The following is a 55,473-nucleotide window of genomic DNA, read 5'->3' as shown; positions in this document are numbered from 1 at the left end:
TTTCCCAGGCCACAGGGACAACCCAGCAGTCCTCCGGCTCCCTGAACTCCGCGGCATCAACGACCCTGGCCTCTTTCAGTATGGCTTCCACTCTCTCCTTGGCGCCCTCCAAGGAGGGCCGACAGTGGGGCGGGGCACCTTTGGGTGCGGGCGTTCCGGTCCGGGGGTCGTAGTGAACCCTGTCTATGGCGAAATCGAGGTACATAACGGGCACGTCTACGTGGTCCGGATGGAGTATCGGTTCCCCGGCCCTGAAGAGGGGAAGTGCCTCCCTGACAAGGGCTATCGCCCTCCCGGCATCCTCGGGTTTCAGGGGGCCGCTCTCCCTCGCGGGCACCCTCCGTATCGGCGGAAACGGAGCACTCATATCAACCACCTCCCCCACTTGCTCCGCGACCCGTAAAACCCTTACTGTTCAGGGCGACGGCCAGCGAAAATGCCATGACGAGGAGTATCTCGTACGTTTCGAGAAGGGAGGTGGAGGGAAAGGGGACGAGCGGGCCTACAAGGGCCAGGGAAAATATAAGAACAGACACAGGTCTGAGCCGCTCCGATCCGAGCCCGTAGAGGAGCGCCCCCAGGAAAAACTGGACGAAGAAGTAGGTGGAGACGAACACGTGGGGCTCGGTGCCCTCGTGGAATATGCCTATCAGGGCGAGGAAAACGGACGAGATGCTCAGGTATGCTCCTCCAACCGTCTGGAGCCTCCCCTCCGAGGTGAGGATAAGTCCAACGGAGAAAGCCAGGAGGAAGAGAGAACTAACGACCAGACCGGCGTTATAAATCCACGGTGAGTTCGCCCCAGGCCCCCCAAGGTCGCTCAGGGCGTTCTTCCAGAAGGAGAACCAGGGATTTCTCGATATGCTCCAGGCGACGAAAGACCAGTAGACTAGAGCGCCCATGAAACCGAACCATACGAGTTTCTCCCTCACTGTTCCCCCCGTAGATGGTTGGCGGTGGGGCGTAAAAAGGTTGGTCATGCTCGAGTTTCAGGAGGTTTTTAAAGCCCGAAGTCTACCCCCCTTGGTGATGGCATGGAGTTCTTCGAGGTTCTCAGAAAAAGAAGGAGCGTGAGGCGCTTCCAGGAGAGGCCGGTTCCCCGCAAACTTGTGGAAAAGCTCCTTGAGGCTGCCTTCCTGTCACCGAGTTCTTTCAACAGGAGGCCGTGGCACTTCATCGTGGTTGATGACAGGGAAAAGCTCCTGGCGCTTTCAAAGGCAAAGCTCGGCGCCTCTGGCCTGGCAACGGCACCCCTGGCAATAGTCGTTACCGCCGACGAAAGCAGAAGCGACGTCTGGGTGGAAGATTCCAGCATAGCGGCGGAACACATACAGCTGGCGGCGTTCGACCTCGGCCTGTCGTCGTTCTGGGTGCAGATAAGGAACAGAATGCACGATGATAAAAAGACGGCGGAGGAATACGTGAGGGAGCTCCTCGGAATCCCCGAGAACTACCGAGTGGTGTGCATAATAGGCGTCGGCTATCCCGCGGAGAAAAAGCCTCCCCACGGCGATGAGGTTTTTGAGTGGGACAAGGTGAGCTACAACCGCTTTGGTGAAGCGTGGAAGAAACCGTGACACAGTCCTGTCCAGTGAACGGGGCTTCAAGAAAAGGCTTTTTAACCCCTCCTAAAAGGTTATCAAGGTGAAGCCGGTGCGCAGGGCGCTTTTCGTCATCACACTTCTGCTGATATTCGCTGGCCTCGTGAGCGCCGGAACCGTCAGCTACGGCAGCCTGACGTTTCACGACATCACAACGGAGAGTGAACTCAACTCCCTGGTGGCAGAGCACAACGGAGAGTATTTCTTCATCTTCTACTACTCGGAGAGCTGTCCTGCGTGCAGCTACATGAAAACACAGGTTTTTCCCACTTCGGAGGCAGAAAAGGCCCTCCGGGGGCTTGTACTGCTCTCAGTGGACGTCCACAGGGCCCGCTCAATCACGAACCTCAGATACAGGGTCTACGACCCGGTGATAGTCATTCAGCCGGACAACGCTGGCTACTACCGGCCCAAAAACCCCGGGGAGGAAATAAGCGTCGGTGTCCCTGGAACGCCAACGATGGTGATATTCCAGGCCGTGAACGGGACGATGGTCCTGAAGGGAGTGGCTGTGGGAGCTTTGAACCCAGAAGGCCTGGCATACTTTGTCGAGAAAGCAGCTGGAGGCGCAACCGAGATCCGAGCCGAAGAAACACCGAACACCACAGAAGAAAGCAGGGAAGAGTCCACCCGCAACCTCAGCCCGGCCGTTCTCCTGCCGATATTCTCCGCGGGGATTCTTAGCGTGTTCTCCCCTTGCGTCCTCCCTATCATCGTCGGAACGCTCTCCCTCACCTTCGCGAGGAGAAAGGTCGAGGCAATAATAGCGGGAATGGTGGCCTCTTTCGCCCTGCTCGGGGCGCTCGTTGGAAGCCTCGGTTCCTACGCCTCCCAGATACAGGGGGCACTCTACCTGATAGGTGGAATCGGCTTTGTGATAATTGGCGCGAGCTTCATAAGTGAACGCTTTAGTGCGAGGCTCGAAAGGTTCCTAAGCTTCTCGCCGGCCGACAGGGTATCTGGAAAAAGGGGCCTGGCCTACGACTTCGCCCTTGGCTCCGCCCTGGGGGCGACCTGGCTCGGTTGCATAGCGCCATACGTCGGCTTTGCGGTCATAACGGCCGCGCTGAGCGGGGACACTCTGAGCGGGATTATTGTGATGGGCACCTACGGCCTTGGAATGGGGCTGACGGTTTACCTGCTGACCGCCTCGAAGGACCTCGGGGAGTGGGTGAACAGGAAGTTCCTCTCGAACAGGCTTTCGCTAGGTGGAAGAGGTAAAGCCAGGTGGGAAATTGTCCTCGGGGCGGTGCTCATATTCCTAGGCCTGCTGATGCTGACGGAGCTTACTCCTCTCAAGCTCTGGAGCTCGCTCTTTGAATCGCTCTCACAGCTCTAAGGAGGTGGTTTGATGTACAGGTACAGGAGAAAACTTAGCCTGGGCCTCGAGGAGGCCGAGGAGAAGTTTAAGGCAAAGCTGAAGGAGAGGGGATACAAGGTCGTCCTTGAGTTCACGCCGAGCGAGGTAGTGAAGGCCAACCTCGGCGTGGACATGGAGCCGTACAGGATTCTCTGGGTCTGCAACCCCAAGATATTCTACGAGATGACGAAGGAGGACTACGAGATAGGCTCCTTTGCACCGTGCCCGGTGCTCTTCTATCAGAAGAACGGCGAAACCTACGTAGCCATAAACACCGCCGACGACGCTGTGGGGATAATGAAAGAGCCCCTCGAGCTCGTAAAGGAGGTCATCGAGGGGCTTTGATCTCTCTTTTTTGACAAAAAGAGAATCACTCGGAGAACTGGAGGAGGGTTGCTCTGAACTGGGTCCTCTCTGGCCAAGCTCCCTGTCGAGCATGAAGAGGCCGTTCGGATTGTCGCCTATAATCCCGAGCTTGTCCACGATTGCCTTGGCGGTGGCCTCCTCTTCAACCTGCTCCACGAACCACTGGAGAAACTGGTAGGTCGCGCGGTCCTTCTCCTCCTCCGCGATGTCCACGAGCCTGTAGATGGACTCGGTGACGCCGACCTGCTCAACCGCTCGCTGAAGGACAGGGGCGTTACCTTCGCCTGATCTTTCGAGCTTTTAATTTACCCATTTCCGTCCTTAACTTTTTGGTCAAGAAAGGCTTTTTATCCTTCCGCACCAAATAGGTTCGGTGACAGGAATGCCCGATGTGAAAGTTGAAAGGATTCTTGAGGATCCGGAGCTCTACATAATCCGGGTCGATGATGACAGGATAAAGTACTTCGAGGCCACCTGGGACATCCCGGAGGGGATAACCTACAACGCCTACCTGATGAAGCTTGACGGTGCGACGGTTCTCTTCGACCTGAGCAAGAGGGAGTACACGGAGCTCTTCATGGAGGCACTCAAAAAGCTCGTTGATCCTGAGGAAATCACCCACGTTGTAATCCACCACACTGAGCCCGACCACACAGGGGCGCTACCGGCCTTCCTTGAGGCCAACGGCTACAGGGCCAAGCTCATAGGCACGAGCTTCGCCAAGCGCTTCCTGGAGGGCTTCTACGGCGAGAAGGTCGTTGAGAACTTCCACGCCATTAAGGACGGCGAGGAGATGAGGATCGGCGGCAAGACCTTCCGCTTCATAACCGTCCCCTGGCTCCACTGGCCGGACACGATGATAACCTACGTTGTCGAGGACAAGCTAATCTTCTCCTGCGACGCCGGTGGCGGCTACGGGATTCCAAAAACGATAGACGACAGTGACGAGGAGGTCGTGAGGGAGTACCTCCCGCACGTGACGAAGTACATCGTTACCGTCATAGGCCACTACCACAAGTACATCGTTCAGAACATCAAGAAGCTCAAGGCCATGGGGATAGTGGACGAGGCCCAGATGATACTCCCCGGCCACGGGCTGATATGGAAGAAGAACCCCGCCAGGATATTCGAGCACTACGAGAGGGTTGGGGCGGGAGTTCCGACGGAGGGCAAGATTCTCGTGCTCTACGACTCTATGTACGGCTTTGTTGAGAGTAGAATGGAGATAGTGCTCGACGAGCTTAAGAGGCTCGGGAAGAAACCGGTCGTTTACCGCTTCACGGATAAGGAAGCTCCCGCTGTGAGCGACATACTGGGGGAAGTCCCGGACAGCGAGGCGATAATCATCGGCGCCTCGACCTTCGAGGCCGACGTGCACCCGCGCGTGAGGTACGCGCTCCTCGAGATACTCGACAAGGCCAACTACGAGAAGCCGGTCCTCATCGTCGGCGCCTTCGGCTGGGGCGGCGTCGCCGGAAAGAAGATAGAGACCCTCATCTCGAGGAGCAAGTTCGACCACGTCGATACCGTTGAGAGCCGCGGTATGCCCCGGCCGGAGGACAAGGAGAGGCTCAGGGAAGGGGTCATGAAACTCCTCAGCTGGCTGTGACGAAAACCAAAGGTTTGAAAACCGTTATATATTTTCTCTCCCATTTCCTTTACGGTGTTCCCCGTGGTTGAGAAAGCCATGACTAGAAAGTTTCTGGAGGACGCCTTCGCAGGCGAAAGCATGGCCCACATGAAGTACCTGATTTTCGCGGAGCAGGCCGAGAAGGAAGGCTACCCCAACATCGCAAAGCTCTTTAGAGCCATAGCCCACGCCGAGTTTGTCCACGCCAAGAACCACTTCATAGCCCTCGGCAAGCTTGGAAGTACTCCGGAGAACCTTCAGGCCGGTATAGACGGCGAGACCTACGAGGTTGAGGAGATGTATCCCGTCTTCAAGAACGCCGCCGAGTTCCAGGGCGAGAGGGAAGCTGTCAGGACGACCCACTACGCCCTGGAGGCCGAGAAGGTACACGCCGAGCTGTACGCCAAGGCCAGAGAAAAGGCCGAGAGTGGGGAGGATATCGAGATAAAGAAGGTCTACATCTGCCCGGTCTGCGGCTACACAGCGGTTGATGAAGCCCCCGAGTACTGCCCGGTGTGCGGTGCCCCGGGAGATAAGTTCGTGGTCTTTGAGTGAACATTTCGCTTTTCCATTTCTCAAGTTTGAACCGCAAACCTTATAAGGGCGGACTAATAACATTGAGATGAGGCGATATTAATGGCCAAATGGAAATGCATAGTCTGCGGCTACATCTACGATGAAGAGGAAGGTGACGAGGACGCCGGAATAGCCCCGGGAACCAGGTTTGAAGACCTTCCTGAGGAATGGATCTGCCCGCTCTGCGGTGCGCCCAAAGATCAGTTTGAAAAGATAGAGTGAGGTGGTTGAGATGCTTAGCGGAACCATAAAGAGTGGGGACTGGAAGGGGGAGAAGCACGTCCCCGTTATAGAGTACGAGAAGGACGGCGACCTTGTCAAGGTCGAGGTCTCTGTTGGGAAGGAGATACCGCACCCGAACACGCCCGAGCACCACATAGCCTGGATAGAGCTCTACTTCCACCCCGAGGGGGAGAACTTCCCGATTCTCGTCGGCAGGGTTGCCTTCACCAACCACGGCGACCCGCTGACCGAGCCGAGGGCGGTCTTCTTCTTCAGGACTCAGAAGAAGGGCAAGCTCTACGCGCTCAGCTACTGCAACATTCACGGCCTCTGGGAGAACGAGGTCGCGCTCGAGTGATTTCTCCGCCCCAACCCCCCTTTTTGAGTCGCCCCACTTAGGATTCGGTAGGAGGGCTTTATCTTCTAATGACCGTAACAGGGGGGTCTGCCCCTTCGGGGGTTCGGCTTAAATCCTCGTCAGTGTCGGGGAGGTTCGAGGAATCTCATTAAGCCCAAATCTAAACGGGGATTCTCAGCCCGTCTGAGAGCGCCTTCCTCCCATTACCAAATATCACTCGGATTCGTGCGGGGCGCCCTCGCCGGAGGGAACAGAAAACGGGACTCCCTTCCGCACCATCGACAGGTGCTGACAGGCTACCACCTCCTAACCCTTGAGAAATGGCATAATTACCCATACCTAGCCTCGACCGTTACCGGGGCATCTTCTCTCACCATACCCTTAGAGTTACCCAAAACCGGCCAGGAAGGCTTATAACTGGACACGAGAAAGGCCTCCAGGTGAGAAAAATGAAGGTTTACATGCCGGGCAGGGAATGGCCGGAGCACTACCGGGCAGTTCTGGACGAGCTGGCCAAGATAACCGACCCAGTTACCGGAGGCGATATTCTTGACTCCGGTGTCGTCGCCGGACTGGAGGTTGGAGAGGACACCCTGAAGGTCTGGCTCAACTTCGAGAGCCACGCCGAGTACAACCTGACGGGGGCGAGCGCGATAGCGTACTCCAAGATTATCGGCGATATCATCGAGCGCTTCGCCCTGGTGAAGTTCCAGAACGTCTACGTCTACGACCTCAAGAACAACCCCGTCGGGGTTTTTGAGAACAAGAAGGGCTACACAATCGAGGACATAAGTCAGGAGAAGGTCTGAGCCGTGGGGCTCTTTGACTTTCTCAAACCCCAAAAAACACCAAAACGAGGCCCGAGGAGAGACCTTCCACCGGAGGTTTCCGAAGTTGTTAAAATCCTGGAAAAGGTAAAGGACCCTGAAACGGGGCTGAACATCGTGGAAGAGGGTCTTCTCTACGGTTTAACGGTGAAAGAAAACACCGTTGAGGTTTTTCTTTTAATGGCCCGTGCAACACCGGAGTGCCCTGCATGTCAGATGCTGGCCATCAACGTTCAGAACAAGATCTTGGATAGTCTCCTAGCCGTCATGAAAAGAAAGGGATTCGAGAGAGTCCGGGTCTACAACGAACTCGGCCTTCTGCTGGCGGAGGGATAAACCTGGCACCTTATAGCTCCACCCTTATTCCCGTCTCCTCCTCGACCTCTTCAAAGCCTTCCTTCATATACTTCCCCAGCTCGGGGTCGATTTCGAGGAGCACCGCGAGGAACTCCCCAACGTGCTCCTTCTCCTCGTTGGCGACGTCGTAGAAGATGTGCTTTATCCTCTCATCTTCAACAAGCTCGGCCAGTTGCTCGTAGAAGCTTATGGCGTCGAGCTCGGCCTCGATGGCCCAGCGCAGGGCCTGAGCGATTTCCCTCTTTGAGAGGGGCTTCTCCCGTCCGATAAGGTAGGGTTTTTCGGCAAGCATAGGGCACCACCACATTCACTCTCAAATAGCTGGAATAAAAGAAAACACCTCTCGCAGGGCTTCAGTCCACCTCCAGGCTGAAGTCCTGGTAGTCCATCCAGATGCCGGTCTTCATGACGGAATCATACTGGGCCCTCAAAAGCTCGTAGTGAGATTTCTCAACCCTGGCGAGCTCCTCGAAGACCCTCCTGACGGGCTCGTGCTCCGACTCTTTAGCCGCTTTCTCGTAGAACTCCCAGGTTCTCTTCTCCTGCTCCATTCCTATCCTGACGGCATCGACCTCGCTCAGGTTTTCGTTTTCGACCTCAACGAGAAGCTCCTTAAGGAGCTCGCGGTTCACCGCGGGGAGTTCGCATTTCTCTATGAGCTTCTCGACGAACTTTTCCTCGAACAGCTCCCAGTGGCCGGCCTCCTCCCTCGCGAGGAAGAGGAACATTCTCTTTGCCTTTTCATCGCCCGCCTTCCTGGCCAGGTTCAGATAGAATTTCAGCTCGGCCTTCTCGACCTCGAGGGCAAGGGCCAAAGCCTCAAGCTCGTCCACAGTATCACCGGAAAAATTTATGACATCAACCCTAATAACCTTTGGGACCGGAAATGGGGATTGAGAGTGTAGAGAATCCGCTCGAGCTTAAGGGAGAGCTGGTTCGCTTTGTCCACAGGGTTTATCGGGGAACGAACGGTGCCTACCCGGCGCTTGAATGGGTGGAGGAGAAGCCGGCTCCAGATGACTTCGAGGGATTTAGGGAAGTTTACGAGCCCTTCCTCGAGTTCAGGCTGGGGAAAGAGTTTGATGAACTCTACGTGCTGAGGGACGATGATGGAGCAATCGCCGGAACCGTGGCGCTGGTCTACAACCTCGAAGGCAAGGCCCTCTGGTGGGTGCCGGAGGAGATAAAGGGGGAGAAAACCGGGCTCATCGAGTTCTTCATGGTCGATCCAGAGTACAGGGGCCGGGGCTACGGCTCAAAGCTCCTGGAGTTCGCTATAGAGAGACTTAGGGAGCTCGGCAGGGAAGCGTACGTCATAACCTTCCCCGAGCTTGAGGCTTATTCATATTATATAAAAAAGGGCTTCGTCAAGGTGATGGACTACCACGAGTTCGTGGTGCTGAGAAAAACATAGCTGGGGGACTAGCTCCCTTCCGGAGGCCGGAACATGGCCCCGATTTGCCCACGAATCTCATGGAACCGGCCCTTCAGGTAAACCTTTCCGCCGCTGATGACCACCCCGTAGTCGGCAAGCGCCTCAAATGGCTCCCATACGTGGCTTATGATGACAAAACTTCTGCCCCGTTCTTTCCATCTTTTGATTATGCCGACGATCTCAGGGACGCTCTCAAAGTCAAGGTTGGCCAGCGGCTCGTCGAGGAACACAACCTCGGGTTCCCCCACGAAGGCCTGCGCGAGGGAAAGGCGCTTCAGCATTCCGGAGGAGTAGCCGTCTATCCTCCTGTCGAGGGCTTCCTCAATGCCGAAGAGCCTGGCGGCTTTTTCGACATCACCCGGATTCGCGCCCCGCACTCGAGCAATGAACTCCAGCCACTCCCTCCCCGTGGTGAGCTTGGGAAACCTGCCGGGATCGAAGGCCACGCCGATGCCCCTCCTGGCCTCGGGGTGCCGCCAGGGGTCCTTTCCAAGGAGCCTCACTGTGCCTTTCGTTGGCCTGTATAGGCCGAGCGAGACCTTCATGAAGGTGCTCTTCCCGCCGCCGTTGGGGCCGAGTATCAGGGTCAGACCTTCCGGTATTTCCACCGTAATCCCCTGGAGGGCCTTTATCGGTCCGAAGTACTTGTGGAGGTTCTGGGCCTCGATTATCGCCTTCATTTCCTGACACCCCCGATGAGCGTCAGCGCCAGAAGCCCGCCGAAGGCCACAGAAGCCCACAGATGGGCCGACTTCTGCTCCCCGGGGAACCCGACATCGACGGGGGTTATCGTTATGGTGATGCCCTGAGTGGAGTTCCCGCTGAACTCGTAGAAGCCGGGGTGGGGGAAGACCAGCGCGAAGGCCCTGTTGCCCTCCACCTCCCCGGTGAATATTACCTCCCCGGTCTGGACGTCCTTCACCCGGAACTCCCCCGTCCCCACGGCGTAGAGCTTCACCGAGGCCATTGAGGATACGTACACCGCACTCCTTTCCCGCCCCGACACGAAGGCTGTCTTGTAGTGAACGTCGCTCGGTTTGAGGTTCGACTGCAGGGCCAGGGAGATCAGCGAGACGAGCATGAGGGTAAGGAGGAGCGCCCGGAAGAGCCTCATCTCACGTCCCTCCAGTTGCCTATCAGCAGGTAGAGAACCAGGAACACCAGCGCCGGAAGAAGGGTCAGTTTAAGAAAACCCCAGGAGAACACTGGGTCGCTCCGGATCGAGATTGCGGCCGGCCTGTAGTTTACGAGAACGTTCCGCCACGGCACCGGCCCGTACCACGTCGTCCCTAGGAAGAGGGGGAGGTAGAGGGCCACGAAACCCCCAAAGATCGAGACGTAGGCGTTCGGCGAGAGCACGGCCACGAGGGCCGCGAGGGAGACCATGAAGAGCAGCACCATGAGATAGAACCACGCCACCGGGACCGCGTGGGTCACAAGGACACCGGCAACTGCATCGGGCGTGGCCGAGAAGTGGAGGGCAAAGACGAGGAGGTGAACGGCAAACACGAAGAGGAAGAGCGCAAGGAGCGCCGCCAGGAACTTGGCCAGCAGTACCTCAACCCTGGAAAGGGGGAGGGAGTAGACCGAAAGGGCAACGCCCTCGTCCCTCTCCAGCCTCACGGCCAGCGTTATGATGAAGGGAACCAGTATCGCCAGGAGCAGGTAAACGTCGCCGGTGAAGGCCTCCCTAAAGATTGAACCCAGTATCTCAACCCCGTACGGCCCTCCCCTGGAACCGGCGCTCCAGGTGAGGTAGTACCTCTTCATCACCGTCCCGATGAGAACCGCCCCGGCGGAGATGAGGGCAAGGTTTAGGGGGGAGCGGAGCTCCCAGCGGAGGATTTCCTTCACCGCCTCCACCTCCACAGGAGGAGCGCGCCGAGAACCACCGCAACACCAACGACGGCAAAGAGGGCGGTTCTGGACGGGCCTTCCTCCGGAAGCTCCTCGGCCCGGGTGAAGTCTATGTTCGTCCCCGCCAGGACGAGGCCGAAGGGCGGCATCTTGTTGCTCTCCTTGATTTCCCTCTCGTGCTCCCTGGCAAACTCTGTGTCCTGGATCACGGCGTTGCTTATGCCTAAGGCCTCCCACAGTGGGCTGAAAGGAGTAAAGAAGGCTATCGCCAGGCCGCTTGAACCATCGTAGAGAATAACGTCCTTCCCCGAGATCCCTGGAAGGCTCATCATGTTCGTATGGGCCATGTAAACCGGGGCGTTGAAGTCGCCGTAGTAGGTCATCGCCGTCGAGTTTATCATTCTGACCGTTTCAATTTTCAGTCCGGGCAGTATCTCAAGCCCGGTCACGTTGGCAGGGTTCTCGACCCAGAGGAAGTTCCCGCCGGCCAGCGTGCCGTTCACGTAGATCTCTCCCGTTGTCAGATCGATCTCAACAACCCCGGCCCTGCTGAAGTTCTCGGGCGTGTAGGATCTGTTGAACAGCCTCCCCTCCCCGTCTTCGACCACCAAACCAACCACGCGCCGTGCCGTCCGCTCGTAATAGCTGTTCTCACACACCGTCACGTTGCCCCCCGTGACTGGCACCTCCAGGCAGTCTCCACCGGTGAAGTTGTAGCGCCCCTGGTACTTCCGGAGAAGGGCCATCGCCTCACCCTCACCCAGGGTGGAATACTCCTCCCGGGTGCAGTTGAACCCGAGGAGCAGGAGGGACACCCTGGCTTTATCGCCGGAGACCTTGAGGGCGCGCCACGTGAACTCGACGTGGGGACAGTAGTATGTGACGTTCCCGGCTGAAGTGCTCATGCCGATTGACAGCTGGCCCCTGGCGACGTACCTGGCGTAGACCCCCTCCCCGAACCAGTAGGGTGTTGCCGAAGTAGGGGGCACCAGCAGGAGAAGGAGGGCCAGAACCGGCACCAACCGTTTCATGGTATCTCCCCCAGGGCATGAAAACCGTTCTGGATACATCGCCCCCCCCAACGGGGTTCTGCACTCAATGTTACATTAATGTCGCTTATTAATCTTTCGGTGTTCGAAAGTTTCTCGCAAACAACCCTGTAAAACAATGCAAGACATCTAAGAGCGCGAAGGGCTCCAAAATGGGAGAGAGTAATAAAAAGGTCAGAAGTTGAAGTTTATATCCTTCATCAGCTGGTCGTAGAACTCCTCGCGGTAGATGTCGGGGTAGCGGGTTATGTACTCGTACTGCTTCCTCAGAAGGTTGTAGTGGTTGCGCTCCATGTCCGCGAGCATCTCAAGGACGAGGCGCGTGTTCTCGGTGGCGGCGTAGCCGGCCAACTCGTGGTAGAGCTTCTCGCTGACCAGTTCCGCCTTCATGGCTACCTCGTAAATCTCGTCGATGTTTAGGTCTGGCTTCTTTATGACCTCGCCCATCTTCTCGGCGATGACTTTGAACTCACCCATCACATCTATCTCAATCTTCTTCGGCTCGGTCCTGCCGCCGATGAACTTCTCGGCCATCTTCTCTATTATCTCGCGGTGCCTGTCCTCCTCCCTCGCCAGAAACAGCAGTTCGTCCCGAATGATGTCGCTCTTGACGACAGAAGCGAGCTTCTCGTAGGCCTCCTTGGCCCTCATTGCAATCTCAAAAACTTCCCTGTCAGTTATCTCCATCAAGAATCACCACTACATTATAATCCAAAGAGACTATTAATGCTCTGGTTACACAAGCCGAATGTTTCAATGGGCAAAAATGGACACCATCTCCTGTCGTCGACATAACGACAAATATTTCATGAGAAGTTGATTGAATGACAGCAAATCTAGGGATAGTATTTTAAACCCCTTCAACCTACGGGGGCACCAATGGGGGGAAAGAAGATGTCCCGGAAAAAGGCGACGGTTAGAACGTATTTCAAGGAGCCAAATATGAGGTGCCTCAGCGTACCGGCCCTTCCGGTGAGCTACCGCCATCATTGACTCTTCTGGAACTTCGTTAGGCCCGGATAGTTCTGAAACTGCTGATTTTGTGAACAAAACTCGGGAGGGGTTAGTGTGAGAAAGGGCTTGCTGGCCGAGTCAGAGAAACTGTCGGAGATTAGCAGGTATCTGAGACGAACCTTTGAGCTGTGGGGCTACCGCGAGGTTTTCCTGCCGGCTATTGAGGAGTACAGCGAGAACCTGAGGAAGGGGACAAAGTTCGCCTACAACAACGGGTTCTACGTCATAAAACCCGACATAACCTCGCAGATACTGGAGAACATCAAGGAGCCGCCCGAGAAGCTCAAGCTCTACTACATCAGCGAGGTTCTTGACGGAGGGATTAGGGGACAGTGGCAGGCTGGAGTGGAGTACATCGGCGGGGACGTTACGAAGATGGCTACGGAAGTCCTCCTCACGGTCATAACCTCCCTCGAAGCCCTGGGGATAGAGGAGTTCTACATAGACATCGGAAGTCTGAAGGTCTGGGAAAAGGCCACCGAAGACGTGAAGGAGTTCCGGAAGGAAATCTACAGGGCGCTCGTGAGGAGGAACTTTGAGATAATAGAGCGCCTCCCGATAAGCGTGGAAAAGAAGGAAGAGCTCTGGAGGCTCTTCAACTTCTGGGGAAAGGAGAGCGGCTATAGAAAACTCGACAGAATAGTCGAGGCGGTTGATGACGAAAGGCTGTTCATAGACTTCGGCACAGTCAGGCCTCTCCCCTACTACCGCGACATACTCTTCGAGGTGTACTCTCCGGAACTTGGGAAACCCCTCGGAGGAGGCGGGGAGTACACCTTCAAGGGAAAGCCGGCTTTTGGCTTTGCCTTTGATATGGGGGCACTTTCAAGGCTTTTCAGAAAGAGGGGGGACAGGAACCGGAAAAAGCTGAGAGGGGAACTCAGGGAAGTCTTTGCCGGGGCAAAAAGGCTCGTGAGAATGGGCATCCCGGTGGAGGTGGAGTGAATGAAGCGTTCCAACGGCTCCCCAATAAGGTTCGTCCTCCCCAAGGGGCGGCTTCTTCCCGGCTCTCTCGAAATCCTCCAGAGGGCTGGAATCGAGCTGAGGCCCCCAGCAGAGAGGAGGCTCATCGAAAGAATCGGCAGCTATGAGGTTCTCCTTGCAAGGGCCTTTGACGTTCCCGTTTACGTGGAGTACGGAATCGACGTCGGCATCTCCGGGAGCGATGTGGTGGAGGAGCGCGGAAGCGACGTCCTCATACCCCTTGAACTGCCCTTCGGAAAGTGCAGGTTGAGCCTGGCCATGCCGGCTGAGAGCACCGTCAAGCCCGAGGATATGGACGGCTACCGGATAGCCACCAAGTATCCAGGGATAACGAGGCGGTTCTTTGAGATGCTCGACGTCGAGGTGGAAATCCTGAAGCTCCACGGGAGCATCGAGCTGGCCCCGAAGATAGGGATAGCCGACGCCATCGTGGACATAGTCGAGACCGGAAACACGCTGAGGGCAAACGGTCTGGTCGAGGTTGAGAAGATAATGGACGTCTCCGCCCTGCTACTCGTCAACAGAATAGCCCAGAAAACGAAGTTCGAGGAGATAAACGAACTCGTGTGGAAGGTTAAGGAGGTGATTGGAGATGGATTTTGAGCTTGAGAGATACGTCGCCGGAATACTGCGGGATATTCGGGAGAGAGGTAATGATGCCGTAAAGGAGTACTCCATCAGGTTCGACGGCTACGCCGGCCCGTTCCGTGTGACCGAGGATGAGTTCGAGGAGGCCGCGCGAAGCATTCCCAGGAGGGACAGGGAGATAATCCTCCGCACCGTTAAACGCCTGTGGGAGTACCACGAGAGGCAGATGGAAAGGGAACGGCTCTTCATCAAAAACGGCTCCCTCTACGGGATAATCTACCGTCCGGTAAGGAGGATAGGAATCTACGTGCCCGGCGGAAAACCGCTACCCTCGACGCTGATGATGGTGGCAGTCCCAGCAAAAATCGCGGGCGTTAAGGAGATAGCGGTCACAATCCCGCCAAAGGACGGAAAGGTGAACCCCTACGTCCTCTACGTTGCAAAACTGCTCGGCATCACCGAGGTCTACAAGCTCGGTGGAATCCAGGCGATAGGTGCGATGGCCTATGGAATTGGCATGAAGAAGGTGGACAAAATATTCGGCCCCGGAAACAGGTTCGTCAACGAGGCCAAGAGGCAGGTTTTCGGGGTCGTTGGCATAGACAGCCTCGCCGGGCCGTCGGAGATAGCGGTGATAGCGGACGAAACGGCAGAGAAAGAGTACGTTCTGGCCGACCTTCTCAGCCAGCTGGAGCACGGGAAGGACAGCAGGGCCTGGCTCCTCACGACCTCAGGGGAACTCGCGGAGTTCTGCTCCCGCGAGGGGATAGAGGTTGTCCTCTGCGAAAACTTAGAGGAGTGCGTTAGGAGGGCCAACGAGATAGCGCCGGAGCACCTTGAGATAATCACGGAGAGACCGATGGAGCTCGTTGACCTCATCGAGAACGCCGGGGCGATTTACCTGGGCCCCTACACGCCGGTTCCGGCGGCTGATTACTTCCTCGGCGTCAACCACGTCCTGCCAACCGGAGGGGCGGCGAAGTTCAGCGGTGTCTTAACTGTGAGGGACTTCCTCAAGCCTATAAGCCTTGCAGGGGTGAGCAGAGAGGAGTTCCTCGCGGAGAGGGAGCTGGGTCTTCGCTTGGCCGAGATAGAGGGAATGGCCTTCCACAGGAGGAGCATGGAGGTGAGGAGATGAGAAGAACAACGAGGGAGACAGACGTAACGGTCGAGCTTGATTCGGAAGGGGGCATCGGGACGGGCGACAGGGTGCTCGACCACCTCCTCACCGCCCTCTTCTTCTACATGGGGCGGGAGGCGAAAGTAGAGGCCACCTACGACCTCAGGCACCACCTGTGGGAGGACGTCGGGATAACCCTCGGAGAGGAGCTTCGCTCAAAGCTCCCGGGGAAGTTCGCCCGCCTCGGGAGCGCGGTGATGCCGATGGACGACGCGCTCGTGGTGGTGGCGGTGGACATCTCGGGGAGGCCCTACGTAAGCCTTGAACTGTCCTTCGAGGAGGAAGAGGAGGGGTTTGAGAAAGCCCTTGTGAGGGAGTTCCTGTGGGGGCTGGCGCGGTCGCTGAAGGCAACGGTCCACGTGAAAACGCTGAGCGGGGTCAATGCCCACCACGTCATCGAGGCGGCATTCAAGGGACTCGGCGTCGCCCTCGGGAAGGCAGTCCGGGAGAGCGGGAAGCTTGAGAGCACGAAGGGCCTGCTGGAGGTGTGAGGGTGATAGCGATAGTTGACCTCGGCATAGGGAACCTCGCCAACGTGAGGAAGGCCCTCGGCGGGAAGATAACCGGCGACCCCTACGAGATAGAGAGGGCTGAGAAGATAGTCCTGCCCGGCGTTGGAAACTTCGGGGCCGTGATGGACAGGCTTGAACCCCTCAGGGGCCTCATACTCGACGCCATAAACGACGGGAAGCCCTTCCTGGGGATATGCCTCGGCCTTCAGCTGCTCTTCGAGGGGAGCGAGGAAAGCCCGGGGAAGCCCGGTCTGGGGGTCTTCAGAGGGAACGTGGTGAGGTTTCGGGGCGTCAGAACGCCGCACATCGGCTGGAACCAGCTCTGGCTCAGAAAGGAGTGCCCCCTCTTTGAGGGAATTAAAGATGGAGCGTACTTCTACTTCGTCCACTCCTACCACGCGGTCCCGGAGGAGGACATCGTTGCGGGCATCACCGACTACGAGTCAAAGGGGCAGAGAGTCGTCTTCACCTCGGCGGTGTGCAGGGACAGCGTTTACGCCGTCCAGTTTCACCCGGAGAAGAGCGGGAGAAACGGGCTTACCGTGATGAGGAACTTCAGGGGGCTTTAGAATGGAGGTTTATCCCGCGATAGACCTGATGGGTGGAAAAGCGGTGAGGCTCTACAAAGGGAGGAGAGAGAAAGTCAGGGTCTACGGCGAGCCGGTTGAGATAGCGGAGCGGTTCGCCGAGCTCGTGGACAAAATCCACATAGTCGACCTGGACGGGGCCTTTGAAGGCTTTCCCCGGAACCTTGACGTTGTCAGGGAGATAATCGAGGAGATCGGGCTGAGGGTTCAGCTCGGTGGGGGCCTCAGGAGCTATGAAGCCATCGCCAAGGCCTACGAAGTCGGCGTGGAGAACGCCATACTCGGAACGAAGGCCCTCGACTTGCGTTTCCTTGAGAGGATAACCGAGGAGTTTGAGGGCATAACGGTCAGCCTCGACTCGCGGAACGGGAGGATAGCCGTGAGGGGCTGGCTTGAGAGTGGAATGCCGGTTAGAGAAGCCTATGAAATGCTGAAACCCTACGTGAACCGCTTTATTTACACCTCCGTTGAGAGGGACGGCACACTGACGGGAATAGAGGAAATCGAGAGGTTCTGGCAAAGCGGGGAGTTCATCTACGCCGGGGGAGTTTCGAGCGCCGAAGACGTGAGAAAGCTTGCGAAAATCGGCTTTTCGGGGGTCGTGGTCGGAAAGGCTCTCTATGAGGGCCTTGTTACTCTTGAGGAGCTTCTGGAGGTGGCAAAATGCTCGCCAAGCGAATAATAGCGGCCCTGGACATAAAGGACGGAAGGGTCGTCAAGGGGATAAAGTTCAGGAACATACGCGACGCCGGCGACCCGGTCGAGCTGGCGAAACGCTACGAGGCGGAGGGAATAGACGAGATAGTCTTCCTCGATATAACGGCGTCGTACGAAAGGAGAAAAATCCTGCTCGGGCTGGTCGAGAGGATAGCCGGGGAGATATACGTCCCCTTCACGGTCGGCGGCGGCATAAGGGCTGTTGAGGAGGCGAGGGAGATAATCAAGCGGGGGGCGGATAAGGTCTTCATCAACACGGCGGCGGTTGAAAGGCCGGAACTGGTGAGGGAGATTGCCGAGATAGTCGGCACCGCCAACCTCGTGGTGGCAATCGACGCCAGGTGGAACGGCTCCTTCTGGGAGGTCTACACCCACGGCGGAAGGAAGCCGAGGGAAATTGATGCGGTCGAGTGGGCGAGAAGGGTTGAGGGGCTGGGCGCGGGCGAGATACTGCTCACGAGCATGGACACCGACGGAACGAAGGGGGGCTTCGACATACCCCTGACGAGGGCCGTCGCGGAGGCAGTTGATATACCGGTCATAGCCTCTGGCGGAGCTGGAAAACCGGAGCACTTCTACGAGGCCTTTAAGGCTGGGGCTGAAGCGGCTCTTGCGGCTTCAATCTTCCACTACGGGGAATACACCGTCGGCGAGCTGAAGGGGTACCTGGCTGAGAGGGGAGTCCCCGTGAGGCTGGACTACTGAGGTGGTAGCATGGAGGAGCTAATCGAGAAGGTTGACTGGGAGAAGAACAACGGTATCGTCCCCGTTGTGGTTCAGGACACGAAGGGGGAAGTCCTAACGCTCGCGTACATGGACAGGGAAGCCCTCAGGAAAACCCTTGAGACCGGCTACGCCCACTACTACTCCCGCTCGCAGGGAAGAATCCGCATGAAGGGCGAGGTGAGCGGGAACGTCCAGAGGGTGAAGGAAGTCCGGGTAGACTGCGACAGCGATGCTTTACTCCTGATAGTCGAGCAGAGAGGTGCCGCATGTCACACGGGAAACTACTCCTGCTTCTACCGTAAGCTCGGCGAGCCGGAGAGGGTTCTCCCGGTGGACTACTCCCTGACAATCCTGCGGGAGCTTGAGGAGCTGATAAGGGCGCGGAAGGAAAAGCCCGTCGAAGGCTCCTACACCTCAAGGCTGTTCGAGGAAGGACGGGAGAGGATATACAAGAAGTTCGGCGAGGAAGCTATTGAAGTTCTCGTTGCTGAAACGAGGGACCGGCTGATCTACGAGACGGCCGACATGCTCTACCACCTGCTCGTTTTGCTGGTTTACAACGACGTTGCCCTCGGTGAGGTGATGGCCGAGCTGAGGAGGCGGAGGGGATGAGGGTTAGGGAACTCGTGAAGTCCTTCGAGCCGTACCGCGTTGAAGAGGGGGACTACCCCGTAAGGCTCGACAAGAACGAGAGCCCCTACGACCTTCCCAACTGGGTGAAGGAGGAAATCTTTGAGGAGCTGAGGGAGCTTTCCTTCAACCGCTACCCGCACATAACCTCGATGCCTGCCAGGGAGGCCATAGCGGACTTTTACGGCCTCTCACCGGAGAACGTTGCGGTTGGAAACGGGGGGGACGAGCTGATAAGATACCTCGTCAGGCTCTTCGAGGGAGGCTATGTAGTCACGACACCGCCGACCTTCAGCATGTACTACTTCTACGCAAAGCTGAACGGAATTCCCGTCCTTGAGGTCCCACTGAGGGAGGACTTCACGATAGACGGCGACGCCATAGCGGAAAAGGCCGGAAATGCGAGCGCTGTCTTCATAGCCTCGCCCAACAACCCCACAGGCAACCTCCAGCCGGAGGAGGAGATAGTGAAAGTCCTCGACACGGGGACGGCGGTGGTTCTCGATGAGGCCTACGCGGAGTTCGCCGGAAAAACCCTCTGGAGGCTCATCGAGGAGTACCCCAACCTGATTGTGCTTAGAACCTTCTCCAAGGCCTTCAGCCTGGCCGGGGTGAGGGCGGGCTATCTTCTGGCGAACGGGGAAATCGTTGATGCCCTCTATCGGGTGAAGTCGCCCTTCAGCGTCGGGGTAATGACCATGGCGGCGGTGAAGGTCGTGCTCAGGCACTACGACCTCGTTGAGAGGCGCGTGGCGAAGATAATCGGGGAGAGGGAGCGGATAAGGAGGGCCTTCCGGGAGTTCACGTATCCAAGCGACGCGAACTTCCTCCTGATGAGGCTGAACGCCTATGAGTTCCTTCTGGGGAAGGGCATAGCCGTCAGAAAGCTCGCGGGGAGGCTCGACGGCCACATACGGGTTACCGTCGGAAGGAAATGGGAGAACCGGAAGCTGATCGAAGCCCTCAGGGAGTTTCTGGAGGTGAGGGAATGTGGGTAGTTTTCGACGTTGACGGCGTGCTGATAGACGTGGGGGAAAGCTACGATGTCGCGACCAGGCTCACGGCGGAGTACTTCCTCAGGCTGTTCGGGGTCGAGAGGGAGATAAAACCCGAGTGGGTCCGGGAGCTCAGGAGGAAGGGCTCCTTCGGAGACGATTTCAAGGTCAGCGAGGCCCTGATACTCTTCGCCCTTTCAGGAAGGGCTGAAGAGCTCATCGAGGAGTTCCCGGAGGGGGGAACGATAGAGTGGGTTCGGGAGAGATTCGGGTTCCAGGTCTTCGGCGGGAGCATCGAGCGGGTCTTCAACACCTTCTACCTGGGGAGGGAGTATCCGGGGAGGCTCTTTGACTTCCCGGGGCTGTGGAAACGGGAGAGGCCGATTGTGAGGAGAAACCTCCTGGAGGAAGCGTCGGCCCGCTTCAAACTCGGGGTCGTCACCGGAAGGAGTGCCCTTGAGATGAAGCTGGCGGAGCGGGTAATCGGCTTCAGCTTTGAGAACGTCGTTACAAGGGAGAGCTATCTCAAACCGGACCCCCGGGCACTGTGGGAGCTCGTGAAGGGCGAAAGGGGAGTTTACGTGGGGGATACAATCAACGACGGCCTTTTCGTCGAGAACTACCGGAGGAGATACGGAAGAGAGTTCGGCTTCGTCATGGTGGGGCGGGACGTGAGGAACGTGAACGAGTTCCTGGAGGAACTGCTGGAGGGGGAACAAACTTAAAAACCCCACCGAAAAGCTCCAACCATGCTCTACCTTGAGATACTCGGAAATCTGCCCGAGATGGCAAGGGACGAGGTAAAGGCCATGCTGGAGCTGGCCGGCGGAGAGATAGTTAGTCAGGATTATCTTTTCCTCAAGATAAACGCCGATGAGAGGGCTTTTTCCTACCTTGACCGCCTTGGTCTAGCCCATGAATACGGCATGCTTATGGTGGAGGCCGACTCGGTGGAGGAGCTTCTAGATAAGGCCAGGGAGGTCGAGTGGCCAATAAGAGGAACCTTCAAGGTGGACACCGAGACCATGGCCAACTGCCGGCACAGCGTTCTTGACCTACCCAGAAAGCTCGGCGCGGTGATACACGCCCAGGGGTTTAAAGTGAACCTCTCAAGGCCCGACACGCTCGTGAGGGTCTACTGCGGCGAGAGGCTCTACACGGGGATAAGGCTCAGGTTTTTTGACCCCAAGGACTTCGAGAAGAGGAAGGCCCATCACAGGCCCTTCTTCAGGCCGATCTCGCTCCACCCGAGGGTTTCCAGGGCGCTAGTGAACCTCACGAAGGCGAGGAGGGAGCTCCTCGACCCCATGATGGGCGCCGGCGGCATTCTGATGGAGGCCGGACTGCTCGGCCTGAGGGTCTACGGGGTCGATATAAGGCAGGAGATGGTGGAAGGCGCGGAGATGAACCTGCGGCACTACGGGATAAGGGACTACGTCCTGAAGCTCGGCGACGCAACGAGGCTGGAGGAGCTGTTCGATAAAAAGTTTGAAGCAGTAGCAACCGACCCGCCCTACGGAACGTCGGCGACCCTCGCGGGCAGGAAGAGGGACGAGCTTTACCAGAAGGTGCTGGAGAGCATCTATGAAGTGCTCGAGGACGGCGGAAGGCTGGCGATAGCGTTTCCAACGAGCTTCGACGGAAAGGCCGAGGCCGAGAGGATAGGCTTCAAAACGCTCGGCAGATACTACCAGAGGGTGCACAAGAGCCTGGAGAGGTACTTCTACGTCTTCGAGAAGGAGTGAAATGGGATTTCGAGGAGATTTGGCACCGGTCGAGTTTCCTTTCGAAAAATAAAGCTCTGTTCACCCTTATCCCATAGAGCACGGAATTTGAAGGGCTCTCCCCAAGAATCCAAGCTCCCCAAGCAGAATACCTTCTGTGATTATCCCCGGAGTGGTAAGTCCAATGCAGATGCATACGTTTTCCAAAGCGCCGGGAACAGTGCCCCCTCAGCACGACAGGGGGATTTCGGGACAGATTAGATAGTAAAGGAGCCCCGCTTCTGGCTTTAATGGCTCCTGGAGGCATTAACCGATGACAATTCCAAAACAGAAGGTTTCGATTTTCCCATCGTGTGGGACAGTGGCCGAAAATGCCGAACCGGTGAAAAGAAAAATGGAGGTCTCTCCGCAGTTTTTGTGCCGGCTTTATAAATAGAATGCGGTGACACGGGTTTTTAGAACAAGGTTTAAATAGCGGTGAAGGAAGAACTTAAAATCGAGAACCCGGGGAATTCCCGGAGCGTTTCCGTAGAACAGTGTTGTGTGGAAAGGAAAGAGGAACCCAATACGTAGCCAAAAACTCCCGTTTCCGTAGAACAGTGTTGTGTGGAAAGTAATATAGTCTCCATCCCAGATCATGAACTTTGGAACGTTTCCGTAGAACAGTGTTGTGTGGAAAGATATTATTAGGGAGTTCGGTAGCGGGAGCGGTCTATGGTTTCCGTAGAACAGTGTTGTGTGGAAAGTAAGCAACCCATCTCTTAAAGCAAGTCGAACACTTACCAGTTTCCGTAGAACAGTGTTGTGTGGAAAGTTGCATTGTCACCACCAAGAAGCCCTGCGACATCAAGTTTCCGTAGAACAGTGTTGTGTGGAAAGATCTCTGCGACCAGTCTTCAATCGACGACGTTTTCAGTTTCCGTAGAACAGTGTTGTGTGGAAAGAGGAAATCCAGAACCAGTTGAACGCGGCTAAGAAGGAGGTTTCCGTAGAACAGTGTTGTGTGGAAAGACTCCCCACCGCAGACAGGACACTTCATTGTAATTCACCGTTTCCGTAGAACAGTGTTGTGTGGAAAGCCCTTCAGAACCTCAACGGCCACCCTGAGGACAGAGTTTCCGTAGAACAGTGTTGTGTGGAAAGATGGAAGTCAGCGGTATCTCCTCGCTCTCGAACCTCGGAGGTTTCCGTAGAACAGTGTTGTGTGGAAAGCCAATCCAGAAAAGCGAGATATGGGCAATCCAAAGCAGTTTCCGTAGAACAGTGTTGTGTGGAAAGTCGTCGGGAAGATGCGCAATGTTCAGCCACTTGCCCGAGTTTCCGTAGGACAGAATTGTGTGGAAAGAAGTCCGGATTCGTGAGGAGAGTCACTCCACCAACTGTGTTTCCGTAGAACAGTGTTGTGTGGAAAGATCAGGAACAGGCCTGCCAGGAACATGAAAAACAGGCGTTTCCGTAGAACAGAGCTGTATGGAAAGTAGTGTTACTCGTAACCAGCGTGTGGATTGTTGAGGTTTCGCCCCGGTTCCCTAAAGCTAGCGCGCGGAAGCCGGCTCTCACGCCGGGTTGGCATTACTGACATTTTCTTCATGTTTTATGTTTAGTACCGCGACCGGTATGGGAGTGAAACTTACAAGCGGTTCAAAATCTTTATAAGTGCCAGTGTTGTTTATCACTCTGTTAGCGTTCCCGGGTGTGCATAATGCGGCTGAAAATAACCCTCGAGGGTAACAATGGGGTGCCATATCAGCCCAACAAGCACGCTGTCCAGGGGTTCATCTACAACATGTTGAAGGACACGGAGTATGGAAAACGCCACGACGAGCCGAGGTTTAAGTTCTTCACGTTCTCGGACTTCTTCAGGGACAGGGAGGGAAGGCTGACCTTCCTCGTGTCTTCTCCGGAGAGGGGCTTCATAGAGACACTTTACTCGAACATCAGGGGTAGGAACCACATCTACATCGGCAAGCACCAGCTGGCGCTGGTCGAGATCAAGAAGTTCAAAGTGCCCCTCCGGAGGAGATTTCAAACGGGCTCCCCGGTGGTGATCTACCGCAACGCCCGGGAGAACGAGTACTTCAAGTTCCACGCCCACCACGATTTGCGTTTCTTTGTGGAACGCCTTAAGGACAACGCGGAAAGGAAGTACAACGCGTTCTACGGCGAGGACTTTGCCCTCGACGGCCCCCTGTTCGACAGGATAATTCCAAAGCTCAGGAACAACGGGAAGCTCGACGTTTACGTCAAGGTCGTTAAGAACGGTGTCCCCTTCCCGGTAATCGGCTCCAACTGGGAGCTCCTTGAAAAGGAGAGAATAGGGCCGCACGAGAGAAAGTTTTACCGCTTCCTCATGGACGCCGGACTGGGGGAGAAGAACAGCCTCGGCTTCGGGTTTTTGAACCCTGTCAAGGGGTGATTAAATGCTCGACGCGTACCTCAAAAACGGGGAGCTGTTTCTGAGGGAGATGGGAATCCAGGAGATAAACGAGGAGACGGTGAAAGAGCACTACCTCCTCCCATTGCGGGAGATGGTCGTCAATCTCGTCCCCGTGGATTCCGAGAGCGACGCCATAGCGGTCCTCCGAGCCTTCGGCTTCAGCCTCCCAAAGAGCGACAGCAAGGTCAAGATACTTCAGGCCCTGACCGGGGAGAAGGCATCATCGGGAGTGTGCTCCATCTGTGGGCGGAAGACCAAGGTTGTGAGCAACAAGTCCTACATATTCCCCTTTGAGAGAAAGGTCGATTCGGTGGTGAACGAGGGCAACAGGCTCCACTTCTGTATGGAACACGCCTTCAAGCTCTACTCGGCAATGGCGTACCTATACACTGTGCCAATACGGAAGTCACAGACCGGGGACTGGCTCGCCCTCCGGTTCTTCTTCGACGCCCCCGAGGAGCAACTCCTTGAGATGAACAGGGTGTTCCACGATTTCTGGGCCGATAGGCTCGAAATAGAGGAAAAGAGGGGCAAGAGAACCTCCTATTCCGTGAAAGTTAGGCTGGAGCTGAGCAAGTATCACCCGAACGAGGCGTTCTTCGCGATCCTCCACAGCTTCGTCAAGCACCTGCGCGATGTGGATATGCTGGAGGAGACCGAGAAGCTGGCGGAATCGGTGGACGTACACGTGTTCCACGGCGCCGGCCAGTTCTACGGGTACCGCACGCTTAGGGGTTCGACCTTCGAGAGGCTCATCAGGTTCATTGACTCGATCCAGAGGGCAGGAAGGGCCACCAGATGGGGGGACAGGCACCTTCAGAGCCTGGACTCCGCGGTGGTTATGTTCTACGAGTCACTCGGGATACCCCGCGGGAAGAGGGACAGGTCAAAGGACTACCTGGAGAGGGAGCGGTTCTTTGAGGGCCTGCTCTCCGGCAACTTCGATTTCGTTCTTTTGAACCGGATATTTATGGAGAGGGTCAGGCACGATTTGCCCCTCCCGCCGTATTACTACACCTGGGCACACTCCTATCTGGAGGCCTTTGGGGGTGGTGTTGTGGACCTCAAGACGTTTGAGCAGGTGAACGGGCTGGGCTACAGCCTCGGGAAGAAGATGAAGGGGACAAACCTCGAGCGCTATCAGTGGGAGCTCTTCAGGGCCAGGGGCTTTGAGGAGTTCCTCAACAAGCTCGTCGAACTCCAGGCCAAGCTGGAGGAAAGCCTCGACCTGAGGCCAATTTACGAAAACGAAAGGGAGTGGAAGGTCGTGAAGGCCATACTCCTGAACGGCATGCTCAACGCCCTTCACGGGGCCGATAGAAAACCTGCCCCCGACAACTCGAGGGAGGGTGGGGAATGAAGGCGATGGAAGTTGTTACCCTGACCAAGGTTGAGGGAGCGAACTTAAACTCGAACGGGACGGAGGGGGTCATATCTGTCCTCAAGAAGGTCCGCGATCCGGTTGATGGGAAGGAGTACGTAAGGGTGAGCGGTCAGAGCGTTAAGTACCACCTGAGACAGCTCCTCAAAGAGCTCGGCTGGGAGCTGAGCCAGGTCGTGCCGAAGAGCGAAGGTGGCCAGAAGGTAATAGTGTCGCTCGGAGAGCCCCAGAAATACATAGATGACGACGTCTTCGGTTACATGATAGCCAAGAAGGTCGATGGGAAGAACGCCACGCTTAGGAGAACCGCGGTCGTTAGAACCAACGGCATGATATCGCTCTTCCCCTACCAGGAGGACAGGGACTTCGGGGTCCGCTACGACCCGAGCGGGGACAACCACAACATATACGAGACCGAGATAACCACGAACATCATGCGCGGCAACTTCTTCATTGAGCTGGACAGGCTGGGCGTTTTCAAGGAAGGCCTTGAGGTTCCAAAGCTTGATGGCCTTGAGGCAAGGAAGGTCAAGGACGCCACCGGCAGAGAGGTGACCCTCTACGTTTTACCGAAGGAGGAGCGCGAGAGGAGATTGAGGGCCCTCCTTAAGGCTATAATGATGTATCACGGCGGGGCGAAGCTCAGCAACTTCTTTACGAAGGTCTACCCCGAGATCATGGTGGTAGCCCTGCTGAAGCACAAGATACCCGTCATCGGCGATGCACTGCGCGTCAAGGGGGGCTACGTTGATGGAAAGCTCGTCCTCGACGTGGAGAGGCTGAGGGAGACGGTTGAGACCTTCCAGGACAACATCGAGAGGCTCTACATCGGGCTCTTCGAGAGCCGCTTCGCCAACGTGGACGAGCTGAGGAAAGCTTTCGAAGGAATTGACAGCGTGGAAATACTGAGCATGAAGGACCTCATGGGCAGGATTGAAAACATATCACTCGGTGAGTGACGTGCTCGGCCTGGTGGTTGATGTCAGGCCCCTGCAGGCCCACTTCAGGATACCCTACAACTCCCTCCTGCTGGACAGCTACCCCTTCCCGCCGAGGACAACGGCCATAGGAATGCTCGCCGGGGCAATGGGCCTCCCGGAGGAGGGCTTCAGGAGACTGCTCGGGGAGCTGCGCTACGGCGTCATCATCGAAGACCCCGGTTCGAGGGCTGAAGAGACAGCGGTGATATTCAAGAGCCAGAGCTCGCCCCTGTATCCAATAACGAAGGTGCTCCTCCACAGGCCCCGGTACAGGTTATTCTTCGCCGGCGACGAGGAGACTATCGAGAGGGCACACGATGCCCTGCTGGACCCGGTCTTCGTCCCCTATCTCGGCGACAGCGAGAGCCTGTTCTATCCAGCCGGCGGGGAGTACGTCAGGCTGGTCGAAGTCAAAGAAGGCAAGGAATCAATCCTGAGGAGCCTCGTGCCAGCGGACGAGTACGAGAGGGGCGCGAGGTTTACCGTCCTCAAAAGGAACAACCTCTTCCCGAGGGATTACAGGATGCCGGTCGGGTTCACCTACCGCGGAAAAACCAGGAGGGCGGTTTACAGGAACGTGGTGGCCTTCGCAGGAGGTTTCGTCGAGCTGGCCAACCCGGTGGACGTTCTGCTCTTCGACGGGGAGCCGGTCTTCACGTTCTGAGTAACACCGCTCCAGGATTTCTCTTTTTCTATCGGTTTTCACACCTGAAAACGCGATGACAACGATTTGATTTTGGAAAATGTAGCTAACTAGCTTTTATCGCCTCCAAAATCCCCAAAACGGGTATTTGAAACCTGTGTGAGAAATTTATCGAAAGGTTTTACACATATGAAACAAAATCGGAATCCGGGGGAAGATGTGGCTCCAGACGGCAAAGGGGGCACAAAGAGCGGAGTTTAGATGGTAAAGCGGATTCAGGGCAGGGCCAAATCTAATTCTGCTGGAGAATACTGGGTTAATTTAGATAAGAAGGTTTTCGATTTTTTAATCAGGGATAAAAAGTCCAAAGATCCTTCTGTGTGGGCAACGGGGGCTTTAACACCTTTTTCATTTCGTGTGTCGGATTTATAAACCAACTGCGTTGCCACAGGTTTCCAAGACAAAGTTTAAATAGGAGTTGAAAAACCAGATATTTTGAGGATCCGGGAAAGTTGCCCGAGGGTTTCCGTAGGACAGAATTGTGTGGAAAGTAAGTTCCTCATTCGTCGGCGTTCTCCCGTCGTTGTCCGGTTTCCGTAGGACAGAATTGTGTGGAAAGCATAGACGGAAAAAGCACGCCTGTTAAGACTGTTACGTTTCCGTAGGACAGAATTGTGTGGAAAGTCGCAAGGCCGAAGGCCGCTATCGTGGTGATGATGCCCGTTTCCGTAGGACAGAATTGTGTGGAAAGAAAAAGGAGGGGTATTCTTGGCCACCTGTGAAACCGGTTTCCGTAGGACAGAATTGTGTGGAAAGAACTTCGCTTCAACTACCTGCCACTGGACTGGTATCCTGTTTCCGTAGGACAGAATTGTGTGGAAAGAGACTTTTTACCTGCCGTTGAAGTTCCTCATACTCCTTGTTTCCGTAGGACAGAATTGTGTGGAAAGATCCCTCTTCAGAACTCCCAGCTCCTTCGCTATGAGGTTTCCGTAGGACAGAATTGTGTGGAAAGGAATTAGGGCTTAGTTTCCGTAATTGATTTAAATACGTTTCCGTAGGACAGAATTGTGTGGAAAGATTCTGCGAGAGCTTCTACTCCAGTCTCAACCCCAACAGTTTCCGTAGGACAGAATTGTGTGGAAAGCTTCTTCAGTAGGCATAAGAAAGTCCTCCAGACTCATTCGTTTCCGTAGGACAGAATTGTGTGGAAAGCAGGGCGTGAGGTGATGATGGAATGAGGCGCTTCATCTCTTGTTTCCGTAGGACAGAATTGTGTGGAAAGCTGTGTTTCTTTGTCAATCTGCTGATCCTGAGGCTGAGTTTCCGTAGGACAGAATTGTGTGGAAAGCTTTATCACCCCCGGAAACACATCTTCGTTCTCTGCAAGTTTCCGTAGGACAGAATTGTGTGGAAAGAACTCGTTGAAGCCAATTTCAAGGCCTTGGAACTCGGTTTCCGTAGGACAGAATTGTGTGGAAAGCCCACCTCCTTGAGTGCTCCCGCGCCCACCACCAAGCTGTTTCCGTAGGACAGAATTGTGTGGAAAGGCTACACCCCTAAAGGGGGGTCGGCGAAAATTCTTCCGTTTCCGTAGGACAGAATTGTGCTAGACCTCTCGGCGTTTTCTTTTCTTTTGCTACCGTGCCCGACGGCCCGAACAGCGCCTGTGGGTGATCCCATGAAGCGTCCGGTTTACATAACCCAGATGGGCGTCCTTGAAAGGAGGGGCAACACGCTCTTCCTCGAAAACGAGAACGGAAAGAGGGCCATACCCATAAACTCCACCAGCGAGATACACTGCTTCAAGCCCGTCAGCCTGACGAGTGGGGCGATAAAGCTTCTCTCCGAAAAGAACGTCCCGGTTCACTTCTACAACAAGTACGGCTACTACAGGGGTTCCTACATGCCGGTTGAGGGACAGGTGAGCGGTACGGTTGTGGTGAAGCAGGCGGAGCACTACCTCGATACCGAGAAGAGGCTCTACATAGCGCGACAGTTCCTCGAGGGGATAAAGGCCTCGATGATTGCCCTCCTCAGCTCCCGGCGGGCGGAGCGGAGCACGATAGAGGGAACGGAGGTTGAAGGGGACAGCCCCGCGGAACTGATGGGCGTCGAGAGCCGGCTCTGGAAGGAGTTCTATTCGACCTACGCTACCCTGCTCAAGCACTTCGAATTCGACGAAAGGAACCGACGGCCACCCAGGGACGAGGTGAACGCCCTCATAAGCCTCGGCAACTCCGTTCTCTACACCGTCGCCCTCTCCGAGATAAGAAAAACCTACCTCCACCCGGCCATCAGCTACCTCCACGAACCCCTTGAGAGGCGCTATTCCCTGGCCCTCGACCTCGCGGACATCTTCAAGCCGATAACGGTCTTCCGCGTCATACTCCGGCTCGTCAACAGGAGGCAGATACGGGAGGAACACTTCAGCAGGGACGTCGGCGTGATGCTGAACCGTGAGGGCCTGAAGGTCTTTCTGGGCGAGCTGAACAGCGAGCTTGACAGGAAAGTCCTCCACCCGAGGTTCAAAAGGAAGGTGTCCGTGCGCTACATGGTACGGCTCGAGGGCTACTCACTCGTCAAGCACCTCCTCGGGGACAGGAGGTACCAATCCCTGCGGGCGTGGTGGTGATGTACGTAATAGTAGTCTACGACGTTGACGTGAAGAGGGTCGCGAGGGTTCACCGCTTTCTGAGGACCCACCTCCACTGGCGCCAGAACAGCGTCTTCGAAGGTGAGGTGAGCAGGGCCCAGCTCTACGAGATAAAGAGAACGCTCGAGGACATCGTGGAGAACGGTGACTCCGTGCTAATCTACGAGCTTCCCGACGGCAGGTTCAACCTCCACGTCATCGGTGTGGACAAAAGCCCCGCGGGGGAGATAATTTGAGGATCACGGGGGTTATGGTTCAGTACTACTTCACCTGCGAGCGGGAGCTGTGGTTCTTCTCAAGGGGGCTTCAGTTCGACTTTGAGAACGAGGACATGCTTATCGGCAGGCTCATTCACGGGGAGTCGTACGAGAGGGGCTGGAAGGAGGTTATTCTGGGCGACGTCAAGCTCGACGTCGTCATCGAGGGGGACGGCGTTGAGGTGGTTGAGGTCAAGAAGAGCTCAAAGCTCGAAGAACCCGCGAGGTGGCAGTTGAAGTATTATCTCTACCTGCTGAAGAAAGCCGGAACGGAGGCCAGGGGGGTTATAGCGTATCCCCGGGAGGGAAAACGGGAGGAAGTGGTGTTATCGGAGGAGGACGTCGCCATCATCGAGGGGGCCATCTCGGACATCGAAAGGATTATAGCCCTTGAGACCCCTCCAAGGGCAGAGAGGAAACCGTACTGCAGAAGATGCGCCTACAGGGACTTCTGCTGGGTGTGAGTGATGGAGTGGAATGAGCTGGTTGAACTCATGAAAAGGAAGATGGCAAAACCCAACCGGAGCCTTTACGAGCATTCCACGGGCGTTGAGAGGATTGCGCGCGAGCTCCTCCGGAGGATACCGCACGATGAGGCGCTCGATGATTGTCTCACCCGGCACGCGTTCCTGCACGACGTCGGAAAGCTCGACGACATGTTCCAGGCGAAGCTTGAGGGGAAACTACGAAGGGCACCGCCCCACGCTTACCTCGGGATTGAACTCGCCTCCCGCTTTCTCGACTGTCCCGAGCCGTACAGGACGGTGGCGCTGGCCTCGATCCTGACGCACCACTCCGACCTCCACTCAGCGCTCTACAGAGAGGAGATACACGGGGGGGTCGGTCTTGTAGTTGATGACGTTCCCATCTCCAGCCCGGCCGATACGGCTAAGGACGTCCGGAACTGGCTCGTAGCGGGAAGGCTGGCGAGGAAGTATGGCTTTACCGGGCCAGAGGGAGAGGTGAGGCTGAGGTCCCTATACACGCTCTTCAACGGCCTCCTGAGGGTTTCGGACTGGCTCGACAGCGCGGGCCTCTCGGCTGACTCGTACCACCTCAGGAGCGGGAGCGAAGTGCGGGAGAGGGTGGTTGAGTACCTGTCCTCCAGGGGTTTCTCCCTCAGACCATACCAGAGAGAGGTTTTGGGGAAGGGGGGCGGCTACTTCAGGCTTCCCACAGGCGATGGGAAAACCGAGACGAGCCTGCTGGCAACGCCCGACGATTCCGCGAAGGTCGTCTACTCCCTTCCCACGATAACCACGACGGAGGCCATGAGGAAACGTTTCGAGGCAGTTTTTGGGGCCGACAGGGTTTCCTTTGCCCACGGTATGCTGTTCCTCAGCCTCTACCATCGGGGTGCACTTGAGGAGAGGCTCCTCCACCGCTACGCCATGAGGCCCGTCTTCGTTTCGACCATCGATCAGATTCTCCTGGCGTTCCTGAACTACCCGCGATTTTCCGTCAGGGAGTTCGCGCTCAGGGGAGCGCACTGGATAATCGACGAGATCCACGCGTACACGCCCTTCACGCTCTCACTTATCCTCGATGGCATCGAGTATGCCCTCAAGTATCTGGGCACCAAAGTTACGGTAATGTCCGCCACCTTGCCCGCCCCGCTGAAGGAGGAACTCGAAAAGCGGGGTCTGAAAGAACTCCTGCCTGAGGAACGGGTGGCTTCAAGGTACAGTTCACGCAGGAGGGTTAGGATAAAGGTTGGGGAGGGGAGCCTTTTCAACGCCGTCGATGAAATCTGTCGGGAGAGGGGAAAGGTTCTGGTCGTTGCCAACACCGTTGGCAGGGCGAGGAGGCTTTATGAGGAGTTGAGGAAAAGGAGAGATGACGTTTACCTCTTCCACTCGCGCTTCATAAACAGGGATAAGAGGCGGAAGATGGAACTGGTGGAGTCCATCGGGAGTGGAATCCTCGTGGCGACGCAGGTTGTGGAGGTTTCGCTTGACATAGACTACGACATCATGTACACTGAGGTAGCTCCTATAGACGCGTTGATACAGCGCCTTGGCAGGGTGAACCGGAGGGGAAGAAAGGAGGGAGTTGCCTATATCTTCGAGCCGGAGGGAAGCAAAAAACACCTTCCCTACAACGAGAAGGCGTTCGACGAGTCCCTCAACCTTGTGGGGGAGCTAGAAGGTGCGGAAAGCGAGCTTGAGCTTCTGAGACTGAACGACCGCTTTTACAGCTCGATATGGGACGAGTACGAGAGGGAGCTTAAGAAAAGGTTCCTCTGGAGGAGCAGGGACGGGTTAAGGAGGATAACAAAGTGGTCGAAGGGCGAGAAGCTACTCTCCACGCGGGACACGTTCATCAGCCTGCCGGCGGTTCCAAGGCCGTACCTGGAGAAGGCTCTGGAACTCGCCTCCAGCTGGGAGGACATGACCGAGAGGGAGCGTCTAGACGCGGCAGTTTATGTCATAGAGCACACACTCAACGTCCCCATCTGGGTACTGAACAGGGCAAGAACCCACAGCGGAGACCTTTACGACAGGTTTGGGGTCTTTGGGATAGAGATGGACTACGATCCGGAGGTCGGCCTTAAGGAGGAAAAGACGGGACTGATCATGTTCTAGAGTGCAGAGCCTCTAAAGCCACCACGTACGACTCCAAAGCGGTTCCAAAGGTCATTGCCTTTCCAGTATTTTGAACGTTTTCTTTTTTATCTGCTCTGGGGAACCAACCGCTGGCTTAGGTCTTAGTGCCCCTGTATGCAAGTTTGATCAAGGTGCCCCGGTGCAGGATAAAAAAGAAAGCTCAATCCTCAAGCCATATCTCCAGCCTCTGCTTCCCCTTTCCCAGGCTGGAGCGCTTGAACTTCTTGAGGTGGCCTATCTCCCTTATGTCCCTCACGTGCGTCCCACCGCAGGGAATGATTTCGAAGTCCCTTATCTGGGTGTAGCGCGTTTCCCCTTCCCACCATATCCTCATCTCTCCGCCCTCGTCGACGAGCCGGTTGAAGGTCTCTATAATCTGCTCCTTCCACTGGTTCACGTTCTCGGGGTAAAGTATGTCGTATCTGCCCTTCTCGACGCTCATTCCGCTTCCGTAGAGCTTCCACTCGCCCGGCAGAACGAGGTTCAGCACGTGCTCCAGCAGGTGCATGGCCGTGTGTATCCTCATGAGCCTGTACCTGTAGTCCCAGTCTATCTTCAGCTCGACCTCATCGTTAGGCTTGAACCTCTCGGGTTCAGCCACCACGTGCCAGACGTTGCCTGCATCGTCCTTGTAGACATCGAGAACATCAACGCCGTTTATCGTCCCCCTGTCGTGGGGCTGGCCGCCGCCGGTCGGGTAGAAGATGGTCTGGTCAAGGAGGAGGGCGTTGTCCCTCACTTCCAGAACCTTGGCACTGGCCTCCCTCAGGTAGGCGTCCTCGTAGTAGAGCTTCCTCGTCATTGAGACCACCACATAAAAGTGGGAGCGCTCCTTTAAATGGGTATCGAAACGGGGAAGGAAATGGGAGAAAAGAAAGCTCAGCGCTTCTTCCAGAAGGCTATCGCCAGGGCTATGATGAGCACCGCGGCTATGGCTGCGACCATCTTCTGTGTGTCACTCATTCCTCCGTTCGCCCCTTCGGCCGGCAGGGTGTACCTTACGGTGGCGCTGGTGTAGTTGGCGAGGAGGGCCTTAACGTCCTCCGGCTGGGCGCCGTAGCGTATGTAAACGTTCGAGGTGATTTTTAGGGTGTTGCCTTCCCTAACCACGGTCATGGTAAAGCGATTGCCCTTCAGCTCGCGGCTTATGTTGGAGGGTATCTCCAGGAAGTCGCCGCCGTCCGAGAGGTTGAGGGTGAGGTAGAGGGTGTTGTTCACCTCGTACTCGCTCCTTGAAGTCAGGCTATCGGCCATTCCGAGGGTGGGGTCGAAGGTGTAGACGTAGGAGCCGTTCTCGTACCGGGTGAAGTTCCTAAGGGTGTACTCGGCGTCGATGACGAGGGGCGCCGTGGTCTCGTTGAGCCCGAGAATGGTGACCTTGCCCCCGTCCACTATGGCACCCTGGTAGCCGAGGGCCAGGGAGTAGGTCCTCAGTATGTACTCCGTCACGTTCTGGACGCCGTAGGAGACTATCTCCGCCTTCCTGGCGATGACGTCCCTGAGGGGTTCAACGTACTCGTCCTTCATGTGAAGCCTCACGGTGCCGTTGGCGTAGATGTCGAGGGTGACGTACTCGTTGGTTATGCTCTTCTCGTAGTGCTCGACTCCCTCGTAGGGGGTCTTGTAGCGAATGTAATAGTCATTGTAGTCACCAAAGAGCGCCTTGTAGCCGTCGGGGGTTAGCCAGGGCTCGAGGTAGATGTAGGAGCGCACGACGACGGTGTTTCCATCGGCACTCGACTCGACTTCAAAGCGGCTCTGGTTGTACTGCTTGACGAAGGGCTTGGGATAGCTAAGCAGAGTCGCATTGGGCGGGAGGACAACTATGAACGTGTTGTTGGCCTCTATGCCGAAGGGGAAGCCGGTGTCGGGAACCATCATCGAGCCGTAGCCCCTCGTGGGGTCCACCCAGAGCTCCCAGTAGTGGTCGTAGGAGTAGTACCTGGCGTAGTCCAGGGCTATCGTGTTGAAGACGAGGGTTATGTTGTTGCCCTCCTCTATGCCGTAGGACTTCATGCTCTCGTTCACAAGCTTGACCCCGGCCTGGGTGAGGCCCTGAATGTACCTGGCGAGCTGCTCCTGCTCGAACTTCTTTATGGCTTCCTCTAGCGTCATGTTGCCGTTCTGGGTCTCGTTGAGTATGCTCTCTATCTGCTTGTCTATTTCCTCCTTCGGCCCCAGCCAGACGCTGGTCATGGTTATGTTGGCGCTGCCGTTGGGCAGGAGGATTATCTTGAAGGTGAAGTCCTGCTTGTAAACCTGAACCTCCTCGGCCGAAACAAAGCCCGGGCCAACGAAGGACGCCAGGAGAATCGCGGCGAAAATGACCGCAAGGACTCTTTTCATTACACATTACCTCCATTCTACCTGTGCTGGTAGTTAGCGCCACCTTGGGGTATTTAACTTTATCCCAGAGAGGCCAGAAGAGAGAGCCAGCCAACACAGGGAAAAATGAGAGGACAGAGAGTTCAGCCCGTCCACTTGGAAGAGTCCAGTTCTCCTTCCGTCTTGGCAACAATGGTCGTTCCTGCCAGGTCGCCGGTGACGTTCACCATCGTCCTGCCCATGTCAAGGATTGCGTCGATTCCGAGTATCATGGCATATGCCAGGGCAACAGGACTTCCGGCCGTGAGGTCGAGACCGACGCTCTGGAGAACCATGGCGAGCATTATGGCTCCCGCGCCGGGAACTCCGGCCGTTCCTATCGAAGCCAGAACCGCCGTGAGGACGACCACGAGCTGCTGCTCGAGCGTCAGCGGCTGGCCTATTGCGTTCGCAACGAAGAGCACGGTGACACCCTGGTAGAGCGCGGTTCCGTCCATGTTTATCGTCGCACCGAGGGGCAGCGTGAAGGAGAATATTCCCTTACCAACGCCCATCTCTTCCTCGGCAACGCGCATCGTAACCGGTAGCGTTCCGCTGGAACTCCGGGTAACAAAAGCAGTAATCATGGCGTCCTTGGCCTTCTTGAGGAACTTAAGCGGGTCGATGCCGAAGACCTTGAGCAGGACGCCGTAGACGAGGAGAATCTGGAGGATCAGACCAAGGTAAACCGCTACCACGACCTCGACAAGCGGTCCGGCGACGTTCGGGCCAAACTGACCGATGACGTAGTAAATCAGGGCGAAGACACCTATTGGAGCGTACTGCATGACGCCGGCGACTATCTTGTACATCGCCTCGGCGGAGGCGTCCATAGCTCTGAAAAGCGTCTCGGCTGAGCTCCTGATCCTTTCATCTTCACTGTTCATGAGGTAGCTGATAGCTATTCCAAAGACTATGGCGAAGAATATAGTGGGCAGGACCTGGCCGCTTGAAAGTGCTGCGAAGGGGTTAGTTGGGACGATGTTTAGGAGTGTCTGGACGAGAGACGGGGCCTCCGCCCCTATGGCCTTTCCAGCGTCGGTCCCAAGGTGTATCCCGGTTCCAGGTTTAAAGATGTTGCCCATCAGCAGTCCAAAGAACACCGCAAAGGCCGAGGTCACTAGGTAGTAGAAGATTATCTTGACGCCAACCCTTCCGAGCCGCGCTGGGTTGATGCTGGCGGCGCCGACTACCAGTGAGAACAGTATTATGGGCATCACTAGCATCTTCAGGAGTCTCACAAAGAGGTCTCCGAGCGGTTTTAAGGTTGCTGAATACCCTGGGAGCAGTATACCAAAGATAACACCCAGTACGAGCCCAGCGAGGATCTTGTGGAGCACGGGGATTTCAAGATATGCTCTTAGTGCACCCCTTCCCATTGGTTTCACCCCTCCAAGAATGACATCGAAATAGCTTCAATAGCGACATTATATTAACTTTTGCCAAAGAAAATTGGAGAAGTGACAAAAAATTGTGGAGAAGTTAGAGAAATCTGAGAGAAACGTCGCCGTGAAGCACCCGCACTCTACCCCCCGGCGTTTCGAGAACCAGCGCACCGTCCACATCTATGTCCACAGCCCTGCCAACGAGTTCTGTTTCATCGTCGATTATCTTGACTTCCTTCCCAAGGATAATGCTCCTCTCCTTCAGCGCGGATACTATCTCACCGTCTCGTCCATTGAGAAAGAGTCCGTACCAGTGATCGAGATTCCCAACGAGGGTGTGGAAGACCTCTGACAGGGAAACCTCGCGGCCAAGGATCTCCCTCATCGAGGTCGCCATTTTCCCGAGCTCCTCAGGAACATCGTTGTTCACGTTCAGCCCTATCCCCAGAACCGCGTATTCTCCAGCCTTTCCCTCAGCTAGGATTCCGGCTATCTTCCTCCCGGAGACCCAGACATCGTTGGGCCACTTTACACCGGAGTGGATTCCGAAGTTGGAGAGGGTATCAACAACAGCTAGAGCACCGACGAAGACGAGCCGCGGATCCACTCTGGGAGGCTTGAGAACGACACTGAGCCACAGGCCGCCCTCGGGCGATTCCCATCTCCTCCCCTTCCTGCCCCTCCCAGCAGTCTGCCGCTTCGCCACGACAACCGTTCCCTCCGGGACATTCTGGGCAATTCGCTTCGCATACTCATTGGTGGAGCCTGCTTCGTCCAGGATTATGAGCTTTCTTCCGATGATGCGTTCCATTTCCACCACCAAAGCGATTTCCATGGACTCCTTAAACAACCTTTGCCCAAAAACCTTAAATCCTCAAAGAATATATCACTCCCGGTGATTAGTATGGACGCGTACCAGAGCGTTGGCATCAGGAGGAGAATGAGGCGCTTCTTCCGGAGGGACGGAAGGGCACTTATCTTTGCGATGGACCACGGCTTTGAGCACGGGCCGACGGACTTCGAGGAGCACTGGGAGCACGTGAACCCGCGGATAATCCTCAGGAAGGTCGTCAGGGCCGGAATCGACGGCGTCATGATGCTCCCGGGCCTCGTGAGAATGGCGGGCGATGAGGTTAAGCCCAACGTCGGTCTGATGATCAAGCTCACCAGCAAGACAAACCTCCGCCCGAAGGACGACCAGCTCCTCCAGAGCCAGCTCGGCTATGTCGAGGACGCGATAAAGCTGGGCGCCGATGCGGTAGCGGCGACCGTTTACTGGGGTTCCCCACAGGAAGACGTCATGATGCGCCAGTTCGCCGAGATAGCGAGCTACGCCCATGACCTGGGCTTCCCGGTCGTCCAGTTCGCCTACCCGCGCGGACCGTACATAAACGAGAAGTACGGCAGGAAAGAGGACTACCGCGTCGTCATGTACGGCGCGAGGGCGGCCGTCGAGAGCGGGGCAGACATGATAAAGACCTACTGGACCGGCTCGAGGGAGAGCTTTGCCAAGGTCGTTGATGCCGCCGCCGGCGTTCCGGTTCTCCTCAGCGGAGGGGCCAAGGCTGAGAACCCCGTGGACTTCCTCAACCTCGTCTGGGAGGTCATAGAGGCCGGTGGCGCCGGAGCGGTCGTTGGCAGGAACATCTTCCAGCGCGAGAACCCGGAGCCATTTATAAAGGCCCTCCTCCGCGTCGTCCACAGGAACGAGGACCCGGAGGAAGCGGCGAAAGCCGAGGGGCTTCTCTGATTTCAGTTATTTCGACTTTTGCCGATATTCTTTTCTCCTTTCGCCGCAATCCTTTTAAGGCCAGGGCTTTGTACCGTCTCACAACGGAACCGAAGGGGTGACCAACATGGCCAGGGTTGAAATCATAGACACCACCTTCCGGGACGCCCACCAGTCCCTCATAGCGACGAGAATGACCACCGACGATATGCTGGCGATAGCCGAGAAGATGGACAGGATCGGCTTCTACTCCATGGAGGTCTGGGGAGGGGCTACCTTTGACGTCTGCATACGCTACCTCAACGAGGACCCCTGGGAGCGGTTGAGGCTCCTCAGGGAGCACATCAGGAAGACCAAGCTTCAGATGCTCCTCCGCGGCCAGAACGTCGTGGGTTACAGGCACTATCCAGATGACGTGGTCGAGAAGTTCGTCGAGCTGGCCCACAGGAACGGGATAGACATCTTCCGCGTCTTTGATGCACTCAACGACGTCAGGAACATGGAGGTTGCGATAAGGAAGGCCAAGGAAGTTGGGGCGGAGGTTCAGGGGGCCATCGCTTACACCACCGGAAAGATCTTCACGCTCGAGTATTACCTGGGAAAGGTCGAGGAGCTTTTGGCTCTCGACGTCGATGTAATCACGATCAAGGACATGGCGGCCCTGCTCACCCCCCGGAGGGCCTATGAACTGGTCAGGGAGATAAAAGAGCGCTATGGCGTCCCCGTCAATGTCCACACCCACTCGACCACTGGAATGGCGGTCGCGACCTACCTCAAGGCAGTCGAAGCTGGAGCGGACTACATAGACACCGCGATAAGCCCGCTCGCCTTCGGAACGGCCCAGCCGGGCATACAGACCATCTGGCACGCCCTGCCGGAAGCGGTTGGGAGTCACCTTGACAGGGATCTGATACACGAGGTCTCGCGCTACCTCAAGAAACTGCTGGAAGAGAAGTACTCCGGTCTGCTCCACAAGGAGACACTGATGGTGAACCCCTACGTGCTCAAGTACCAGGTCCCCGGGGGCATGTACTCCAACCTAATCTCCCAGCTGAAGGAGATGAAAGCTCTAGACCGGCTTCAGGGGGTTCTCGAGGAGATTCCGCGCGTCAGGGAGGACCTCGGGTGGCCGCCACTGGTGACGCCGACCAGTCAGATAGTCGGGACGCAGGCGGTTCTCAACGTCCTCTTCGGCAGGTACGAGAGGATAACGGAGGAGGTCAAGAACTACATAAGGGGCCTCTACGGCAGACCGCCGGGAGAGATAAACCCCGAACTCAGGAGGCGCGTCCTCGGCGACGAGGAGCCGATAACCGAAAGGCCCGGAAGCCTGCTCAGGCCCGGGCTGGAGGAGTGCAGGAGAAAGCTTGAGGAGCTCGGCTACCTGGAGAGGGAGGAGGACGTTCTGACCTACTGCCTCTTCCCGCAGGTGGCGCTTGAGTTCTTCAGGGCCAGAAGGGAGGGCAGGAGAAAGCCGAGACTCCCGAAGACGGTTCAGAGGTTCAAGCTCTACGTGAACGGCGTCGAGTTCGAGGTCGGCGTTGAGGGCGTTGACCTGAGCGCGCTCAGATACCTGCCCCAGGTGGCCGGTACCGGCGTTTCGGTTCCTGCCCCCTCCAGTGTTCAGGCTTCCGGGCCGGCTCCTTCGCCGTCTCCAGCCCCGGCTCCAGCCGTTTCCGCTCCGGCTCCCGCCGGTGAGGGTGTTGTCACCGCCCCAATGCCAGGCAAGATTCTCAGGATACTCGTCAAGGAGGGCGAAAAAGTCAAAACCGGCCAGGGGTTGGTCGTCCTGGAAGCAATGAAGATGGAGAACGAGATTCCCGCTCCAAAGGACGGAGTGATCAAGAAAATCCTCGTCAAGGAAGGCGACACCGTCGACACCGGACAGGCATTGATAGAGCTTGAATGAAGCCTTCTCCCAGCTTCTTTTCTTTCTATCACCCTCTTAAAATACTTTCACTGGGAATCCGGACGTGATTTCTAACGGTTAGTTCAAAAACGGAATACCTTCAGTTTTTTGCCGAAAAGCATTTATACTCCAGAAGTGTACATCACAGTGCAGAATATACATGGAGGTGCAACAATGAACTCTGCTGTAATAGTTCTTCTGGCTGGTGCAATATACCTGGCCATGTACTTCAGCTATGGCAAGAGCCTTCAGAGCAAGGTTGTAAAGGCAGACCCTAACAGACCGACGCCTGCCCACAGGCTCTACGACGGAGTTGACTACGTTCCAGCGCACCCACTGGTCCTCTACGGCCACCACTTTGCATCGATAGCGGGAGCAGGGCCCATAGTTGGTCCGGCAATTGCAATGGCATGGGGTTGGCTGCCTGGACTGCTGTGGGTCTGGTTTGGAAACGTCTTCATCGGTGCCGTCCACGACTATCTCGCACTGATGTCCTCTGTCCGCTACGATGGCAAGTCGGTCCAGTGGATAGCCGGAAGGCTCATGAGCAGGAAGACGGGCGTAGCCTTCGAGGTCTACATCTGGTTCGCCCTGCTGCTGGTCGTCGCGGCTTTCGTCGCGGTAACAGCCAAGCTCCTGACCGTGACACCCCAGGCGGCAACCGCAACGCTGCTCTTCCTGCTCGTCGCGGTGATACTGGGTTACCTGATGTACAAGGTCAGGCTGGACTTCAAGCTGGCAACGATAATAGGCATCGTCCTCCTCATCGCAGCAGTGTGGATCGGTCTCAAGTACCCGCTGGTCTTCGTGGACGGCCAGACCGACACAACCTCCGCAGCCTACACGACCGCCTACCACTACTGGAACATAATCCTCATGGTTTACATCATAATCGCGGCCTCGCTCCCGGTGTGGATACTCCTCCAGCCCAGGGACTATCTCAACGCATATATCCTCTGGTTCGGCCTCATCTTCGGTGGAATAGCGTTCATCTTCCTTGCCAAGGACTTCACTGCTCCAGCGTACACCACCTGGAGTGCCTACGTGGTCACGGGTATAGGAGAGGGAGGTAGTAGTGTTCCCGTGGCATCGCCCTTCTGGCCAACGATACCTCTCATAATCGCCTGTGGCTCGCTCAGCGGATTCCACTCCCTCGTCGGCTCTGGAACCACCAGCAAGCAGCTTGACAACGAGATACACGGCCTCATGGTTGGCTACGGCGGAATGTTCACTGAAGGGTTCCTTTCAACGATCGTCATAACCGCCATAGCCGTCTACGGAGTCCAGCTCACGGGACTTCAGCCGGAGCAGTGGGCCACCGAGTACATAACCAAGGGAGGCCTTGGAACCTTCCTCGGAGGCTACGCCAAGGCCGTCAGCGAGTTCTACGGCGTGAGCGAGACCTTCGGAAAGACCTTCGCGACGCTGTGGGTTTCGGCCTTTACGCTGACCTCGCTCGACACGGCCACGAGGCTCGGCCGCTTTGCCTGGCAGGAGCTTTTCAGCATGGTCACTGACACGAGCAAGGGAATCGCAAAGATCCTCACCAACAAGTGGGTGGCCTCGATAATAATAGCGGGCATTGGAACCTACCTCGCCTGGGGAGCCGGCTACAAGGTCATCTGGCCGGCGTTCAGCGCGATGAACCAGATGCTCGCGAGCATAGCCATGATGACGGCAGCGCTGTGGGTAGCCAAGGTTCAGCAGGCAGGCAAGTGGAGCTGGGCGGTGATTATTCCGGCGCTGTTCCTCTGGATCACCGTGACGGCGGCGATAATCTGGTACCTCATCTACGTCCCGATGACCGGACAGTACCTCATAGCCGTCAAGGGTGCGCTCGTGGTCAGCCTGTTCCTCAACCTGCTCCTCGCCTGGGACTTCTGGGTGGCCTGGAAGAGGCCGAGCGAGGAGTACGCCGCGAGCGCGGCCTGACGTCTTTTCCTTATTTTTGATTCTCAGGTGGTGAGAATGAAGGACAAAGAAAAAGACCCGCTGGAGAACGTTAGAGCCTTCTTAAAGGGTTTTTTCGGGGCATTCAAACAGAACTCAACCGAGTACCTCGAATTCGAGCTGAGAGAGCTTGAGAACGTCTTCGCGCTCACGCTCATGGGGGCTTTCGTTGGAATCCCCAGCCCGCCGACGACGCTCGTGATAAGAGTGCTCCCCCATATGACGCGCGAGCTGTACGTAATGCAGCGCAGGGCGGTGGATATGGACGACGTGCTCGGCGAGCTGGCCGGAATGTTTGAAATCACGTGAGGTGGTCCCATGAGGGAGTTCTTCCTGCCCAAAAAGGGCTACCGCGTCGTCTTTTTCATAGGTAAGGGCGGAGTTGGTAAAACTACCAGTTCTGCGGCGGCCGCTACGGCGCTCGCGGAGAGGGGCTACCGGACGCTGGTAGTGTCGCTCGACCCGGCCCACAACCTCGGTGACGTGCTGATGGTAAAGCTCAAGGACAAACCGAAGAAGATAGCCGAGAACCTCTACGCGGCGGAGCTTGACATGGAGAAGCTGATAAAGACCTACCTCAAGCACCTGGAGGAGAGCATGAAGCACACGTACCGCTACCTCACCGTCATAAACCTGGAGAAGTACTTCGAGGTTCTGAGCTACTCCCCGGGAATCGAGGAGTACGCCACGCTGGAGGCGGTGAGGGAGATACTGGTGAAAGGCGACGAGTGGGACGTGATAATCTTCGATACCCCGCCGACCGGATTAACCCTCCGCGTCCTGGCCCTGCCAAGGATATCACTCATCTGGGCCGACAAGCTCATCGAGATAAGGAAGGCAATACTCGAGAGGCGCGCGGCGATAGCCAACATTCACGGGGAGCAGGAGTTCGTGGTAGGGGACGAGAGGGTGAAGCTCCCAACGAAGGAGGAAGAAGACGCGGTTATGAGGGAGCTAAAGAAGTACCGCGAGGAGGTGGCCTTCGTAGAGGGTGTGATAACCAACCCCAGAAAGACGAGCGTCGTGGCGGTGATGAACCCGGAGATGCTTCCCCTCTATGAAACCGAAAGAGCCAGGGAGAGCCTCAGGAAGTTCCACGTGCCATTCAACATGATAGTTATGAACAAGGTTCTCGAGCTGAAAGGAGAGATCCCGGAGCTGAGGGCCAAGCTGGAAACCCAGGAAATGGTTCTAAGGGAGGTCGGGCGGAAGTTCCCCGGGGTGGAGATGGTGAAGATACCGGTATTCGCCGAGGAGCCCAGGGGGCTGGAGCGGCTCAGGGAACTGGGGGGAATTATAGTTGAAGGCTAAAGCGCTCCACGAGAGGCTTAAAAGGGTGAGGGAGCCAATAACCGACGTGGACATAGTTAGCCTGGGTCTCGTCGAGGCTGTTATTGCTGACGAGGACGGGACAAGGATCTACCTCCGCCTGGCAGAGGGGCTTCACCGCCCCTTCCAGCACGCCCTCAGCTGGCCGATCCGGAGGAGGATAGTCAGGGATATCATCAATGTCCTCGATGATGTTCCCGGATTGGAGATAATCGATGCCCGAACCCTGGAAAGATACTACCCCCTGGAGGAGGATTGAGATGGACAATCAGCTGCTGTTTGCAGTTATATTTATAATAGCCGGCGTTTCAGCCCTCCAGTTCTACAGGGGCAGGAAGCTCAACCTCCTGCTGATGGAACACTACATAAAAGCGATAAAGGAAGTAGTGAAGCCAGAGGACGAGCTGTACACGTGGCTCGGCGGTTACATAGGCTTCCGCGCGGAGTATAAAATCAACAGGAGCAACGTCAGGAAGATGGAGTTCACCCTCACGCTCCTGCCCAGGCACAGCCTCCTCTACTTCCCGATAGCACTGATAACGAGCCGGCACGACAAGCTGTACATCGTCATCAAGCCGTTTTCGGACATACGGAGGGAGGCCCATCTGATACAGAAGGGATACTACAGAATGAGGCCGGGCATAGAGAACGAGGACCTCCTCCAGAGGGAGATAATCGAGGTCGCCGGAAGGCAGTACGAGGCCCTCTACGAGAAGAGGCGCGACGTGGAGAACCTGAAGGCCCTCATCGAAAGCCTCTCCAATCCCCGCAACGTCAAACACGTCTCGCTGACTCCGAAGACCAACGTGTTCTACGTGCTCATGAAGCCCGAACCGGACACTATTGGTAAGGATATCGAAAAGTTTGTCCGCTTCGTCAACGAGAAGCTTAAGGAAAGCCCCTTTTCGTCTTAACTTTTTTAGAAGCCTCGTGAAACTGCCCTCTTTGAGCGAACCCACCATTGACTCCTCTTCCCAACCCCCAAAGACGAAAAGAGACCACCCGAAGGACGTAGCACCGAACCGATTGAAACGCTGTTAAATCACTTTGAACCGCCGATTGGCTTTCAGTCTTGCTTGTTCCCTATATCCAACCCCATAACTCTCCATCTATCGCCAAGAGCCCCACCAAATCCGTTCTTGATTCTTGATGAGAACGACGTCGAAGGGTTTTGCGAGTGTAAAATTAAATCGTGCTTTGAGTGCTCTGGAGGGTTTGTGTGTGGTTTAAGGCATTTTTATGGGAGTTTGAATGGTCAATCGGGTTTAACGCGGGGTTTTATTTTCCCTGCTCTTGTTTTAACCCGTTGAAACTCCTGAAAGCGGTTTCGATTTTTTCTTTTTGCTTTTGGATCATTGTAAGGCTCTCTTCGGGTGAAAGCAGTCCTTTCGACGTTTCCCTATTCCTGTGCCGGCTTTATAAATAGAATGCGGTGACACGGGTTTTTAGAACAAGGTTTAAATAGCGGTGAAGAAAGAACTTAAAATCGAGAACCCGGGGAATTCCCGGAGCGTTTCCGTAGGACAGAATTGTGTGGAAAGTGTGACCAGGGACGGGCCGACGTTCCCGGTCCCGGAGTTTCCGTAGGACAGAATTGTGTGGAAAGATAGAATTCGGGACGTAGTTCCGCCGGAAGTGAAGGGTTTCCGTAGGACAGAATTGTGTGGAAAGATGACCTTCTGCCTGTAAACGTTCGAGTAGAAGTCAAGTTTCCGTAGGACAGAATTGTGTGGAAAGTAATCACCTTCTCAGCATGGACCCGGACCTCGCGGAGTTTCCGTAGGACAGAATTGTGTGGAAAGAGCTCGTTTACCTCGGTGGGGCCGTCCCTGAGGTCGTGTTTCCGTAGGACAGAATTGTGTGGAAAGAAGAACTGCCCCCTGTAGAGAAGGAGGGTCGCTCATGAGTTTCCGTAGGACAGAATTGTGTGGAAAGACGGCCGCGCTGGAGGGGTAAAGTTCCACGTTCACGCTCATGTTTCCGTAGGACAGAATTGTGTGGAAAGTGCTCCTGACATATATACTGATCTTGCTGCAACAATAAGTTTCCGTAGGACAGAATTGTGTGGAAAGAAGGTGGTGGGCATGATGGAGGTCGAGAGGGTCATACTGTTTCCGTAGGACAGAATTGTGTGGAAAGACGTCAAAGAGGCGGGTGCTCATGTCTTCACCTCCTTGTTTCCGTAGGACAGAATTGTGTGGAAAGACCTTTTCAGCCTCCATTCTTCTCAACCTCCTCGAACATGTTTCCGTAGGACAGAATTGTGTGGAAAGTCGATTTCGAAGTCGAAGAGGAGGACGAAAACAGCGTTTTGTTTCCGTAGGACAGAATTGTGTGGAAAGCGTGAACTGGACGGGGATTAGCAACGGCACGTGCAACTGCAGTTTCCGTAGGACAGAATTGTGTGGAAAGTTGTCGTCCGGAATCTTGAAAGCCCCGAATTTCTCTGGTTTCCGTAGGACAGAATTGTGTGGAAAGTTACTTCGTCCAGGTCGGCCAGGAGCGGTTTGTGATGTGTTTCCGTAGGACAGAATTGTGTGGAAAGGGTTACCTTGGGCCTTCCTCCGCTCTAATCACTTCTGTTTCCGTAGGACAGAATTGTGTGGAAAGCACTCTCAGCGAGCTGATTGCCTCAAGGGCTTCTGTGCGTTTCCGTAGGACAGAATTGTGTGGAAAGTCGTCATGTTCGCGAGCGCTGAAACGTTCTGATTCTGCCCGTTTCCGTAGGACAGAATTGTGTGGAAAGACGAACCCGGGGAGTACGTACTCTTCCTTGACGTCCAGGAGTTTCCGTAGGACAGAATTGTGTGGAAAGTCGAATTGTGTAAGAATGAGATCCCATGCCTTGACGAAGTTTCCATAGGACAGAATTGTGTGGAAAGGAAAGCATTGTCACGTCAAGATCGTTGTCTGCATCGTAGAGTTTCCATAGGACAGAATTGTGTGGAAAGGGAGTCGTCGCGACGATCGCCCAGCTAGGGCCAGACGGTTTCCGTAGAAGTGGTGCACGGTTGTCGCGCTGTGTATACTCCCAAAAACCTTTTCTGAGAAACTGCACATTGTGGGAATGACTTCCAGCGGCCCTATCCGGGTGATCTAAATGGAGGTTTACAAGGCCAAATTCGGCGAAGCAAAGCTCGGCTGGGTCGTTCTCGTCCACGGCCTCGGCGAGCACAGCGGAAGGTATGGAAGACTGATTAAGGAACTCAACTATGCCGGCTTTGGAGTTTACACCTTCGACTGGCCCGGCCACGGGAAAAGCCCTGGCAAGAGAGGGCACACGAGCGTCGAGGAGGCGATGGAAATAATCGACTCGATAATCGAGGAGATCGGGGAGAAGCCCTTCCTCTTCGGCCACAGCCTCGGTGGTCTAACTGTCATCAGGTACGCTGAGACGCGGCCCGATAAAATACGGGGATTAATAGCTTCCTCGCCTGCCCTCGCCAAGAGCCCGGAAACGCCGGGCTTCATGGTGGCCCTCGCGAAGTTCCTTGGAAAGATCGCTCCTGGTGTTGTTCTCTCCAACGGCATAAAGCCGGAACTCCTCTCAAGGAACGGGGAAGCTGTAAGGAGGTACGTTGAAGACCCACTCGTCCACGACAGGATTTCGGCCAAGCTGGGAAGGAGCATCTTCGTGAACATGGAGCTGGCCCACAGGGAGGCGGACAAGATAAAAGTCCCGATCCTCCTTCTGATCGGCACTGGCGATGTAATAACCCCGCCTGAAGGCTCACGCAGACTCTTCGAGGAGCTGGCCGTCGAGGACAAAACCCTGAGGGAGTTCGAGGGGGCGTACCACGAGATATTTGAAGACCCCGAGTGGGCCGAGGAGTTCCACGAAACAATTGTTAAGTGGCTGGTTGAAAAATCGTACTCTTCGGCTCAATAACGGGGTTTTACCTCCAGCAAACTATTTATCCTCCCCATTTTTATCCCTTAGGGGGATAACATGAGGTGGGACCCATCAATAATCCTTCTGGCACCCGACGATTTTCTGGTGGAGGGTTTGGCAGAACTGCTCAGGAAAGCCGGATACGCGGAAGTCGGCAGGGAGTACAAGAAAAAGGGAGACGCCAGGCTAATCACGGTCATTGGAGAGAGGGAAAACCCGTTCCAGGGCCCGGAAAGGCTCGCGGTTTCTCTACTCCGAGGGAAGGCCAGGAGCGAGTGGCTCAAGTTGGTATTAAAGAAGTATGACCGCGCGATTCTCATAGTACTCGGCGGGGACTGGCCAGGGCTGGAACAGGAGGGGGTAAAGGTATTGGGCCCCGAGTGGCTGGCAGAGGCCTTCAACAGGTACTCCATAGAACCTCCTCGGACGCTTCTCGAAAAGCTAATTGGGGAGGAGGAAAGCAGGGAGGGAGTGGAGTTCAGGGAGTTCGTCCTCGACGGGCCGCTCGTGGAACCCCTTGACACCAAAAACCTCGTGGAAGAGGCCAGGAAGGTGGCCGCGTACAAGTACGGCGTTTCACCGGAGGCCTCGAAGGTCAAGGCGCTGAGACTCAAGCTCAGGCCCGTTTACATCGTCTCATGGAGCAGGGAAAGCGACAGTGGAAAGGCCCTCGTGGACGGGGACAGGGTGGTAATGAAGGCGGAGGGGGAGCTGAAGGGCCTGGCTATGAAGGTTCTCCTGGAGGACGTTGCGACGGTCCAGGCCACCGAGGTAGAGATCAAAGAAGCCCCCGGTCCGGAGAGGTTCGTCATCGAAGAGGCGGTCAGGAAGGAATGGCTCGACCTGAAGGTCGTCCAGACGAGGAAGGCCTACGTTCCGGAGGGCGCGGAGCTGGTCTTTGAGGCAGGCAGAAACGAGGTCAGGGTTCATTTTGACTTCAACGAGGGGCGCGTCTGGGCCGAGGCGGAGCCTCTTCCCGATGAGGTTCTCCTGGAGCTCGCCGGAAAGGCCGTCTTTGATGCCACAGGGGAGGAGCCCAACGTCATTGAAGCAACGAAAAGGAGCCGTTTCACGGTTCTCAGAGGAAAAACCCGGCGGTACCTCTTTGAGGTGGAGATCAACTCCTACAGCGGCGAGGTGAAAAGGGTCTCTCCCGTCCTGAGCGAGGAAGCAGTGCTGGAAATCCTGCTCGGCAAGTACCCAGACGGCAGGATCATAGGAATCGAGAGGAAGCCCGAGAGAATCGTGGTGGATCTGATAGCTGAGGGATCCGTTAAAGTCCTCTCCCTCGAACCCAGGACTGGGGAGGTTCTGGAGGAGAGGAGCCTAAGCTCGCCGGTGGAGGTTCTTCGGAAGGCCCTCGGAAGCGTTCCGGCATTGGATAGCCTTGAGCTCAGGTCCTGCAGGGTGACAAACCACCAGATCGTCAGAGCGGAGTTCGAGGGGAGGGGTATAAAGGCGAGCATAACATACGACGGGTCCAGCGGCGAGATCATCGAGAAGAACGTTACCATAGAGCGTGACCTGGCAGTGGAACTGGCCCTGGAGCGCTATCCAGGATTCAAGGCTGTCTTCGTTGAGGAGTCGGGGGAGGGGTTCAGCATAACCCTCGAGAACGAAAGGCAGGTAGTGAGGCTCCTCGTGTCGAGGGAAGGTAATTTGGGGGAGATGGACAGGTTCGTAAAGGGAAGCGTCGTCGAGGAGATAGCCCTTGAGAGAATAGCCGATGTCGAGCCAAACCCGTCGGTGGAGGGGCTGAGGCTCTCGGACCACTGGGAGGTCGAGTTCACCGGTTCGAAGACCTTCGGAAAGCTGGTGATCCACAGGAAAACTGGGGAGGTTCTTTCCTTCGAGTATCAGTACATAGAGAGCGCCATAGCGAAGGCATTCGAGAGGTTCGTGGGGGAGAACTACGGGGACAGCGTCTCAATAGAATGGGTCGCCCACAACATCGAGGAGGGCTACGCGAGCATAAAAGGGGTCGGAGGAAAGGGAACGTACTTCGCCAAGTTCAACACCCTGACCGGCGAGCTGTTGGAGCACGACTTCGTCCCTGCTGGAGGACTGACGTCAAAGCTCAGACTGGCCCAGGTGGAGGGCAAGTACACGGTTAAATGACTTCCCTCCTGTCTATTATGTGCTCCAGCTCCGGCCCGGTCTTTATGAGCGCTACCGGGACACCTATGCGCTCTTCAATTTCTTCAACGAACTCCCTTGCCTTTCTCGGTAGCTTATCGTAGTCGGTGACGCCGAAGGCTTCTCTGTCGTACTTGTCGAGCATCGTTAAAGCGAGCATCGTGGCGCCGTTGAGCCTCGCGGAGTAGCGGGCGAACTCGAAGTCGAACCAGCCAACCCTTCTCCTCCTCCCAGTTACGGTGCCGTACTCGACGAGGCCGAGCCTTTCAGCCTCTTCTTCGCTCATCTCCGTCGGGAAAGGCCCAGCGCCGACCCTCGTCGGGAAGCTCTTGAAAACCACTATGACGTCATCGACCCTCGTTGGGCCTATTCCAACGTCGCTCGCTATGGCGGAAGCGGTGGTGTCCTTTGAGGTGACGTAGGGGTAGGTGCCGTAGTAGAGGCTTAGCCCGAAGCCCTGCGTTCCCTCAACGAGGACGAGTTTGCCCTCGTCGAGCGTGTCGTTGACCTCAGCGGCGACATCGGTTAGATAGGGTTCAAGTTCCTTGACTTCTCTGGCCAGTTTCGCCTTCCTCATCACCCTGTCCGCGTTTGCAGGGCCGCAACCGCTTCCCGTGGTGCCTATCTTCCCGTGGAGGTGGCTGTTGCTCCTGTCGAGTTCCTTGTGCCTCTCCTCGATTATCGCACAGCGGTAGTCGATGCCAACCCTTTCAGAGACGTTGAAGTCCTTAAGGTGCTCAAGCTCGTGGAAGAAAACCTCGGGGTCCACCAAAACGCCCGCTCCGACGAGAAGCCTCGCTTTGGTCTGCACAAAACCCGTCGGGAGCTGTCTAACCGCGTACCTTTTGCCGTTGATGAAAACGCTGTGGCCCGCGTTCGTCCCGACACCGCCGCGCGCTATTACCTCAGGCCCGTCCTTCAAGGCAAGGTACGCTATGATGGAACCCTTGCCCTCGTCTCCCCATTGACCGCCAACAACGATGTAGCTCGGCATGGCTCCTTACCCATGTTTAAGTCAAGAGGGGGCTTATAATGGTTTCGAATTAGGCATTAATCTGTCAAACAATGCCGGGGCAGTCCGGCAAAAGGTTAAAACCCGCGGCAAACACTACCTAAGGGGGTAGCGATGAGGAACAAGCTGGTGGTCGTTACCGGGGGAGCGGGATTCATAGGCTCCCACATCGCCTGGGAGCTGGTGAAGGACAACGAGGTAATCGTCATCGACAACCTCTACACGGGGAAGGAGGAGAACGTCCCTCCTGGGGCGAAGCTAGTTAAGGCGGACATAAGGGACTACGAAGCGATAGCCGAGCTGATAGGCCAGGCGGACTACGTCTTCCACGAGGCGGCCCAGGTGAGCGTCGTCGAGAGCATTCGCGACCCGGTCTTCACCGAGGAGGTAAACGTTATAGGCACCCTGAACATTTTGAGGGCACTCCTCGAGGGCCACGGGAAGCTGATTTTTGCCTCCTCTGCGGCGGTTTACGGTGACAATCCAAACCTGCCGCTGAAGGAATCTGAGAGGCCGAAACCGCTCTCGCCCTACGGCGTGACGAAGGCGACCGCCGAGGAGTATCTCCGCGTTTACCACGAGCTCTACGGCCTTCCAGTTGTCGCGCTCCGCTACTTCAACGTCTTTGGTCCAAGGCAGAGTGCCAACCAGTACGCGGGAGTGATAAGCATTTTCATCAGCCGCGCGCTGAGGAACGAGCCGCTCGTCATCTTCGGTGACGGCAAGCAGACGAGGGATTTCATCTACGTGAAGGACGTGGTTAAAGCAAACCTCCTCGTCGCTGAGAGCAGGAAAGCGAACGGAAAGGTCTTCAACGTTGCCACTGGAAGGCAAACGAGCATTCTGGAGCTCGCGATGAAGGTGATCGAGATAACTGGCGCGACAAGCTCGATAATATTTGATAAGCCGCGGCCCGGCGACATAAGACACAGCTTGGCGGATATAAGCGAGATAAGGGAGCTCGGCTTCGAGCCGGAGTGGAGCCTTGAGGAAGGGCTGAAAAAGACGGTGGAGTGGTACGCTAAGGACCGTCGGCAACGGGAGTGAGGTTGGAAACCAGATTCTTTATTCTTTCTTCAGTACCGTTGCCCACCCGAATTAACGGAGTGTTGTTCGAGGGCACTTCAGGGGAAATCGGGAACCTGAGCGGGACGCTCTTTCCAGCCAGCAGGGCATCGTTTAACCCTGGAATCGAGAGTGGTGCGAGTGCTCCGGCAGGTGAAGTGGTCACCGAAGAGGAAGCGGTTGCGGTGGCTGGGGGCTGTGGGTGGAAGACAAGTTTGTAGTACAAGTACCCAACCGAGACAGAGGGCTCTGGATAGACATATCTGCGAACGAGTATCCAGTCGTAGGAGGAAGTCCTACTACGAGGTATGCCCCTCCAATTGTAGTAGTACCACTGACCGATGCCAACAGGCTCGGGAGGTTCCTTCGGGAGTATATAATAGGAGATCAAACTCGAGTCTTCGTAGATAAAAACCACAACGTGGGTTAGGTTGTAAGGTAGCACTGTAATGTTTATGAGGTTATTGCTCCAGAGAACAGGGGATCCCCCACCGCTGTATGAAACCCCCCACTTTCCAGAGCTAACGTTAAAAACCCACAGTTCATCAGTCGCACTCCAAGATGAACCATTGAAAACCTCGGCCCATGCAAGGGATCTGTTGTCTATGTACCACATAAAGAAAGGAGACGCCCTAAGCCGGCTTGATTGTATTAAGATTTGAAAAGAGTCGCTCGGCATTTCCTTTTTGCTCCATATCCACTGGCCGCTGCTTAGACTTAACACACTGTTTGACACCACAGGGTCCCCGTGGACGTTCCACTTTTCCGTGTTCAGCGAGGAACCCTCGAAGTCATCAAAAAGCAGGAAAACATTGTCCGGGTCATTATAACTGACGTAAGGGTTGGGCCACACACCATAAGTCAGGCATATTGTACGGGAAGCACCTGCGTCCAGTTCCGGGAGCTTTACCCACAGGTAGGCTATCCTGTTGTTGGTGTCCAAGTATTGAACCCAGAAATACAGAGGGTTACCATCGTCATCGGTGAAGTACAGGTTGGTTGCGTTGATGACGTTCCAATCAACGCTCCAGTTCTCGCTGTTGCTATTGGCACTATCGTCCAAGACGACCAGAACGCTGTAGTTGTAGAGGGTCTGCCCGCTGTTTTCCTTGACGGTTATCGGAATGCAGAAGACGGTGGTGTTTGCGATCCCAACCCCCAGCTCCCTGCTCGTGACCAGTATATTACCAGAGGTGAACGTTGTCTGATAGTTGGGAGTCATAACGGTCACGACGGCCCTGACGACATCGGCTCTGCTGGCCCCGTTTGGATTGATGAGGGAGTAATTCAGAACACTTCCAGCAGTTAAATCCGAAGTGAGAACAATGGAGTAGTTGTATGCAACGGTGTTGTTGTTGGCGTCTCGAAGAGAAACATAGATCTGCGTTCCCGCGGGGAGATCTTCCGAGAAAACTAGCTCACCGGAGGTTAATCCCGTGCTAAACCATATCGACCCCTGGAGAACGGGGGAAACAAGCCTCTGAGAGCCTGCACCGATCTCCTGAACGTTCACGTTAATGCTGGGTACAGCTAACCCAAAGGTCCCCGCGAGAAGTAACAGAAGGATCGGCAACGTTATCAGCTTCAGCTTTAGTTTCGTTTCTTTCATATCAAACGTGATGTTACGACACACGGAATTTAAAGGTATCTCAAGTTTATGGAACACGTTACCGGACCAAACAGCACTAAATAGCCGGTCTTCCAGTAATTAATGCAACATAATGTGCAAAATTTTAAAATCCGAGAGAATCGAAGCGGGTCATCTCTTCACGCTGAAGCCCATGGCCTGCCTCTGCTGTATCTCCTGCGCCTTCTTGGCGAGCTCTCCGAGCTGGCCCTCGAGCTTCCTAAGCGCCTCCTGGGTCTTCGCTATCGCGTCGTCGTATTCCTTTATGCGCTCTTCGAGGTACCTCACCGCGTCGTCGAGGTTCTTTTCGATGGCGTAGCCTGCCCCAACGCTGACTATCGCGTTCTCCTTGTCGTCTATGTGGGCCTTCAGGAAGGAGCCCGCGCCAACCGGCACCAGGATCTCCGGCTTCTCCTCCTCGACCTTCTTGAGTTCCTCCAGCGTCTCCTTGACCGCCTGGAACTCGTTCCTCCCGAGGGTGAGCAGTTCGAGGTTCTGGGCCAGGAGCTGCGCCTGCGCCTGAAGGAGCTGGTACTCGTAAGCGAGCCTTTCCATCTCGTTGGTCTCGGCCATTCCACACCACCGGAGGGACTACGCGGCGGGGCTTTTAAGGTTTGGGTCCGGATTACCCAAGAAACGAAAAAGTTATTTAATCCAACATCAAAGAAAAAGCGGTGATGGAATGAACCTGGGGAGGATCCTTCTCGCCGCGATGATCATAGTGGCGGTAATCGGAACCGCTTACTCCATAAGTGAATATCTAAGCGAGAACGGAGACTGCAAGCTGGGAATGTCGGAGCCACCCAAGACCAACTACCACGTCAGCTACCAGATCTGCCCGTACGTGCAAAACGGTACCATAAAGGGTTACGCTGAAGAGGTTTACAGCCCGAGGAGCCTCGGTAACATTCTCGTTAAAGCGTTCAACGATTCCCTCGACCCCAACTATCCCCTCGCCGTCGTGAGATATCTGGCTGAACAGGGGAAGCTCAGGGCGTACTCGGAGTACTTTTACTTGGAGTTCGACGAGAACGGCAGCCGCGAGTCCAGCGTCCGCTCTGAGTGGGTTCCAACGGAAAGCCCCGACGACCGCTTCATCGTCTACCCACCCCGGGACATGTTCCTTGACAACAATACCTTCGACTTCCTCGGAGGGTGGGTTTACTCCGAGATGGACGGCAGGGGTGTTCTCGTGGTCTACTACCTCGCCAGCCCCGAGACCGTTAAGGGTATCGATGACGTCACCGTAATCTACCCACCCTCCTGGGGCATTGAAAGCTCCACATCTACCCTCCTCTGGCAGTGCTGGCCAGAAAGCGGAACGATAATGACCTGCAACGAAACCGACGAGAACTCCAAGCACTCCTCATTCCCCAAAGCATACGGTGGCCTGGACTCCGCGGGCTTCAACGCCACCTGGCCGTACGGGGCTTTTGCGCTGGTCTTCAACACGACCTACGGGGGAGATGATAGACCACCGCTGTGCGTCAGGTTCAGGCTGGAAACAATATGGGGGAAAAGGGAAGCCCCGATGAACTGCGAGGTCAGCGGAGTATCTCTTCCCTGACCTTCTCCGCTATCTCCCTCATCGCATCAGCCGCCTTTGAGTCGGGGAAGGCCTCGACGAAGGGCTTGAGCATGCTCATGCTCCTCGGAATGGCCCTGTCGTAGGGTATTTCTCCGAGTATCGGGATCCCCTCAGCTTCAGCCCACTCCCTCAGGGCGGTGAAGCCGGGGTTGAGGTCGGCCTTGTTTATTATCAGGTACGCCGGCTGCCTGAAGTGCTGGACCACCTTGTATGCGCGCTGGACGTCGCTTAGTGAAGCGGGGGTCGGCTCGGCAACGAGTATCGTTAGATCGGCCCCGCCTATGCTCGCTATGACCTGGCAGCCTATTCCAGCGGCGCTGTCCACTATCATGTGCTCCAGGCCAAGCTCGCCCATGAGCTTTTTCGCCCACTCCTTCTCCTCTGTGACGAGCTTGCCGCTGTTGGGCCTGCCGACGTCGAGCTGGGCCGAGATCAGCGGGAAGCCGTAGCGGGTGGTTGTCTTCCTCACCACGCCGGAGCGGACCTCCTCCAGCGTTATCGTCCCCGGAACCGGGCAGACCAGGCCGCAGACGTTGCAGCCCTCGCAGGTCAGCTCGCTCACCACGTAGTCGCCGTCGATGACCTTGATGCAGTCGTAGGGGCAGCGCTCCTGGCAGATGCCGCACCTTATGCAGCTCTCGGTGTTTATCCTCGCCACCTTTGCGCCTATCAGCTCCCTCTCCTCCTCCCAGCGCTCGACGCCGAGGAGCAGGTCAAGGTTCGGCGCGTCCGCATCGGCATCAACGGCAACGAAACGGTACTCGTCCTTCAGCAGGTAGAGGAGGGAAGCGGTGACGGTGCTCTTTCCAACGCCACCCTTGCCGCTCGCTATGACCAGCTGCATCACTCACCACCTCCGAGGAACTCGACGACCCTGGAAGCGATCTCCCTGAAAATCCCGGCCTCAGGATAGTCGCTCAGGACTATAGGCTTCCCCTCAACGTAGCTCCTTATGACGTTCTCGCTGTAGGGGATCTCGGCTATCACTTCCGCCCCGTACCTCTCCGCTATCTCGCGCACCCTGCCCACGTCGCCGAGGTCGGAGCGGTTCACCACGACCATCGCGGGAATGTCCATCAGCTTGGCCAGCCTGAGTATCAGCTCGCCGTCGTGGATTCCGAGGGGCGTCGGCTCCGTGACGGCTATGATGAGTCTCGAGTCCTCAAGGGCCTTCGACACCGTGTTGCTCGTTCCGGCCGCAGTGTCCACTAGGAGAAGCTCCTTCCCGAGGG

58 protein-coding genes, 1 pseudogene and 3 CRISPR repeat arrays (2 of these 62 only partly in view) are annotated in these 55,473 nt (G+C 56.1%); of the genes and pseudogenes, 40 read left to right on the top strand and 19 right to left on the bottom strand.

Annotated features, from left to right (window positions below):
• Positions 1–367: the 5' portion of a hypothetical protein gene (locus CL1_RS09535; RefSeq protein WP_014789675.1), read on the bottom strand. 95 nt of this gene lie to the left of the window's left edge; the window shows 367 of its 462 coding nt (coding positions 1–367); it begins with the start codon at positions 365–367; the stop codon falls past the left edge of the window.
• Between the two features lies 1 nt (position 368).
• Entirely contained in the window at positions 369–932 is a 564-nt protein-coding gene (locus CL1_RS09530) for a DUF998 domain-containing protein (RefSeq protein WP_014789674.1), read from the bottom strand.
• 102 nt (positions 933–1,034) lie between these two features.
• Between CL1_RS09530 and CL1_RS09525 the strand changes: the two genes are divergently transcribed.
• From CL1_RS09525 to CL1_RS09515, 3 genes are all read left to right on the top strand, one after another.
• The gene (locus CL1_RS09525; protein WP_014789673.1) at positions 1,035–1,577 is read left to right on the top strand and encodes a nitroreductase family protein; all 543 of its coding nucleotides are present in this window, start codon (positions 1,035–1,037) and stop codon (positions 1,575–1,577) included.
• Positions 1,578–1,653: 76 nt separating this feature from the next.
• The gene (locus CL1_RS09520) at positions 1,654–2,940 is read left to right on the top strand and encodes a cytochrome c biogenesis protein (protein ID WP_014789672.1); all 1,287 of its coding nucleotides are present in this window, start codon (positions 1,654–1,656) and stop codon (positions 2,938–2,940) included.
• Between the two features lie 12 nt (positions 2,941–2,952).
• Complete coding sequence (locus CL1_RS09515) at positions 2,953–3,306, top strand: DUF302 domain-containing protein (protein ID WP_014789671.1); 354 nt, start codon at positions 2,953–2,955, stop codon at positions 3,304–3,306.
• Between the two features lie 138 nt (positions 3,307–3,444).
• Here CL1_RS09515 and CL1_RS10905 read toward each other — a convergent pair.
• Positions 3,445–3,555 (bottom strand): annotated as a pseudogene (locus CL1_RS10905) (ferritin-like domain-containing protein); the annotation flags it as partial.
• Between the two features lie 154 nt (positions 3,556–3,709).
• On the opposite strand from CL1_RS10905, the gene CL1_RS09510 reads away from it, so the two are divergent.
• From CL1_RS09510 to CL1_RS09485, 6 genes are all read left to right on the top strand, one after another.
• Positions 3,710–4,936: an FprA family A-type flavoprotein gene (locus CL1_RS09510; RefSeq protein WP_014789670.1), complete on the top strand. Its 1,227-nt coding sequence runs from the start codon at positions 3,710–3,712 to the stop codon at positions 4,934–4,936.
• Positions 4,937–5,014: 78 nt separating this feature from the next.
• Positions 5,015–5,512: a rubrerythrin family protein gene (locus tag CL1_RS09505; RefSeq protein WP_048152458.1), complete on the top strand. Its 498-nt coding sequence runs from the start codon at positions 5,015–5,017 to the stop codon at positions 5,510–5,512.
• 81 nt (positions 5,513–5,593) lie between these two features.
• Entirely contained in the window at positions 5,594–5,755 is a 162-nt protein-coding gene (gene rd / locus CL1_RS09500) for a rubredoxin (RefSeq protein ID WP_014789668.1), read from the top strand.
• Between the two features lie 10 nt (positions 5,756–5,765).
• Positions 5,766–6,113: a class II SORL domain-containing protein gene (locus CL1_RS09495; protein WP_014789667.1), complete on the top strand. Its 348-nt coding sequence runs from the start codon at positions 5,766–5,768 to the stop codon at positions 6,111–6,113.
• Positions 6,114–6,562: 449 nt separating this feature from the next.
• A complete protein-coding gene (locus CL1_RS09490) occupies positions 6,563–6,922 on the top strand; it encodes an iron-sulfur cluster assembly protein (RefSeq protein ID WP_014789666.1) in 360 nt (119 codons plus the stop codon).
• A gap of 3 nt (positions 6,923–6,925) precedes the next feature.
• Positions 6,926–7,276, top strand: a complete 351-nt coding sequence (locus tag CL1_RS09485; RefSeq protein ID WP_014789665.1) for an iron-sulfur cluster assembly protein — start codon at positions 6,926–6,928, stop codon at positions 7,274–7,276.
• Between the two features lie 10 nt (positions 7,277–7,286).
• Here the strand turns inward: CL1_RS09485 and CL1_RS09480 are convergent, their stop codons facing one another.
• Both CL1_RS09480 and CL1_RS09475 read right to left on the bottom strand, forming a co-directional pair.
• Positions 7,287–7,589: a ferritin family protein gene (locus CL1_RS09480; RefSeq protein ID WP_014789664.1), complete on the bottom strand. Its 303-nt coding sequence runs from the start codon at positions 7,587–7,589 to the stop codon at positions 7,287–7,289.
• Positions 7,590–7,650: 61 nt separating this feature from the next.
• Positions 7,651–8,130: a ferritin-like domain-containing protein gene (locus CL1_RS09475; RefSeq protein ID WP_014789663.1), complete on the bottom strand. Its 480-nt coding sequence runs from the start codon at positions 8,128–8,130 to the stop codon at positions 7,651–7,653.
• A 53-nt stretch (positions 8,131–8,183) separates the two neighbouring features.
• Between CL1_RS09475 and CL1_RS09470 the strand changes: the two genes are divergently transcribed.
• On the top strand, positions 8,184–8,711 hold the full coding sequence (locus CL1_RS09470) for a GNAT family N-acetyltransferase (RefSeq protein WP_014789662.1): 528 nt from the start codon (positions 8,184–8,186) through the stop codon (positions 8,709–8,711).
• An 8-nt stretch (positions 8,712–8,719) separates the two neighbouring features.
• Here CL1_RS09470 and CL1_RS09465 read toward each other — a convergent pair whose 3' ends face one another.
• The 5 genes from CL1_RS09465 to CL1_RS09445 all read right to left on the bottom strand — a co-directional run bounded on the left by CL1_RS09465 (position 8,720) and on the right by CL1_RS09445 (position 12,325).
• Entirely contained in the window at positions 8,720–9,412 is a 693-nt protein-coding gene (locus tag CL1_RS09465; protein WP_014789661.1) for an ABC transporter ATP-binding protein, read from the bottom strand.
• Positions 9,409–9,846, bottom strand: coding sequence for a hypothetical protein (locus CL1_RS09460; RefSeq protein ID WP_014789660.1), 438 nt, complete (start codon positions 9,844–9,846; stop codon positions 9,409–9,411). The genes CL1_RS09465 and CL1_RS09460 overlap by 4 nt, the downstream gene beginning before the upstream one ends.
• A complete protein-coding gene (locus tag CL1_RS09455) occupies positions 9,843–10,586 on the bottom strand; it encodes an ABC transporter permease (RefSeq protein ID WP_014789659.1) in 744 nt (247 codons plus the stop codon). The genes CL1_RS09460 and CL1_RS09455 overlap by 4 nt, the downstream gene beginning before the upstream one ends.
• A complete protein-coding gene (locus CL1_RS09450) occupies positions 10,583–11,620 on the bottom strand; it encodes a hypothetical protein (protein ID WP_014789658.1) in 1,038 nt (345 codons plus the stop codon). Before CL1_RS09450 ends, CL1_RS09455 begins: the two co-directional genes overlap by 4 nt.
• Before the next feature lie 192 nt (positions 11,621–11,812).
• The gene (locus tag CL1_RS09445; protein ID WP_014789657.1) at positions 11,813–12,325 is read right to left on the bottom strand and encodes a ferritin-like domain-containing protein; all 513 of its coding nucleotides are present in this window, start codon (positions 12,323–12,325) and stop codon (positions 11,813–11,815) included.
• A 381-nt stretch (positions 12,326–12,706) separates the two neighbouring features.
• Between CL1_RS09445 and CL1_RS09440 the strand changes: the two genes are divergently transcribed.
• The 19 genes from CL1_RS09440 to CL1_RS09350 all read left to right on the top strand — a co-directional run bounded on the left by CL1_RS09440 (position 12,707) and on the right by CL1_RS09350 (position 32,234).
• On the top strand, positions 12,707–13,597 hold the full coding sequence (locus tag CL1_RS09440) for an ATP phosphoribosyltransferase regulatory subunit (protein ID WP_014789656.1): 891 nt from the start codon (positions 12,707–12,709) through the stop codon (positions 13,595–13,597).
• A 24-nt stretch (positions 13,598–13,621) separates the two neighbouring features.
• A complete protein-coding gene (gene hisG / locus CL1_RS09435) occupies positions 13,622–14,239 on the top strand; it encodes an ATP phosphoribosyltransferase (RefSeq protein ID WP_048152454.1) in 618 nt (205 codons plus the stop codon).
• The gene (hisD, locus tag CL1_RS09430) at positions 14,229–15,362 is read left to right on the top strand and encodes a histidinol dehydrogenase (RefSeq protein WP_014789654.1); all 1,134 of its coding nucleotides are present in this window, start codon (positions 14,229–14,231) and stop codon (positions 15,360–15,362) included. Before hisG ends, hisD begins: the two co-directional genes overlap by 11 nt.
• Complete coding sequence (gene hisB / locus CL1_RS09425) at positions 15,359–15,895, top strand: imidazoleglycerol-phosphate dehydratase HisB (protein ID WP_014789653.1); 537 nt, start codon at positions 15,359–15,361, stop codon at positions 15,893–15,895. Before hisD ends, hisB begins: the two co-directional genes overlap by 4 nt.
• 2 nt (positions 15,896–15,897) lie before the next feature.
• Positions 15,898–16,485, top strand: a complete 588-nt coding sequence (gene hisH / locus CL1_RS09420; RefSeq protein ID WP_014789652.1) for an imidazole glycerol phosphate synthase subunit HisH — start codon at positions 15,898–15,900, stop codon at positions 16,483–16,485.
• 1 nt (position 16,486) lies between these two features.
• Positions 16,487–17,185, top strand: coding sequence for a 1-(5-phosphoribosyl)-5-((5-phosphoribosylamino)methylideneamino)imidazole-4-carboxamide isomerase (gene hisA / locus CL1_RS09415; RefSeq protein WP_014789651.1), 699 nt, complete (start codon positions 16,487–16,489; stop codon positions 17,183–17,185).
• Positions 17,167–17,925, top strand: coding sequence for an imidazole glycerol phosphate synthase subunit HisF (hisF, locus tag CL1_RS09410; protein ID WP_014789650.1), 759 nt, complete (start codon positions 17,167–17,169; stop codon positions 17,923–17,925). Before hisA ends, hisF begins: the two co-directional genes overlap by 19 nt.
• A 9-nt stretch (positions 17,926–17,934) precedes the next feature.
• Complete coding sequence (gene hisIE, locus CL1_RS09405) at positions 17,935–18,558, top strand: bifunctional phosphoribosyl-AMP cyclohydrolase/phosphoribosyl-ATP diphosphatase HisIE (RefSeq protein WP_014789649.1); 624 nt, start codon at positions 17,935–17,937, stop codon at positions 18,556–18,558.
• On the top strand, positions 18,555–19,574 hold the full coding sequence (gene hisC, locus CL1_RS09400; protein WP_014789648.1) for a histidinol-phosphate transaminase: 1,020 nt from the start codon (positions 18,555–18,557) through the stop codon (positions 19,572–19,574). Before hisIE ends, hisC begins: the two co-directional genes overlap by 4 nt.
• Entirely contained in the window at positions 19,565–20,296 is a 732-nt protein-coding gene (locus CL1_RS09395; protein WP_014789647.1) for an HAD family hydrolase, read from the top strand. The genes hisC and CL1_RS09395 overlap by 10 nt, the downstream gene beginning before the upstream one ends.
• A gap of 24 nt (positions 20,297–20,320) precedes the next feature.
• Entirely contained in the window at positions 20,321–21,316 is a 996-nt protein-coding gene (locus CL1_RS09390) for a TIGR01177 family methyltransferase (protein ID WP_014789646.1), read from the top strand.
• A 501-nt stretch (positions 21,317–21,817) separates the two neighbouring features.
• A CRISPR array of direct repeats spans positions 21,818–22,773; the repeat unit is 29 nt; unit sequence GTTTCCGTAGAACAGTGTTGTGTGGAAAG.
• A 224-nt stretch (positions 22,774–22,997) separates the two neighbouring features.
• The gene (gene cas6 / locus CL1_RS09385) at positions 22,998–23,711 is read left to right on the top strand and encodes a CRISPR-associated endoribonuclease Cas6 (RefSeq protein ID WP_014789645.1); all 714 of its coding nucleotides are present in this window, start codon (positions 22,998–23,000) and stop codon (positions 23,709–23,711) included.
• A gap of 4 nt (positions 23,712–23,715) precedes the next feature.
• Positions 23,716–25,092, top strand: coding sequence for a hypothetical protein (locus CL1_RS09380; RefSeq protein WP_014789644.1), 1,377 nt, complete (start codon positions 23,716–23,718; stop codon positions 25,090–25,092).
• A complete protein-coding gene (gene cas7i, locus CL1_RS09375; RefSeq protein ID WP_014789643.1) occupies positions 25,089–26,072 on the top strand; it encodes a type I-B CRISPR-associated protein Cas7/Cst2/DevR in 984 nt (327 codons plus the stop codon). Before CL1_RS09380 ends, cas7i begins: the two co-directional genes overlap by 4 nt.
• Before the next feature lies 1 nt (position 26,073).
• Positions 26,074–26,757: a CRISPR-associated protein Cas5 gene (gene cas5, locus CL1_RS09370; protein WP_014789642.1), complete on the top strand. Its 684-nt coding sequence runs from the start codon at positions 26,074–26,076 to the stop codon at positions 26,755–26,757.
• A gap of 501 nt (positions 26,758–27,258) precedes the next feature.
• A CRISPR array of direct repeats spans positions 27,259–28,286; the repeat unit is 29 nt; unit sequence GTTTCCGTAGGACAGAATTGTGTGGAAAG.
• A 131-nt stretch (positions 28,287–28,417) separates the two neighbouring features.
• On the top strand, positions 28,418–29,371 hold the full coding sequence (gene cas1b / locus CL1_RS09365; protein ID WP_014789641.1) for a type I-B CRISPR-associated endonuclease Cas1b: 954 nt from the start codon (positions 28,418–28,420) through the stop codon (positions 29,369–29,371).
• The gene (gene cas2, locus CL1_RS09360; protein ID WP_014789640.1) at positions 29,371–29,628 is read left to right on the top strand and encodes a CRISPR-associated endonuclease Cas2; all 258 of its coding nucleotides are present in this window, start codon (positions 29,371–29,373) and stop codon (positions 29,626–29,628) included. Before cas1b ends, cas2 begins: the two co-directional genes overlap by 1 nt.
• A 14-nt stretch (positions 29,629–29,642) precedes the next feature.
• The gene (cas4, locus tag CL1_RS09355) at positions 29,643–30,113 is read left to right on the top strand and encodes a CRISPR-associated protein Cas4 (protein ID WP_014789639.1); all 471 of its coding nucleotides are present in this window, start codon (positions 29,643–29,645) and stop codon (positions 30,111–30,113) included.
• A 3-nt stretch (positions 30,114–30,116) separates the two neighbouring features.
• On the top strand, positions 30,117–32,234 hold the full coding sequence (locus CL1_RS09350) for a CRISPR-associated helicase/endonuclease Cas3 (RefSeq protein ID WP_014789638.1): 2,118 nt from the start codon (positions 30,117–30,119) through the stop codon (positions 32,232–32,234).
• Between the two features lie 181 nt (positions 32,235–32,415).
• Here the strand turns inward: CL1_RS09350 and CL1_RS09345 are convergent, their stop codons facing one another.
• The 4 genes from CL1_RS09345 to CL1_RS09330 all read right to left on the bottom strand — a co-directional run bounded on the left by CL1_RS09345 (position 32,416) and on the right by CL1_RS09330 (position 36,815).
• The gene (locus tag CL1_RS09345; protein ID WP_014789637.1) at positions 32,416–33,057 is read right to left on the bottom strand and encodes an alanyl-tRNA editing protein; all 642 of its coding nucleotides are present in this window, start codon (positions 33,055–33,057) and stop codon (positions 32,416–32,418) included.
• A 77-nt stretch (positions 33,058–33,134) separates the two neighbouring features.
• Positions 33,135–34,601, bottom strand: coding sequence for an exodeoxyribonuclease VII small subunit (locus CL1_RS09340; protein WP_014789636.1), 1,467 nt, complete (start codon positions 34,599–34,601; stop codon positions 33,135–33,137).
• 122 nt (positions 34,602–34,723) lie between these two features.
• Positions 34,724–35,998 carry a dicarboxylate/amino acid:cation symporter gene (locus tag CL1_RS09335; protein ID WP_014789635.1) on the bottom strand — a complete coding sequence of 425 codons (1,275 nt, stop codon included), beginning with the start codon at positions 35,996–35,998 and terminating at the stop codon, positions 34,724–34,726.
• A 103-nt stretch (positions 35,999–36,101) separates the two neighbouring features.
• Complete coding sequence (locus tag CL1_RS09330; RefSeq protein WP_014789634.1) at positions 36,102–36,815, bottom strand: biotin--[acetyl-CoA-carboxylase] ligase; 714 nt, start codon at positions 36,813–36,815, stop codon at positions 36,102–36,104.
• Between the two features lie 93 nt (positions 36,816–36,908).
• Between CL1_RS09330 and fba the strand changes: the two genes are divergently transcribed.
• The 9 genes from fba to CL1_RS09285 all read left to right on the top strand — a co-directional run bounded on the left by fba (position 36,909) and on the right by CL1_RS09285 (position 48,931).
• Positions 36,909–37,754: a class I fructose-bisphosphate aldolase gene (fba, locus tag CL1_RS09325; RefSeq protein ID WP_014789633.1), complete on the top strand. Its 846-nt coding sequence runs from the start codon at positions 36,909–36,911 to the stop codon at positions 37,752–37,754.
• Between the two features lie 106 nt (positions 37,755–37,860).
• Positions 37,861–39,642 (top strand): pyruvate/oxaloacetate carboxyltransferase, encoded by a 1,782-nt coding sequence (locus CL1_RS09320; protein ID WP_014789632.1) that lies wholly within the window; start codon positions 37,861–37,863, stop codon positions 39,640–39,642.
• Between the two features lie 174 nt (positions 39,643–39,816).
• Positions 39,817–41,574: a carbon starvation CstA family protein gene (locus tag CL1_RS09315; RefSeq protein ID WP_014789631.1), complete on the top strand. Its 1,758-nt coding sequence runs from the start codon at positions 39,817–39,819 to the stop codon at positions 41,572–41,574.
• A gap of 36 nt (positions 41,575–41,610) precedes the next feature.
• Complete coding sequence (locus CL1_RS09310) at positions 41,611–41,901, top strand: hypothetical protein (RefSeq protein WP_014789630.1); 291 nt, start codon at positions 41,611–41,613, stop codon at positions 41,899–41,901.
• 9 nt (positions 41,902–41,910) lie between these two features.
• Positions 41,911–42,903 (top strand): ArsA family ATPase, encoded by a 993-nt coding sequence (locus CL1_RS09305; protein WP_014789629.1) that lies wholly within the window; start codon positions 41,911–41,913, stop codon positions 42,901–42,903.
• The gene (locus CL1_RS09300; RefSeq protein WP_014789628.1) at positions 42,893–43,180 is read left to right on the top strand and encodes a hypothetical protein; all 288 of its coding nucleotides are present in this window, start codon (positions 42,893–42,895) and stop codon (positions 43,178–43,180) included. The genes CL1_RS09305 and CL1_RS09300 overlap by 11 nt, the downstream gene beginning before the upstream one ends.
• Before the next feature lies 1 nt (position 43,181).
• Positions 43,182–43,835 (top strand): hypothetical protein, encoded by a 654-nt coding sequence (locus tag CL1_RS09295; protein WP_014789627.1) that lies wholly within the window; start codon positions 43,182–43,184, stop codon positions 43,833–43,835.
• Positions 43,836–44,433: 598 nt separating this feature from the next.
• Positions 44,434–45,872: a CRISPR direct-repeat array (repeat unit 29 nt; unit sequence GTTTCCGTAGGACAGAATTGTGTGGAAAG).
• A 149-nt stretch (positions 45,873–46,021) separates the two neighbouring features.
• On the top strand, positions 46,022–46,810 hold the full coding sequence (locus tag CL1_RS09290) for an alpha/beta hydrolase (RefSeq protein WP_014789625.1): 789 nt from the start codon (positions 46,022–46,024) through the stop codon (positions 46,808–46,810).
• A gap of 60 nt (positions 46,811–46,870) precedes the next feature.
• Positions 46,871–48,931 carry a hypothetical protein gene (locus tag CL1_RS09285; protein ID WP_014789624.1) on the top strand — a complete coding sequence of 687 codons (2,061 nt, stop codon included), beginning with the start codon at positions 46,871–46,873 and terminating at the stop codon, positions 48,929–48,931.
• On the opposite strand, the gene CL1_RS09280 is transcribed toward CL1_RS09285, so the two are convergent.
• The gene (locus CL1_RS09280; RefSeq protein ID WP_014789623.1) at positions 48,924–49,943 is read right to left on the bottom strand and encodes an adenylosuccinate synthetase; all 1,020 of its coding nucleotides are present in this window, start codon (positions 49,941–49,943) and stop codon (positions 48,924–48,926) included. The genes CL1_RS09285 and CL1_RS09280 overlap by 8 nt on opposite strands.
• Before the next feature lie 132 nt (positions 49,944–50,075).
• On the opposite strand from CL1_RS09280, the gene CL1_RS09275 reads away from it, so the two are divergent.
• Entirely contained in the window at positions 50,076–51,008 is a 933-nt protein-coding gene (locus CL1_RS09275; protein WP_014789622.1) for an SDR family oxidoreductase, read from the top strand.
• Here CL1_RS09275 and CL1_RS09270 read toward each other — a convergent pair.
• Positions 50,983–52,635: a DUF2341 domain-containing protein gene (locus CL1_RS09270; RefSeq protein WP_014789621.1), complete on the bottom strand. Its 1,653-nt coding sequence runs from the start codon at positions 52,633–52,635 to the stop codon at positions 50,983–50,985. The two genes, CL1_RS09275 and CL1_RS09270, sit on opposite strands and share 26 nt — an antisense overlap.
• 150 nt (positions 52,636–52,785) lie before the next feature.
• On the bottom strand, positions 52,786–53,226 hold the full coding sequence (gene pfdA / locus CL1_RS09265) for a prefoldin subunit alpha (protein ID WP_014789620.1): 441 nt from the start codon (positions 53,224–53,226) through the stop codon (positions 52,786–52,788).
• 109 nt (positions 53,227–53,335) lie between these two features.
• On the opposite strand from pfdA, the gene CL1_RS09260 reads away from it, so the two are divergent.
• Positions 53,336–54,220 carry a hypothetical protein gene (locus CL1_RS09260; RefSeq protein WP_014789619.1) on the top strand — a complete coding sequence of 295 codons (885 nt, stop codon included), beginning with the start codon at positions 53,336–53,338 and terminating at the stop codon, positions 54,218–54,220.
• Here the strand turns inward: CL1_RS09260 and CL1_RS09255 are convergent.
• Together CL1_RS09255 and CL1_RS09250 are read right to left on the bottom strand one after the other, a co-directional pair.
• On the bottom strand, positions 54,198–55,085 hold the full coding sequence (locus CL1_RS09255) for a nucleotide-binding protein (protein WP_014789618.1): 888 nt from the start codon (positions 55,083–55,085) through the stop codon (positions 54,198–54,200). The two genes, CL1_RS09260 and CL1_RS09255, sit on opposite strands and share 23 nt — an antisense overlap.
• Positions 55,085–55,473, bottom strand: the 3' end of a protein-coding gene (locus tag CL1_RS09250) for a nucleotide-binding protein (protein WP_014789617.1). It continues 481 nt past the right edge of the window; 389 of the gene's 870 nt are visible here — the last part of the coding sequence; the start codon falls outside the window, past its right edge — the gene reads right to left on this strand; it ends in the stop codon at positions 55,085–55,087. Before CL1_RS09250 ends, CL1_RS09255 begins: the two co-directional genes overlap by 1 nt.

Source organism: Thermococcus cleftensis, assembly GCF_000265525.1.
In the GTDB taxonomy this organism is placed as follows: domain Archaea; phylum Methanobacteriota_B; class Thermococci; order Thermococcales; family Thermococcaceae; genus Thermococcus; species Thermococcus cleftensis.
This window is presented reverse-complemented; position numbering and strand designations above follow the sequence as displayed.

What these genes read in the sequence shown, in the direction of transcription:
- CL1_RS09270 (WP_014789621.1), bottom strand. Translation starts at nt 52,635, where the DNA reads ATGAAAGAAACGAAACTAAAGCTGAAGCTGATAACGTTGCCGATCCTT.
- CL1_RS09340 (WP_014789636.1), bottom strand. Translation starts at nt 34,601, where the DNA reads ATGAAAAGAGTCCTTGCGGTCATTTTCGCCGCGATTCTCCTGGCGTCC.
- cas7i (WP_014789643.1), top strand. Translation starts at nt 25,089, where the DNA reads ATGAAGGCGATGGAAGTTGTTACCCTGACCAAGGTTGAGGGAGCGAAC.
- rd (WP_014789668.1), top strand. Translation starts at nt 5,594, where the DNA reads ATGGCCAAATGGAAATGCATAGTCTGCGGCTACATCTACGATGAAGAG.
- cas6 (WP_014789645.1), top strand. Translation starts at nt 22,998, where the DNA reads ATGCGGCTGAAAATAACCCTCGAGGGTAACAATGGGGTGCCATATCAG.
- CL1_RS09285 (WP_014789624.1), top strand. Translation starts at nt 46,871, where the DNA reads ATGAGGTGGGACCCATCAATAATCCTTCTGGCACCCGACGATTTTCTG.
- CL1_RS09330 (WP_014789634.1), bottom strand. Translation starts at nt 36,815, where the DNA reads ATGGAACGCATCATCGGAAGAAAGCTCATAATCCTGGACGAAGCAGGC.
- CL1_RS09350 (WP_014789638.1), top strand. Translation starts at nt 30,117, where the DNA reads ATGGAGTGGAATGAGCTGGTTGAACTCATGAAAAGGAAGATGGCAAAA.
- cas2 (WP_014789640.1), top strand. Translation starts at nt 29,371, where the DNA reads ATGTACGTAATAGTAGTCTACGACGTTGACGTGAAGAGGGTCGCGAGG.
- CL1_RS09305 (WP_014789629.1), top strand. Translation starts at nt 41,911, where the DNA reads ATGAGGGAGTTCTTCCTGCCCAAAAAGGGCTACCGCGTCGTCTTTTTC.
- CL1_RS09465 (WP_014789661.1), bottom strand. Translation starts at nt 9,412, where the DNA reads ATGAAGGCGATAATCGAGGCCCAGAACCTCCACAAGTACTTCGGACCG.
- CL1_RS09275 (WP_014789622.1), top strand. Translation starts at nt 50,076, where the DNA reads ATGAGGAACAAGCTGGTGGTCGTTACCGGGGGAGCGGGATTCATAGGC.
- CL1_RS09345 (WP_014789637.1), bottom strand. Translation starts at nt 33,057, where the DNA reads ATGACGAGGAAGCTCTACTACGAGGACGCCTACCTGAGGGAGGCCAGT.
- cas1b (WP_014789641.1), top strand. Translation starts at nt 28,418, where the DNA reads ATGAAGCGTCCGGTTTACATAACCCAGATGGGCGTCCTTGAAAGGAGG.
- hisF (WP_014789650.1), top strand. Translation starts at nt 17,167, where the DNA reads ATGCTCGCCAAGCGAATAATAGCGGCCCTGGACATAAAGGACGGAAGG.
- CL1_RS09380 (WP_014789644.1), top strand. Translation starts at nt 23,716, where the DNA reads ATGCTCGACGCGTACCTCAAAAACGGGGAGCTGTTTCTGAGGGAGATG.
- CL1_RS09310 (WP_014789630.1), top strand. Translation starts at nt 41,611, where the DNA reads ATGAAGGACAAAGAAAAAGACCCGCTGGAGAACGTTAGAGCCTTCTTA.
- CL1_RS09445 (WP_014789657.1), bottom strand. Translation starts at nt 12,325, where the DNA reads ATGGAGATAACTGACAGGGAAGTTTTTGAGATTGCAATGAGGGCCAAG.
- CL1_RS09495 (WP_014789667.1), top strand. Translation starts at nt 5,766, where the DNA reads ATGCTTAGCGGAACCATAAAGAGTGGGGACTGGAAGGGGGAGAAGCAC.
- CL1_RS09525 (WP_014789673.1), top strand. Translation starts at nt 1,035, where the DNA reads ATGGAGTTCTTCGAGGTTCTCAGAAAAAGAAGGAGCGTGAGGCGCTTC.
- hisC (WP_014789648.1), top strand. Translation starts at nt 18,555, where the DNA reads ATGAGGGTTAGGGAACTCGTGAAGTCCTTCGAGCCGTACCGCGTTGAA.
- CL1_RS09390 (WP_014789646.1), top strand. Translation starts at nt 20,321, where the DNA reads ATGCTCTACCTTGAGATACTCGGAAATCTGCCCGAGATGGCAAGGGAC.
- CL1_RS09470 (WP_014789662.1), top strand. Translation starts at nt 8,184, where the DNA reads ATGGGGATTGAGAGTGTAGAGAATCCGCTCGAGCTTAAGGGAGAGCTG.
- CL1_RS09290 (WP_014789625.1), top strand. Translation starts at nt 46,022, where the DNA reads ATGGAGGTTTACAAGGCCAAATTCGGCGAAGCAAAGCTCGGCTGGGTC.
- CL1_RS09490 (WP_014789666.1), top strand. Translation starts at nt 6,563, where the DNA reads ATGAAGGTTTACATGCCGGGCAGGGAATGGCCGGAGCACTACCGGGCA.
- CL1_RS09505 (WP_048152458.1), top strand. Translation starts at nt 5,015, where the DNA reads ATGACTAGAAAGTTTCTGGAGGACGCCTTCGCAGGCGAAAGCATGGCC.
- CL1_RS09255 (WP_014789618.1), bottom strand. Translation starts at nt 55,085, where the DNA reads ATGCAGCTGGTCATAGCGAGCGGCAAGGGTGGCGTTGGAAAGAGCACC.
- hisIE (WP_014789649.1), top strand. Translation starts at nt 17,935, where the DNA reads ATGGAGGAGCTAATCGAGAAGGTTGACTGGGAGAAGAACAACGGTATC.
- CL1_RS09395 (WP_014789647.1), top strand. Translation starts at nt 19,565, where the DNA reads ATGTGGGTAGTTTTCGACGTTGACGGCGTGCTGATAGACGTGGGGGAA.
- CL1_RS09515 (WP_014789671.1), top strand. Translation starts at nt 2,953, where the DNA reads ATGTACAGGTACAGGAGAAAACTTAGCCTGGGCCTCGAGGAGGCCGAG.
- pfdA (WP_014789620.1), bottom strand. Translation starts at nt 53,226, where the DNA reads ATGGCCGAGACCAACGAGATGGAAAGGCTCGCTTACGAGTACCAGCTC.
- CL1_RS09460 (WP_014789660.1), bottom strand. Translation starts at nt 9,846, where the DNA reads ATGAGGCTCTTCCGGGCGCTCCTCCTTACCCTCATGCTCGTCTCGCTG.
- cas4 (WP_014789639.1), top strand. Translation starts at nt 29,643, where the DNA reads ATGGTTCAGTACTACTTCACCTGCGAGCGGGAGCTGTGGTTCTTCTCA.
- fba (WP_014789633.1), top strand. Translation starts at nt 36,909, where the DNA reads ATGGACGCGTACCAGAGCGTTGGCATCAGGAGGAGAATGAGGCGCTTC.
- CL1_RS09280 (WP_014789623.1), bottom strand. Translation starts at nt 49,943, where the DNA reads ATGCCGAGCTACATCGTTGTTGGCGGTCAATGGGGAGACGAGGGCAAG.
- CL1_RS09295 (WP_014789627.1), top strand. Translation starts at nt 43,182, where the DNA reads ATGGACAATCAGCTGCTGTTTGCAGTTATATTTATAATAGCCGGCGTT.
- CL1_RS09335 (WP_014789635.1), bottom strand. Translation starts at nt 35,998, where the DNA reads ATGGGAAGGGGTGCACTAAGAGCATATCTTGAAATCCCCGTGCTCCAC.
- CL1_RS09510 (WP_014789670.1), top strand. Translation starts at nt 3,710, where the DNA reads ATGCCCGATGTGAAAGTTGAAAGGATTCTTGAGGATCCGGAGCTCTAC.
- CL1_RS09315 (WP_014789631.1), top strand. Translation starts at nt 39,817, where the DNA reads ATGAACTCTGCTGTAATAGTTCTTCTGGCTGGTGCAATATACCTGGCC.
- CL1_RS09260 (WP_014789619.1), top strand. Translation starts at nt 53,336, where the DNA reads ATGAACCTGGGGAGGATCCTTCTCGCCGCGATGATCATAGTGGCGGTA.
- hisD (WP_014789654.1), top strand. Translation starts at nt 14,229, where the DNA reads ATGGATTTTGAGCTTGAGAGATACGTCGCCGGAATACTGCGGGATATT.
- hisA (WP_014789651.1), top strand. Translation starts at nt 16,487, where the DNA reads ATGGAGGTTTATCCCGCGATAGACCTGATGGGTGGAAAAGCGGTGAGG.
- CL1_RS09320 (WP_014789632.1), top strand. Translation starts at nt 37,861, where the DNA reads ATGGCCAGGGTTGAAATCATAGACACCACCTTCCGGGACGCCCACCAG.
- CL1_RS09480 (WP_014789664.1), bottom strand. Translation starts at nt 7,589, where the DNA reads ATGCTTGCCGAAAAACCCTACCTTATCGGACGGGAGAAGCCCCTCTCA.
- CL1_RS09450 (WP_014789658.1), bottom strand. Translation starts at nt 11,620, where the DNA reads ATGAAACGGTTGGTGCCGGTTCTGGCCCTCCTTCTCCTGCTGGTGCCC.
- hisB (WP_014789653.1), top strand. Translation starts at nt 15,359, where the DNA reads ATGAGAAGAACAACGAGGGAGACAGACGTAACGGTCGAGCTTGATTCG.